This window comes from Streptomyces sp. NPDC043996 (assembly GCF_056435225.1).
This window is the reverse complement of sequence record NZ_JBWKEY010000022.1, coordinates 57,401-115,071: the sequence shown is the minus strand read 5'-3', so window position 1 is coordinate 115,071 and position 57,671 is coordinate 57,401. Positions and strand designations below refer to the sequence as shown.

The following is a 57,671-nucleotide window of genomic DNA, read 5'->3' as shown; positions in this document are numbered from 1 at the left end:
CGCGGAGCGCACCCTGCTGCCGGTTGCGGTCGCCGCGCACAAGCCGCGGGGCCTGTCGTTCGCGGAGGCGGCCGTGCTTCCGGTGGCCGCGGCGACCGCCTACGACGGGATCCGCCAACTGGCCCTGCCCGCCGGGGCCACGCTCCTGGTCACGGGCGCCGGCGGCGGCGTGGGCGGCTTCGCGGCCCGCCTCGCCGCGCACGAGGGGCTGCGCGTCATCGGCGCGGCGAGCGCGGGCAAGAAGGAGTACGTGGAGTCGCTCGGCGCGACCCATGTGGCATCAGGACCCGATCTGGCCGACCGGGTGCGGGCGGTGGCCCCGGACGGCGTCGACGCGGTCTTCGACCTGGTCGGCGGCGATCCGCTGCGGGACGTCGCCACCCTCGTCGAGGACCGCGCGCGTCTGGTCACGGCGGGCGGCAAGCAGATCGTGGCGGAGCTGGGCGGCTCGCCCGTGGTCCGCGCCCGTACGGCGGAGGTCCTGGTCGAGGTGGGCCGCCTCGCGGCGGCCGGGGTGCTGCGGCCGCACCTCACGGCGACGTACCCGCTGGAGCGCGCGGGCGAGGCCCTGCGCTCCGTCGAGAGCGGCCACGCGCGCGGCAAGGTCGTCATCGAGGTCGCCGCGTGACAGGGCCCGGGGCGGGCACGGTCGGCGCCGACGAGGCGATACGCGGCACGGGGGCGGGCCCGCTCGGCGCGGACGCCCCGCACCTCCTAGACGCCCCGCACCTCCAGGACGCCCCGCACCTCCAGGACAACCCGCACCTCCAGGACAACCCGCGCCTCCAAGGCGCCGCGCACCCCCTGGACACCGCACACCCCTCGGACACCGCCCACCCCTTGGACAACCCGGGCTTCGCCTCCCTCACCGGTCCGCACGCGCGGTTCGCGGAGCGCCGGGGGCGCGTCGTGCGCTATCCCGCCGACGTCTCGCCGTGGCTCGGGCTTCCGCCGGAGCCCACGGCCGCGGACTGGGCGGACCTCGTCGCGCTCGTAGACACGGACGGCGAGATCGCGCTGCCCGCGCTCACGGCGCCCGTGCCCGACAACTGGGAGACGACCTACGACGGCCGGGGCGTGCAACTCGTCGACGACGGGCTCGCGGCCGCCCCCGACGCGCGGGCGGTGCGGCTCGGCCCCGACGACGTACCCGAGATGCTGGCCCTGGTCGAGCGCACCCGCCCCGGCCCCTTCCTGGCCCGTACCGTCGAGCTCGGCACGTATCTCGGCATCCGGCACGACGGCGCCCTCGTGGCGATGGCCGGGGAGCGGCTGCACCCGCCGGGCTTCAGGGAGGTCAGCGCGGTCTGCACCGACCCCGCGTTCCGCGGCCGCGGCCTCGCGACCCGGCTCGTGCGCGCGGTGGCGTACGGCATCAAGGAGCGCGGCGAGACGCCCTTCCTGCACACCGCGGCGGGCAACACCGGTGCCATCCGGCTCTATGAGTCGCTCGGGTTCCGGGTGCGCCGCACGGTCCGCTTCCGCTTCGTGCGGGCACCGCGGCACGGGGAAAACGGGAGGACGGCGCTCCGGGGCCGTTGATACGTTCGCCCCATGAACCCCCTGCTCGAAAAAGACATCCGTGCCGCCTTTGTGAACTGCACGAAGGGCGAGGCCCGTCGGCTCGCGCTGCCCGCGGGGTTCCCCGAGACGCCCTGGCCGGACCTGGACTTCCTGGGCTGGCGGGACCCGAAGGCGCCCGAGCGCGGCTATGTCGTCGTGGAGCGGCAGGGCGGGCTCGTCGGCATCGCGCTGCGCGCCTCGTCCGGCATGAAGCGCAGCGCGATGAAGTCGAGCATCTGCACGGTGTGCGTGACGCCGCAGGCGGGCAGCGGGATCACCCTGCTGGTCGCGCCGCGCGCGGGCGAGGCGGGCCGGCAGGGCAACTCCGTGGGGCTCTACGTCTGCGCGGACCTGGCGTGTTCGCTGTATGTGCGCGGCAAGAAGAAGTCCGCCCTGGCCCGCCGCTTCGAGGAGAGCCTGACGTTGGAGGAGCAGCACGCGCGCACGGTGCGGAACGTCAACGGCTTCATCGACCAGGTCCTCGCCGCCTGAAGGTCCCCCTACAGCCGCCGCGGGTCCACCAGTTGCAGGGCCAGCGCGGCGGGCGGCGCGGCGATGCCGGGGCCGCCCGCGCGCGCCCAGGTGAGGATGTCGTCCAGGGATGCCTCGTCGAGCGCGAAGCCCACCCAGGCGGCCCGGCCCCCGTTCAGCCTCCCCTGCCGCGACGGCTGGACGACGATGACGTTGGCCTGGCCACAGGGGCCCAGGCAGTCGCTCGTACGCACCGCGAACCGTCCGCCCGAGCCGTCGGCGGCGGCCCGCAGCCGTGCCAACTGGCCCGCGTGGTCGGTGCCGGGGTGCTTGACCGGGTCGCCGCAGCAGCAGCCCCGGCACACCACCAGCGTGCACGGGCGGCCCGTGCCGGGGGCGGCCGGGGCCGCGGGGGCTATCGCGGAAGGCGCGGCGGGCGCCGGGGGCGTCGGTGAGGTCACTCCGTGATCATGTCAGGTAGCCGAGTCCGGGGTGCTCGCGGCGGTAGCCGTCGAGGAGCCTGCGGGCCACCGTCACGGAGTCCACGAGCGGATGCAGCGCGAACGCCTTGACGGCGGTGGCCCGTGAGCCGCTGTCCGCCGCCGCGAGGACCTCCCGCTCGACCGCCTTGACCGCGCACACCAGGCCGGTGGCGTGCCCGGGCAGCGGGGCCACGGACACCGGGTGCGCGCCGTTGGCGTCGACCAGGCACGGCACCTCGATGACGGCGTCCGCGTCCAGGACCGGGAGCGTCGTGCGGTTGCGGACGTTGAGGATCAGCGTGGTCCGCTCGTCGTGGGAGATGGCGCGCATCAGGGCGAGCGCCACCCGCTCGTAGCCGCCGGACTCCATGTCCTCGGGGGCGCGTTCCCCGGCGTTCGCCGCGTCCCGGTTGGCGGCCATGTACGTCGCCTCGCGCTCGGCGCGGGTGGCGTCCCACGTCGTCAGGGCGGGGGCGCCCGGGCCCCGCATCGTCTCGTAGAACCGGGCCTGCTGGTCGCGCAGGAAGGCGCCGCGCGTGCGCTCCGCCCGCTGGTAGGCGCTGACCGAGTCGCGGTTGAAGTAGTAGTAGTGCAGGTACTCGTTGGGGATGGCGCCGAGCGACTGGAGCCAGTCGGCGCCGAAGAGCTTGCCCTCCTCGAAGGAGCCCAGCAGATCGCGGTCGGCGAGCAGCCTCGGCAGTTCGTCCCGGCCGTCCACCCTCAGGCCCCGCAGCCAGCCCAGGTGGTTGAGGCCCACGTAGTCGAGCCAGGCCCGGCCAGGCTCCACGCCGAGCAGTCCCGCGACGCGGCGGCCGAGGCCCACCGGCGAGTCGCAGATGCCGATGACGCGGTCCCCCAGGTGCCGGGACATGGCCTCGGCCACCAGGCCCGCCGGATTGGTGAAGTTGATCACCCAGGCGTCGGGGGCGAGCCGCGCGACGCGGCGGGCGATGTCGACGGCGACGGGCACGGTCCGCAGCCCGTACGCGATGCCGCCCGCGCCGACCGTCTCCTGCCCGAGGACGCCCTCGGCCAGTGCCACGCGCTCGTCGGCGGCGCGCCCCTCGAGGCCGCCCACGCGGATCGCGGAGAACACGAAGTCGGCGCCGCGCAGCGCGTCGTCGAGGTCGGTGGTGACGCGCACGGCCGGGGCGTCCGGCACCCCGGTGGCCTGTTCGGCGAGCACGCGGGCGATCGCGTCGAGCCGCCCGGCGTCGATGTCGTGCAGGACGACGTCGGTGACGCGGCCCTCCTCGTGGTCGCCGAGCAGCGCCCGGTACACGAGCGGTACGCGGAATCCGCCTCCGCCGAGAATCGTCAGCCTCACGTCTGCACCACCTTGCCTGGCACTTGCCTCACGTCTGCCTCACCCGCCCCACGCAAGGGACCGTACCTCGTGCACACCCGCCACCTCGCCGGGGTCGCGCGCCGGGCGCGGGTCCGGGGCCGTACCGGGCGCACCGGCGAGCGCGGTCCGCGCGGGCGTTCGAGAAACCTCGCGGAATCGGTTCGCCGTATCACGCGATGGTGTGACCGTAGGCCGAGTACGGCATCGGTGCGCCGTTGGGGGGTAGTGCCTGGCTGCCCGTACGCCCCCTGCGCGAGGAGACCTCCGCATGCCCCAGCCGACACGCCCCTTCGAACTGCCCGACTTCTACATGGTGCATCCCGCGCGTCTGAACCCCCATGTGGAAGAGGCACGTTCGCACGCGCGGCAGTGGGCACGCGGCCTCGGCATGCTGGAGGGCTCCGGGGTGTGGGAGCAGGCCGACCTGGACGCGCACGACTACGCCCTGCTGTGCGCGTACACCCACCCGGACTGCGACGGCGCCGCCCTGTCCCTGGTCACCGACTGGTACGTGTGGGTGTTCTTCTTCGACGACCACTTCCTGGAGCTGTTCAAGCGCACCCAGGACCGCGAGGGCGGCAAGGCCTATCTGGACCGGCTTCCCGCCTTCATGCCGATGGACCTCTCCGCGCCCATGCCGGAGCCGACGAACCCGGTGGAGGCGGGCCTCGCCGACCTGTGGACGCGCACGGTGCCCCAGATGTCCCTGGACTGGCGGCGGCGCTTCGCACAGAGCACCCGCAATCTCCTCAACGAGTCGATGTGGGAGCTGTCCAACATCAACGCCCACCGCGTGGCGAACCCCGTGGAGTACATCGAGATGCGCCGCAAGGTGGGCGGCGCGCCCTGGTCGGCGGGCCTGATCGAGTACGCGACCGGGGCCGAGGTCCCGGCCAGCGTCGCCGGCAGCCGTCCGCTGCGCGTCCTCAGGGACACCTTCGCCGACGCCGTGCACCTGCGCAACGACCTGTTCTCCTACCAGCGGGAGGTCGAGGACGAGGGCGAGCTGAGCAACGGCGTGCTGGTCCTCGAGACGTTCCTCGGCTGCTCCACTCAGGAGGCCGCCGACTCCGTGAACGACCTGCTGACCGCGCGGATGCAGCAGTTCGAGGACACGTTCTTCACCGAGCTCGCGCCGCTCTTCGCCGAGAAGGGGCTGCCGCCCAACCGCTGCGCCGACGTCCTCGCGTACGCCAAGGGCCTGCAGGACTGGCAGTCCGGCGGCCACGAGTGGCACCTGCGCTCCAGCCGCTACATGAACGAGGGCGCCCTCGCCAAGGTGTCGCCGCTCGCGGGCCCCACCGGCGTCGGCACCGCCGCCACCGGGGTGAAGGCGCTGCTGTCCGCGACGGGCGCGGGGCGCGTGCGGCGCTTCACCCACGTGCCGTTCCAGCGCGTGGGCCCCTCCCGCATTCCGGACTTCGACATGCCGTTCACGACGACGCACTCCCCGCACCTGGAGGGCTCGCGGCGCGAAGTCCTCGACTGGGCGGCCCGCATGGGCATGCTCCAGCCACAGCCGGGCGTCCCGGCCTCGCACATCTGGGACGCGCGCAAGCTCGCCGGATACGACCTGGCGCTGTGCGCGGCGGGCCTGCACCCCGACGCGACACCCGCGCAGCTCGACCTCGACGCGTGCTGGCTGACCTGGGGCACCTACGGCGACGACTACTACCCGGTGGTGTTCGGCAGAACACGCGACCTGCTGGGCGCACGGGTGTGCACGGACCGGCTCACGCTGTTCATGCCGCTCGACGGCGCGCCGCCCCCGCCCCTCAACGCCCTGGAGCGCGGGCTCGGCGACCTGTGGGCCCGCACCACCGCCCCCATGGACCCCGGGGCGCGGGCCACGCTGCGCCGCACCCTCGTCGACATGCTGGAGGCCTGGCTGTGGGAGCTCGCCAACCAGGCGCAGCACCGCGTCCCCGAGCCCGTCGACTACATCGAGACGCGCCGCCTCACCTTCGGCTCCGACTTCACCATGAGCCTGTGCCGCCTCAGCCACGACAGATCGATCCCGCGGGAGATCTACGAGAGCGGCCCGATGCGCAGCCTGGAGAACGCCGCCGCCGACTACGCGTGCCTGATGAACGACGTCTACTCGTACCAGAAGGAGATCGAGTACGAGGGCGAGGTGCACAACGCGGTCCTCGTCGTGCAGAACTTCTTCGACTGCGACTACCCGACGGCGCTGGCCATCGTGGACGATCTGATGCGCTCCCGCATGAGCCAGTTCCAGCACGTCATCGCGCATGAACTGCCCGTTCTGTACGACGATTTCGACCTGGGGCAGCGAGAGCGGGACGTCCTGGACGGGTATGTGCGGGAGCTGTGCAACTGGCTGGCCGGGATTCACATCTGGCACCGGGACTGCCGCCGCTACCGCGAGGAGGACCTCTCCCACGGCCCGCTGCCCGTGCCCGCCGGGCTCGGCATGGAGGTCGTGCGGCCCGCCTGGCTGCGGGAGTTCTCCTCGCCGGGCGGGGCCGTCCCGGCCTGATCCGGGGCGGGCGCCCTTTCCGTCCGCATGTCCGTCCGCGTTTCAGCCCGCTTTTCCGTCCGCTGTTCCGTCCGCTGTTCCGTCCGCGCACGTGGCGTCGGCCACGGCGAGGTGGAAGGGGCACTCGGTGCTGCGCGGCGGTGACGCCTCGCGCAGCACCTCGGCGAGGCGGGCGCGCGGCGGTGACGCCTCGCCGCGCGGCGCCCCCGCGTCGGCGGCCGCGGCGGGCGGCAGTCCGGCCAGGCCCCGCAGCGCCAGGAGCTGGGCGTGCGGGCGCCCGGAGACGCGCGCCGCGTTCAGCGCCCGCTCCCAGCGGATGCGGGCGAGCACCAGGTCGTCCCGGGCGGCGGCGATCCGGCCGAGCATCGCCACGTCGTGGGCGACGCACTCGGGGCGATGGCCCTCCTGGTAGCGGGACACGGCGGCCAGGTGCAGCCGCTCCGCCTCGTCGAGGTCGTCGCGCGCGGCCGCGACGAGGGCCCGCAGCGTCGCCGACTTCGCCCACAGATAGGTGTCGTCGGTCTCGGTGGCGTAGCTCTCCAGGGCGTCGGCGAAGGCCTCGGCGGCGGCGGTGTCGCCGTCGCCCACGGCCAGGTAGCCGAGCACCCCCGCCAGCCACGCCGCCTCGTGCTCCGAGCCGATCAGGAGCAGCTCCTGGCGGGCCGCGCGCCAGGACCGCAGCGCCGCCGCGCGATCGCCGAGCCGCTCGTGGGCCATGCCGGTCATGGTCAGGGCGGTGGCGGCGGAGTTGGGGTCGATGTCGGTGAGGAGCTCGCGGGCGGTGACGGCGGCGGTCAGGGCGGTGCGCGCGTCGTCCTCGGCGACGAGCAGCTCGCTGTGGAAGAGGTGCCAGACGCCGGTCTCCCAGCCGTGCCGGTAGGCGTCGAGCGCGGCCTCGGTGCGGCGGGCGACGGCCCGGGCCTCGACGAGCCGCTCCTGGCGCACGTGCACGGTCAGGGCGAGCGCGCCCACGAACGTCACGACCGCCGGGTCACCGGCGTCCTCGGCGGCGGGCACGGCCCTGCGCAGCAGCTCCTCGTCGCCCCGCTCCTGCCTGATGTTCACGCCGAGCCAGCCGCACCAGGCGAGCGCCTCCGCGTACCACGGGGAGCGGGGCGTGGTGACGGCGAGCGCCCGCACCAGGCGCTCGCGGCCTTCGGCCTGGCGCCCGGCGGCGGTCCAGTACAGGGCGAGGCGGGTGGCGACGCGGGAGGCCAGGAGGGGGTCGGGGGCGCAGCCGTCGGCGGGGCCGGGGGGCGGGCCCACGGGCGGCTCCGCGGCGTCGGGACCCGCGGGCGCGTCCCCGGTGGCGAGGCCCGCGGGCGCGTCGCCCTGGAGCCAGTCCAGGCAGGCCGTGATCTCCGGCTGGGCCGCGGTCAGTTCGGTGTAGGCCTCGCGGAAGCCGCCGGTGCGCATGGCGCGGGCGGCGCGCTCGGCGAGGTCGGCCACCCAGGTCGCGTGCCGGTGCAGGGTGCGGGGCTCCTCGCCCGCGTCCGCGAGGGCCGCGCGCGCGTACTGCCGTACGGGCACGAGCATGCGGTAGGCGGGGCGGTCGGCGGAGGGCAGGAACACCAGCAGGGACTTGGCGGCGAGCCGGGACAGGGCGGCGGGGGCGCCGGGGCCCGCCACGGCGCGGGCCGCTTCGGGGGTGAAGTCGGCCGTGAACACCGACACCGCCCGCAGCGCGGCCTGTTCGTCGGGGGTCAGGAGGCGGTAGCTCCAGTCGACGGCGGCGCGCAGGGTGCCGTGGCGGGCGTCGGCGGACCACAGGCGGGTGTCCAGGGTGCCGCGGCGGGCGCGCAGGCCGGTGAGGATGCCGCTGAGCGGGGCGGTCGCGGCCTTCGCCGCGAGCAGTTCGATGCCCAGCGGCATGCGGTCGACGGCCTCGCAGATGCCGGTGACCTCGTGGTCGACGGCGGCGTCCGCGGCGTCCGGCGACAGGCGGTGCAGGCGGGTGCGGAACAGGCGCGCGGCGTCCGGCGCGCTCATCGGCCGCAGCGCGTAGGGCAACTCGCCCGCGACGCCCAGGCGTTCCCTGCTGGTGGCGAGGACGCGCAGGCGCGGGCAGCCGGCGAGGAGGTCGGCGACGACCTCGCCCGCGTCGGCGAGGAGGTGCTCGCAGTTGTCGAGCAGCAGCAGCGGCCGCACCGCCCGCTCGGCCAGGGCGCGCATCCGCGTCCGGGTGGCGCGCGGGCCGAGTCCCGCGGCCGTGACGCCGAGGGCGAGGGCCACGGCGGCCGTGACCCCGCCGGGCGCGTGCGGCACCAGGTCGACGCGCCACACCTGGGCGCCCGACCGCTCCTCGTGGGCGGCCGCGGCGAGGGCGAGCCGGGTCTTGCCGAGCCCGGCCGCCCCGACCACCGTGATCAAGCCGGGCCCCTTCAACTGGGCGGCGAGCTCCTGGAGTTCTTCCTCACGGCCGATGAAGAGGGCGTCCGCCGACGCGGGCGTGCGCGGAGCGGTGCGCACGGGCGGCGCCTCTGCGGGGGACGGCACGCGCACCGGCCCCACGGGTGCGGCGGCGAGCACCGCGCCCTGGGCGGCGCGCAGTTCGGGGCCCGGTTCGATGCCCAGGCGCTCGCGGAGGTCGGCGCGGGCGGCGCGGTAGGCGTCAAGCGCCTCGGCGGTCCTGCCGCAGGCGTGCAGGGCCCGGATGAGCAGGGCCCACAGGCGCTCCCGGTCGGGTTCGTCGTGGACGGCGGTCCGCAGCTCCTCGACGAGCGCGGAGGGGTCGACGTCGGCCTCGGCCGTGGCCGCGCTGTGGGCGACGACGTCGAGCTCGGCCTCGGCGCGGCGCTCCAGGGCGGTCAGGCGCAGCGCCGTGAGCCGGGCCCGCTCCTGCTGGACGAAGGGCAGCGCGGGCAGTCCCGCGAGCGGCGGTCCCGGGTACTTGCGCAGGACGGCCCGCAGTTCCTCGGCGCGGGCGCGGGGGTCGCTGCTGGTGCGCGCCGCCGCCAGGCCGCTCTCGAAGTCCCGTACGTCGAAGGCGTGTCCGGAGAGTTCCAGGCGGTAGCCCGCGGGGCCGGTGCGGATCAGGCCGGGCGCGCAGGGGTGCAGGGCGCGGCGGAGCTTGGCGACGGCCGTGTGCAGGGCCGCCACCGGGTCCTGGGCGCGCGTCCCGGTCCACAGCTCGCTCAGGAGGCGGCCGCGGCTGACCGTCGCGGGCGCGTGCAGCAGCAACAGGGCGAGCAGGGCCCGCTGCAGCGCGCCGGGAATCGGAACCAGACGCCCCGTTTCATCCCGCACCGCGAGCTCTCCGAGTAACGCGAACTCCATGTCAGCCATCGGACCACGGGGTGCGTTCCGTCGCCACCGGTTCTTTGGACGGGCTGAACCGGGCGGGGACATGCGGCGGACAGGTTTCGGACAGGGCCGGGGCCGATCCTTGGTGCGAAAGGAGGCCTTCGTGCTGAGGCTCGCACTGCAAACCCTGCGTACCAGGCGTGCGCTCTTCGCCGGTTCGCTGGCCGCGGTCACCCTCGCTCTCGTCCTGCTCACAGCGTCCGGTGTGCTGTTGCAGTCCGCGCTGCGCGGGGAGGGCGAGGCCAATCGCTTCGACGCGGCGTCGCTGGTCGTCACCGGCAACGCCGACGCCGGGCTCGACGGGCGCGTCCACGAGCCGGGCTTCGGTGATGTCGAGGCGCCGCTGGTGCGGCGCCCGCAGGTACCGGCCACGCTGGCGGAACGCGTCGAAAAGGTCGAGGGAGTCCGGGCCGTGGTGCCCGATCTCGCCTTCTCCGCCCAGGTGACGGGCGCCGACGGGCGGCCCGTGCCGCCGGAGCTCGGCGAGCGTTCGCTGGGCCATGCCTGGGACAGCGCGCGCGTGACGCCGCTGCGGCTGCGCGAGGGGCGGGCGCCGCGCGGCGAGCGGGACGTCGTCGTCGACGCCGCGAGTGCCGAGCGGGGCGGGCTCCGCGTCGGCGACCGGGTCCGGGTGTTCACGGTCGAGGAGGGGCGGGGCGCCTACCGCGTCAGCGGGATCGCGGCGGCGCCCCGGGCCGAGCTGATCAAGGATCAGGTGGCCCTGTTCTTCGCCGGGTCGACCGCCGCGCGGCTCGCGGGCGGCGCGGACCGCCTGCACGCCCTTGCCGTGTTCGCCGACGACGGCGCCGACGTGGGGGCGCTCGCCTCGCGCGTACGGGCCGCGGTGGGCGACAAGCCCGAGGTGGAGGTCCTGCGCAACACCGCGGACGCCGAAGTGTCCGTCAGCGACACCCTGTTCATCGACACCCTGGTCTTCGTGGTCAGCATGGGCTCGCTGGCCGTGTTCGTCGCCCTGTTCGTCACGGCGAGCGGGTTCGCCTTCGCCGTGCTCCAGCGGCACCGCGAGATCGCGCTGCTGCGGGTGATCGGCGCGACGCCCCGGCAGGTCAAGCGGATGCTCGGCTGGGAGACCCTGCTGATCGCCCTGCTTGGCGCGGCGGCGGGGGTGCCCGTGGGGGCCGCGCTCGCGCAGCCGCTGGCGCGGGGACTGGTCTCGCTGGACATCGCGCCGGAGGAACTGGTCGTCGAGGTGGACTGGCTGCCGCTCGCCGGGGCCGCCCTCACCGGGGTCGTGCTCACGCGCCTCGCGGTCGCCGCGGCGGCCCGGCGCGCGGCCCGGGTGCGGCCCGAGGAGGCGCTGCGCGAGGCCGCGCTCGCCGATGGGCGGCTACCGCGGTCGCGGGTGCTCATGGGGCTGACCCTCATCGTCCTGACGGTTCTCTTCATCGTGTTCGGGATCTCGACGGGTGGCGTCCAGGGGGCCGGGCTCGCCTTCGGCGGGATCCTGACGCTGCTGCCCGCCGTCGCGGTGCTCGGGCCCGCGCTCGTGCGGCCCCTGGTGCCGCTCGCGGGCGCGCTGCTGCGGCCGCTGTGCCCGCGCACCGGCGGGCTCGCGCTCGCCAACAGCGCGACGGGGCCGCGCCGGGTGGCCGCCGCGGCGGTGCCGCTCGTCCTCCTGATCGGCTTTCCGCTGGCGACGCTCTACATGCAGACCTCGCAGACCGCGGCCGCCCACGACTGGGCGCGCGAACGCCTGGTCGCGGACTCCGTCCTGGCGCCCGATGACGCCGCGGGCCTGCCGCCGCGGCTCGCGGACGAGGTGGCGCGGGTGCCGGGCGTGGAGTCGGTGTCGGCCACGTCCAGCGCCTGGGTGCGGATCTCGGTGCGGACCGACGAGGCGGAGAGCGTCAACTCCCGCGCGCTTGCGGCCGACACGGCGTTCCCGCGCGCGCTGGCCCCGCATGTGCGCGAGGGCTCGCTGCGACAGGTGACGGCGGGCAAGGACGTCGCCGTCAGCCAGGAGCATGCCCAGGAGTACGGCTGGAAGGTCGGCGACCGCGTACGCCTCCGGCTGCCCGACGGCACCCGCACCGAGTTGACCATCGGCGCCCGCTACGACCGGTCCATGGGCTTCGCCGACCTGATCCTGCCGGAGCGGGTGCTGCGGGCGCACACGCCCGATCCGCTGCTCGACGCGGTGTACGTGACCCGGGCGCCGGGGGCGGACCGGGCCGCGTACGACGCGGGCCTCGCGCGGATCACCCGCGCCTGGCCGATGGCCGAGGCGGCCGAGCGCGACGCGCTGCTCGCGGCGGGCTCGGCGGACGGGGCCTCGCAGACGTGGCCCGCGTACGTCTTCAGCGCGCTGATCGCGGTGTTCACCGCCCTTGCCCTCGCCAACACGCTGGTGATGGCGACGCTGGTGCGCTCCGGCGAGTTCGCGGTGCTCCGGCTCGCGGGCGCCACGCGCAGGGACGTGCTCGCCCTGGTCGCCGGGGAGAGCACGGTGGTGGCCGTCTGCGGCCTCGTGCTCGGCGGCACCGTGGCCTCGGTCGTGCTGATGGCGACCAGCGCGGCGTTCAGCGGCGAGGTGTACGTCAGCGGCCCGCCCGGCTTCCTGGCCGGGGCGGTCGGCGGGGCGCTCGCGCTGACCCTGGGCGCCGCGCTGGTCCCGGCGGCCCGGGTGCTGCGGACCTGGCAGGGGACGAAGGGGGCGGCCGCCCCATGACAGGACAGCGGGACGGGGCGGCCGCCTCATGACCGCACGACATGCGAAAGGCAAGCTCATGACTCTGCCCGACCAGCAGACGACACGGACCGCGCCGGACACCCGGTCGGCACTGCGCCTCGACAAGGTGACCCGGACCTACGGCCGCGGCACCTCCGCCGTGCACGCGTTGCGCGCGGTGTCCCTCGCGCTGCCGCCGGGTTCGTTCACCTCGGTGATGGGCCCCTCCGGGTCCGGCAAGAGCACCCTGCTGCGCTGCGCGGCCGGGCTCGACCAGCCCACGTCCGGCGAGGTGTACCTCGGGGACACCGGCATCAGCGGGATGAAGGAGCGCAAGCTGACCATCCTGCGCCGGGAGCGGATCGGGTTCGTGTTCCAGGCGTTCAACCTGGTGCCGTCGCTGACCGCGCGGGAGAACATCCTGCTGCCCTTCCGGCTCGCCGGGCGCCGCCCCGACAAGGCGTGGATGAGCGACGTGATCGCCCGCACCGGCCTCACCGACCGCGTCGGGCACCGCCCGGCCGAGCTCTCCGGCGGCCAGCAGCAGCGCGTGGCCGTGGCCCGCGCGCTGGTCACCCGGCCCGAGGTGATCTTCGCGGACGAGCCGACCGGCGCGCTCGACCTGGCCTCGGGCCAGGAGGTCCTCCGGCTCCTGCGCGAGGTCGTGGACACCACGGGGCAGACGCTGGTGATGGTCACGCACGACCCGCAGGCCGCCGCGTACGCCGACCAGGTCCTGTTCCTCGCCGACGGCATCGTCGTCGACGCGATGCGGCACCCGGACGCCGCGCGGATCTCGGACCGCATGGCCCGGCTGGGGGGTTGAGGTGCTGCGCCTCGCCGTCTCCGGCATCAGGGAGCACCGGCACGGGTTCCTCGGCGCGCTGTGCGCGGCGGCCATGGCGGCCATGCTCATCGCCGCGTGCGGGATGCTCATGGAGTCGGGCCTTCGCGCCGTGCCCGACAAGGACCGGTTCGGCGCCACGTCGGCGCTCGTGCGGATGGACCCCGACATCTCGATTCGCACCGGCTCCGGGCAGAACGTCGACCACGAGAGCTATCCGCTGGACCAGCCGCCGCGCCTGTCGCAGGGCGCGGTGGAGCGGCTGCGGGACGTGCCCGGGGTGCGGCGCGTGGTCACGGACACGCCCTTCTACGCGCAGGCCGTCGGGCGCGGAGGCGGCCCCGCGGCCGGACCCGACGACGGCCTCACCCAGGGGCACTCCTGGGCCGCGGCCGCGCTCACTCCGTTCACGCTGAGCTCCGGGCGGGCGCCGCGGGCGGACGACGACGTGGTCCTCGACGCGGGCACGGCGGCCCGCGCGGGCCTGAAGACCGGTGACTCCGTGCGCGTGGTCACCGCCGATGGCCCCGCCCCGTACCGCGTGTCCGGTATCGCGCGCCCCGGCTCGCTGAGCGAACTGCCTGACCAGTCCTCGCTGTTCTTCACCTCCGCGACGGCCAAGCGGCTGTCCGGGGTGGACGGCGGCGCCGCGTACGCGGGGGTGTTCGCGGGCGGCGGCACGGACGCCAAGGCCGTGGCGCAGCGGGTGCGCGAGGCCCTGGACCTGCCCCGGCTTGAGGTCCTGACCGGCGACGAGCGCGCGAAGGCGGGCGCGCCGGGGGTCACCGAGCAGGTCGCGTCGACGACGCAGCTGTTCGGTCCGCTGGCGGGCATCGGCGGCTTCCTCGCGGTGTTCGTGCTCGGCGGCACCATCGCGCTGAGCGTGCTCCAGCGCACCCGGGAGATCGCGCTCCTCCGGGCGGTCGGGGCGACGTCGTGGCAGGTGCGGCGCACCGTCGCCACCGAGACGCTGCTCGCCGCGGTGGCCGGTCTGCTGCCGGGCTTCCTGCTCGCGGTGCCACTGGCCGCGGTGATCGTCGACCGGCTGCACGCCCGGGGCACGGCCCCAGAGGCGTACGAACTCGTCGTGGGTCCGGTGCCGTTCCTCGCCTCGGCGGCGGGGACGCTGCTCCTCGCGGTGGTGGCGGCGCTCGCCGCCGCCCGCCGCGTGTCGCGGATCAGGCCCGCCGACGCCCTCCAGGAGGCGGCGGCGCCGCGGCGTCCGGTCACCGTGACGCGGGTCCTGATCGCGCTGGTCCCCCTCGGCGGCGGCATCGCGCTGTTCTTCGCCACGCAGGCCATCGGCGGCGAGGTCGGCGTGGCCTTCCAGTATCTGATCGTGATGCTCCTGATGGGCGCGGCGGTGCTGCTCGGGCCGCTGCTCGCGCGGCTGCTGGAACCGCTGCTCGGCGCGGCGGTGGCGGCCGTCGGCGGCGTGACGGGGTGGCTGGCGCACGCCAACTCCCGCTTCTCCGTGCGCCGGGTGGCCTCGATGGCCTCGGCCCTGATGCTGACGGTGGCGATGGCGTGCACGGTGCTCCTGGTGACCGGCTCGCTCAACCGCGTCACCGCCGAGCAGACCGACCGGCGCACCCAGGCCGACGTGGTGCTGCTGCCGCGGGACGCCCCGGGCCTGCCCAGCGGGGTGCTGGCCGCCGCCCGGGACCTGAAGGGGGCCGGTGCCGTCGCGGCGACCCGGTCGACGACCGTGATCGCGGACGTGCTCGGCACCCCGGACGTGCTCGGCGCGCAGGCCCTGGACCCGGCGGCCGCCGGGCGGGTGCTCGATCTCGGGCTGCGTGAGGGCTCGTTGAAGAGCCTGGACAAGGGCGGCACCGCGGCGGTCAGCCGCACCTACGCCCGGCAGCGCGGCTTCGACGTCGGGGACACCTTCCGCGCCTGGCTGGGGGACGGCACGCCCGTGCGGCTCACCGTGGGCGCCGTCTTCGACCGGCCGCTCGGGCTCGGTGACGTCCTGCTGTCCGAGCGCTATCTCGCGTCCCATCTGCACGAGGACCTCGACGACTCGGTCCTGGTACGGGCGGCGCCGGGGCAGGGGGACGAGCTGCGCGCGGCCGCGGCGGCGCTCGCACAGCGGCAGCCCACGGTGAAGGTGACCGACGTCGACAGCTACGCGGGCGAGCTGCGCACCGCGCTCGCCCAGAACACCGCGGGCACCTATCTCGTGCTCTCGGTGCTCGTGCTGTTCACCGCCGTGTCGATGATCAACGGCCTCCTCATGGGGACGGCCGAGCGGTCGCGGGAGGTCTCGCTGCTCAGGCTGCTCGGGGCGAGCGCGCGCCACATCACCTCGATGCTGTATCTGGAGACGCTCATCGCGGTGCTGATCGGCGCGGCCACGGGAACCGCCATCGCGTTCACTGGCCTTGCCGGAGCGAATGGCGCCCTGACCGGGTCGACCGATTTCAGCGTGCCTCCGCTCGGCTATGCCCTGGTCCTGGCGGGGGTCACCGCGCTCGCGCTGATTTCCACGGCATTGCCAGCGGCACTCGCGCTCAGGAACCGGCCGGAGAACGCGCTTCCCGGCCCCTGAGCGACGCCTTTGGGGTCCGCCGCGCAAACGGTAGAACCAGTTCGCAACCGATCCCAAAGGCGAACGTAAGTACGACAGTCCATGCTGGACGCACGAGATGGACGAAGGACAAGGCGACGGGGGTATTCCAGTGCACCTCATGGAGATCTTGCGCTATCGCCCGGTACCGGCGGCGGCCGTCTTCTTCGGGCTCACCCGCAGGTGCCCCCTGCACTGCAAGCACTGCTCCACGAGTTCGATGATGGACAGCGAGGAATACCCCGAGCAATTATTCCGGGGATTCGCGGAGACCTTCACCGCGGACAACCGCCCCGAATTCGTCCTGATGTCCGGCGGCGAGGCGCTGCTGCGGCCGCGCCTCGTCCGGGACATCGCCGAACTCACCCGGGCGGCGGGCGGCAGGTCGTACGTACTGTCCGGCCTTTTCTTCGCCCAGCGCGGGCAGCGCATTCCGCGGGCGGTCCGGCAGGCCATCGACGCGGTGGACCACTTCTCCGCGAGCCTGGACGTCTACCACGAGGAGGAGGTGCCGCGGGCGGCCGTCTTCCGCGTCCTCAGAGAGCTCCTCGACGACGGCAAGCACGTCAGCCTCCAGCTGACAGGGACGGGTCCGGGCGATCCGTACCTCGCGGGCCTGACGGCGGACGTGCGCAGGGAGTTCGACGACCGCGTGCCCATGCTGGTGGTGCCGGTGAGCCCGATCGGGCGCGCCGAGACCTGGCTCAAGCACGCGCCGTTCGCGCCGTCCGACGGCACGGCCGAGCCGTGCGCCGTCGCCGCCTGGCCGGTGATCGGCTTCAACGGCCAGGTGACGGCGTGCGGGAACCAGGACGTGATGGACGGCAACGTGCCCCTGCCCGCGCACCTCTACCTCGGTCACATCGCCCGCGACGACTGGGCGACGATCAGAGCGCGCGCGGTCGACAACCCGATGGTCCGGGCGATCCGGGCGACGGGACCCGAGTACATGATGGAGCGGCACGGCTCACCGGGCGGGGGCTGCGGCACGGCCGGGTACTGCCAGACCTGCTGGGTCCTGTCGAAGGACCGTGAGGTGCCCAAGGCCGTGCGGCGCCTTTCGGCCCTGCCCGCCACCCGCCTGGTCGAGGACCGCACCACGGACCTCCTGTTCGAGGCCGGGCCCGTCACCTTCGCCAGGAACTACGGCATCTCCGAGTACGCCGAGCTGATCACCCTCGGCCTGGACGCGCCGCCCGGCCCGCGCGGCCCCGGGGGCCGCGATGACCGCGTCCCCGTGGACGGCCTGGTCGGCCCGGACCCCGCCGGGAGCACGCGATGAGCGCGCCCGAGCCGGGGACCGCCCCGGCGCCCGCAGCGCACGACACAGCGCCCGCGCCCCTCACGCACCAGGACGTCCTCGCGATCCGGCGCACCCGTGGCGCCTCGGTGCTGTTCTTCCTCACCGACCGCTGTCCGGTGGGCTGCGCCCACTGCTCCGTCGACTCCCGCCCCGACAGCCCCCGCATCACCGACTTCGGCCTGCTCACGGCCATCGTCGAGCGGCTCGCCGCGCTGCCGCGCACCTCGCTGGTGGGCATCTCCGGCGGGGAGCCCTTCGTCGAACGGCGCGGACTGACCCTGGCGGTGCGGCACCTGGCCGACGCGGGCAAGCGGGTGGTGATCTACACCAGCGGCTTCTGGGCGAGGTCCGCGCGGGCGCCGCGCTGGATCGACGAGGTCCTGCGGCGCACCAGCGCCGTCTACCTCAGCACCGACGCCCACCACGTCGACAGCCAGGGGCCCGAGCGGTTCGTGAACGCGGCCCGCGTGATCGCCGGGCACGGCCGCCCCCTCGTCGTCCAGTGCGTCGACGAGGGCGACGCCCTCGCCGACACCCGGGCCTCCCTCGTCCGCGCCCTCGGCCCGGGCTGGCACCACCACGCCGAACTGGTCCCCACCCAGGGCCTGCCGCACGGCAGGGGCGCGGCGCACTACGCGTGGAAGGACCGCACGGCGGGCCGGGACTTCGGCCGCTGCGACGTGGTGGACGCGGCCGTCGTCCGCTACGACGGCCGGGTCACGGCCTGCTGCAACGAATCCGTGATCATGGGAGCCGGTCCCCCGGCCCTGCGCCGCGACGCCGCCGACGGCCCTCAGGTGGCCGCCGCCGTCCGGGAGTTCCACGACGACGCCTTCTTCGCCGCCCTGGGCTCCGTCGGCCCCGGGGTGCTGACCGGACTGCCGCAGTACCGCGACCTCGCCGACCGCGAGTTCCACTCCATCTGCGGGCTGTGCTGGACGATGACCAAGCGCCGCGCGGCGGCCCGGGGGCGGGACGAGGCACTGCTGTCCGCCCTGGCCGGCCTCGCCCCCTGAACCCTTCGTCGCCAGGCCCCGGTCGCCGGCCACGACGCCCGTCGCCCAGGTGTCCGGCGCACCGCGAGACCAACAGGAGACAAACCCATGACCCGGCACAGCCGTGTGCTCCTCTCGAAGATCGGGCTCCTCCTTCCCCGGCTCGTCGCCACCTCGAAGGACCTGTGGAACTCCCCCCGCCTGCCCGAGATCTATCCCGAATACCTCTGCATGCTGCACACCGCCATCCGGTCCACCGTGCCGCTGATGGAATGCGCGCTGCAGGAGGCCCGTGACCGCGCCGAGGACGATCCGGTCGCCGAGCACCTCGTCGGCTATCTGACCCGGCACATCCGCGAGGAACAGGGCCACGACGAATGGCTCAGACAGGATCTGGAGGCCCTCGGGCACGACCCGCGGGAGCCGCTGCGGCGCCTTCCTGACGCGTCCGTGGCCAATTTGGTGGGCGCCCAGTACTACTGGATCCGCCATTACCACCCGGCCTGTCTGCTCGGCCACATCGCGGTGCTCGAAGGCAATCCGCCCGCGCGGGAGCTGACCGCGGAACTCATGCGCCGCACCGGATTCCCGCGCACGGCGTTTCGCACTCTGGAACGCCACGCCGCGCTCGACGTACGGCACCGCGCCGAACTCCTGCGCACCCTCGACCAGCTGCCCCTGACCCGCGATCTGGCCACGGCCATCGGTCTGAGCGCGCTGCACTCCGTGGACGCCGCCGACACGGCGCTGCGCGCGGTGCTCGCCTCCCGGCCGGCCCCGGCCCTCGCGGCCACCTGAACGCGAGTGGCGCCGCGCCGTCCGCCCGACGGACGCACGGGCCACCCGCACGCACAGCCCGACCGAAACCAACCCAGCCCAACCCACCAAGGAGAAACGCCATGTCGTTCGACGCTCTCAAGGAACTCACGGCCGCCGGCCATGACTTCAAGGGTGCCAACCCGCAGCAGCTCGCGGCGATCGCCGAACTGAGCGAGGAAGAGGTCAGCCTCCTCAACTCCATCAGGTCCCGCCTCCACGCGGCCGATGACGTCGTCGCGCACAGCACCAGCCCGCTCGGTGGCGGCGTCGTCTGGTAGGACGCGGAGCCACGGCGGACAACTCACCGCTCCAAGGGCCCAGGCGAACCACCGCCTGGGCCCTGCGGCACGTGACCACGACAGCCCGAAGAGTCCATGACATTCACGGGGAGGGAGTCCAGGGTGATGCAGTTCAGCGTGCTAGGTCCGCTCACCGCGGAGACGGAGACGGAGGCCGTCGCGCTGGGACCGTTCAAACAGCAAGTCCTGCTGGCCGTTCTGTTGTGCAGTCCGGACACGGTGGTCCCCGTCGACCGCCTGGTCGACGCGCTGTGGAGCGGGGCCCCGCCGCGCAGCGCGGGCAAGAACCTCCAGGTGTACGTCCACCATCTGCGGCGCGCGCTCGCGCGCGGCCACACCGAGGCCGACGCCCTGGTGCGGCACCAGCGGCCGGGATACCGGCTCGCGGTCGACCCGCTGGCCATCGACATGGTCCGCTTCGAACAGGGCGTCGACCTCGCCCGGCGGGCCGCCGCCGACGGCGACCCGGCCCGGGTCGACCGGCTCGTGCGCGACGCCATGGCCCTGTGGCGCGACCGCCCGTTCGTCGGCCTCGAAGGCGTCCCGCCGCTCGACACGGAGGCCGCCCGCCTGGAGGAGCGGCGCCTGACGGGCCTGGAGGTGTGGTTCACCGCGCGCCTCCAGCTCGGCCTGCACCACGAGGTCCTCGACGAGGTGGAGCCGCTGATCGCCGCGCACCCCTTCCGCGAACAGCTGCGCGCGCAGCACATGCGGGCGCTGTGCGGGGTGGGGCGGCAGAACGACGCCCTGATCGCGTACGACGAGACGCGGCGCCTGTTCTCCCTGGAGCTCGGCCTGGAACCGGGCGCCGTGCTGCGGCAGTTGCAGCGGGAGATCCTGGCGGGCGACCACACGCCGCCCGCCGCCGCGCCGCTCGCTCCCCCGGCCGCCGCCCGGGAGAGCGGCCCCGTCCGCGGCGGTGTGCAACTGCCGCCCGGTCTGCCGGACTTCACCGGGCGCGCGGCGGAACTGGGCCGGCTGCTCCCGGACGTGGCCGCGCACGACGGGGAGCGGGCCCGGCAGTGGCGGCTCACCGTGGTCACCGGGCCGCCCTGCGTCGGCAAGTCCTCGCTCGCCGTGGCCGCCGGGCACGCGGCCGCCGACGCGTATCCGGGCGGCCTGTTCCACGTCGACCTCCGTGACGTCTCGGGCCGCCCCAAGTCACCGACGGCGGCCCTGACCGAGCTCCTGCGCGAGCTCGGCGACCCGACGCTGGCGCTGCCGAGCGACCCACAAGCCCTGCTGCACAGCTACCGCGCCCGGATGCCCGCCGGTGCGCCGTCCCTGCTGCTGCTCGACAACGCGGTCAACGAGGCCCAGGTGCGCCCGCTCCTGCCGAACTCGCCGCTGGCCACCACCGTCGTCACCAGCTGCTCCCGGCTCGCGGGGCTCGACGGCTCCGAAGCGCTCGAACTGCGGCCGCTTGACGAGGGCGCGTCGCTCGACCTGCTGCGGCGCATCTGCGGCCCGGAGTGCCTGGACGCCGAGCCGCAGAGCGCGCTGCGCCTGGTGCGGCTGTGCCGGGGGCTGCCGCTCGCGCTGCGGATCGCGGGCGCCAGGCTCGCGCTCGGCCGCGCCTGCCGGCTCGCCAAGATCGTCGACCGGCTCGAGTCGGGCGGCGCCCTCGACTGGTTCACGGTCGGCGACATCGATCTGCGCCAGCGCCTCGGGCGCGGCTTCGACCCGCTCACCGACACCGACTGGGCACAGCTGCGGCTCCTGGACCGCGAGGGCGACTTCACCTTCATGGACGCCTGGCACCGGCTCGGCGGTGACCCGGTGGACACCGACCGGGCGCTGGCCCGGCTGTGGGAGGCGCACGCGCTGACCTGTGCGCGGGAGCCGGGCCCCGACGGCACGTCGCTGTTCCGGTTCACCGCGTTCGTACGGGAGCTCGCGCGCGAGCGTCCGGCCCTCGGGGCGCAGCCGTGCGCCGCGGCGGGCGCCCTGCGCGGCGCGGGCCCGGGGGGAATCCCGGGGCTGCCCGCGCTCTGGGGCCTGCCCGGCCTCGCGGAGCTCGTCGGACTCTCGGACGCGGACGGCACCCGGGACCTCTCGGACGGACCCGGCCTCGTCTACCTCGTCGACGCAGACCGCCGCGACCGCGCGCGTTCAGTCGCGCGTCCGCAAGAGGTCCGCTAGACCGCCCACGACCCGCCGGGCCGCTCCCCGGCGGTCGCCGTCCAGGCCCTCGATCTCGCGGGCGAGCGCGCGCACGGCGTCGCCCGCCGCCGTCTCCGGGGGCCCGGCGGACAGCCGGGCGAGGCGGTCGCGCTGGACGAGTTCCAGGGCCACGGAGGCCTGCCCGGCGAAGAGCGCGAGCAGCTCCATCGCGGGCAGCGGCGCCCGGGTCTCGGTGTTGCGGTCGAGCACTTCGAGGACCCCGAGGGGCTCCTCCCCCGCGAGCAGCGGCGCCGCCATCAGGGCCCGGGGCACATAGGCGGTCGACTCGGCGACGTCGCGCGCGAAGTGGCCGTTGGTGTCGACGTCGTGCACCTCGACGGGCTGGCGCGCCTGCAGCACCCAGCCCGCGATGCCCCGCTCGGCGGGGAAGGAGGTGCCGACGAGGCTCTCCTCGCCCTGGCCCGACACCGCCTCGAAGACGAGCTCGCCGCTGTCCTGGTCGAGCAGGGCGATGGAGCTCGCCTGGGCGTCGAAGATGGCGCGCGCGGTGTGGACGACGGACAGCAGCAGCCTGCGGTGCCGTTCCTCGGCACCCGCGCCGAGGCCGGCCCCGCCGAGCCCTCCCCCGCCAGCTCCACCAGCCCCGCCGGAGCCTCCCCCGCCGTCATCCCCCGCGGCGCGGCCCGTCCCGTTCGCGGTCATCTCCCAGCTCCCCTCTCCTGGCTCCGCACGTTCGCCGAAGCGAGAAACAGCGCCTGCTTGACCTGGAACGCCGTCATGTCGCGGTGCTTGCCGACGATCCGGGCGCACAGGCCCGCCACGTGCGGGGTGGCGAAGCTGTTTCCCGTGACGCGGCGGGTGCCGCCGCCCGGAAAGGCGACGGGCACCCGGACGCCGCGCGCGAAGAACTCCACGGGCGGGCGCGGGTTGTACAGGAGCAGGCCCGGGTCGTCCTCGTCGTGGCTGCCCACCGAGATCACGGACGCGAAGCGCCACGGGAAGCTCTCCACGGGCAGGTTGTGGGCCGACGCCACCAGGAGCGTACGGCCGAAGTACGCCTGGTCGGCGAGTTCGTGGAGGACCGGCGCGAACGCCCGGCGCGTCGTGGACAGGCTCATGTTGATCACGTCGTAGCCCCGTGCGACCGCCCAGCGCACGCCCTCCACCAAGGCGTCGCCCGTGCCGTGCAGGCCCGCGGTGAGCACTTGGACGCTGTCCACCTCGCACCCCGGGGCCAGGCCGCGGATGATGGAGGCGCAGGCCGTGCCGTGCCCGGTCTCGTCGCCGCCCGCGACCCGCACGACCTCCCAGCGCGCCGCCGCATCCCGGCCGTCCGCGCCGCCCGCCGCGCCGTCTCCCGCGCCGACCGCCGGGCCGCCGCTCCCGGTCTCCCGGACGACGTACGAGGCCCCGACCGGGCCGACGAGCGGGTGCTGGGTGTCGACGCCGGTGTCGATCACGCACACCCGGGCGCCCTTGCCGCTGCCGCCGCCCCACGCCCACGCGGCGCCGTCGCCGCCCGCTCCCGCGAACGGCGTACGGACCTCGATGGCGTCCCGGTCGCGGCCCAGCAGATGCCAGGTGAGCCCGGCGGCGGGGCTCACCGGGGCCCCTCGCGCAGGGCGCGCGCCCAGCCGACGCCCACCAGGTGGCCCTTCGCGGCGAAGTGCTCCCGGGCCGCGTCGGCGGCGCGGGCCGCGTCCTCGGGGCGGCCGAGCGCCCACGCGGCGTGGGCGCCGTCGAGGTGGGCCCCGGCGCGGCACACCGGCGAGTCCGTCCGTTCCGCCGCCGCGAGGGCGGTGGCCAGGTGCAGGCCGGCCGCGGCCGCGTCGCCGTCGGCGGCGGACAGGCGCGCCAGCATGCCGTACACCTCGCAGGCGGCGGCGGGCATGGTGGCGACGCCGTCGCGCAGCAGTTCGTCGAGCAGGGGGCGCACGGTGGCGGCCGGGGCGCCGCGGGTGAGCAGGACCCGGGCCAGGTCACGCACCGCGGTGGCGCGCAGCTGGCGGTCGCCGAGGCGCTCAAGGCCTTCGCCGGACTCGCGCAGGCACCGCTCGGCGGCGTCCCAGTCCCCGGCGAGCTGTTCCACGGCCGCCATGAAGAGCCGCACGGCGGGCACGCCGAAGAGGTGGCCGAGGTCGGTGAGCGTGTCCAGGGCGTCCGCGAGCAGGGCCCTCGCGGCGTCGGACTCGCCGCGCATGGCGAGGAGGACGGCCAGCGGGCAGCCGACGGTCGCCCGGCCCACGAGGCGTCCCGCGAGGTGGTCCCCGGACAGGTCGCGGCAGCGGCGCACGGCGGACTCCACCGGCTCGGGACCGAGCCACAGCGACACCGCGAGCGCGCCGAGGATTCCGGCCCGCTCCAGTTCGGCCCCGGCCCGCACGGACGCGTCCAGGGCCCGCTCCAGGTGCCCGGCCGCCTCCTCGTGGCGGCTGCGGCTCTGCGCCTCCTGCCCCATGGCGAGGTGGGCGCGGGCGAGCCCGAGGACGTCGTCGGCGGCCGTGAACACGGGCAGCGCGGCCCGCGCGGCCTCAAGGAGCGCCGCGAACCCGCCGCTCTCCGGGTCGAGGTAGCCGAGCTGGAGCCGGACGCGGGCCGCGATCCGCGCGTCCCCGGCGCGCCCGGCCGCCCCGGCGAGCTCCTCCAACTCGGCCACCGGGTCGGTGACTTCCCCGGCGGCGATCCTGGCCTCGACCAGCGCGGCCCGCAGAGCGAGCCCGGCGCCGCCGCACTGCGGGCCGGGGTCGTCGCCCGGCCTGGATCCGTCACCCGGACCGGATCCGTCACCCGGACCGGATCCGTCACCCGGACCGGATCCGTCACCCGGACCGGATCCGTCACCCGGACCGGGCCCGTCACCCGGACCGGATCCGTCGCCCGCGCCCCGGCGCGGCTCGGTGAGGGCCAGCGCCCTGCGCAGCAGCCCCACCGCCCAGGACACGTCGCCCTGCGCCAGGGCGGCCGTGCCCGCGCGGCCCAGGTGCCGGGCGGCGCGGGCCGCCGTGCGGGACACCTCCGGCTCGGTGGGGTCGAGTTCGGCGCGCAGGTGCGCGGCCTTCTCCAGGTGGGTGCCGATCGTGTGGTGGTCGCCGGGCGCGCGCCGCTCGGCGTGCGCGGCGAAGCGTTCGTGGCGGCGGGCCCGTAGCAGCTTGGACATGCCGCTGTAGACCTCGTCGCGGATGAGCTGGCTGACGTGCCGCCAGCGGGGCTCGCCCGCGGGTCCCGGCTCGGCGGCCTCGAGGAGCCTTCTGCGCACCAGGCCGCGGACGACGCGCGCGGCCGGGGCGGGGGCGGGGGCCCCGGCACCGGCACCGGCACCGGCATGGGCATCAGACTCGGGCTCGGGCTCAGGCTCGGTGAGGGCCCCGAGGTCCCGCTCGGCGAAGTCGGCGCCGATCACCGCCGCGCACTCCAGGACCATCCGCTCGTCGGCGCCGAGCCGGTCGAGGCGGGCGGCCACGATCGCGCGGACCGTCAGCGGGACGTCGCGCGGGTCCGCGCCCTCGCCGACCATCTCCATGAGCTGTTCCAGGAAGAGCGGGTTGCCCTCGGCCCTGCGGACCACCTCGTCCATGGCGCCGTCCGCCGGGGCCGCGAGCGCCGGAGCCGACGGCGCCAGGTGCGCCTCCACGTCGGCGGCCGAGGCGCGGCCGCTGAGCCGGGCCAGGAGCTCCCGGCAGTCGTCGGGCGCGAGCGGCGGCAGCGCGAGCGCCGTCGCGTTCAGCTTGCCGCTGCCCCAGTGGCCGTGCTCCTCCAGGAGTTCGGGGCGGGCCAGGCACAGCACGAGCACGGCGGCGCCCTGCACCCAGTCGGCGAGGTGGTCGAGGGCGCCCAGGAGGTCCGCGTGCGCCCACTGCACGTCGTCGACGATCACGACCAGCGGGGCCGCGCGGCCCAGTTCGGTGGCGAGGCGCTGGAGCGCCAGGCACGTCTCCTCGAAGGAGGTCCCGGTCCAGCCCGAACGGGCGAGCCGGGCCAGGGCGGTGGCCGTCACCTCGTCCGACCCGGAGGTGCCGAGCAGCGCGGTGAGCCAGTCCTTCGGCTCCGGTCCCGCGAGCTTGGCCAGCATCTCCGCGAGCGGCGCCAGCGAGCCCGTACTGCCGTACGGCGGGCACGCGGCCCACGCGACGCGCGCCCCGGCGGCGGTGGCCTCGGCGGCGAAGGCGCGGGCCAGTCTGCTCTTGCCCACGCCCGGGTCGCCGTACAGCGTCACCAGGTGGCAGGCGCGGTCGCGGCGCACGCGGGTGAACACCAGGTCGAGCTGGGCGAGTTCGTCCTCGCGGTCGACGAGGGCGACGCCGGGGCGCTCGGGCGCCCCGCGCGCCGCGCCGGTCACCGCGCGCAGCCGCCAGGCGGGGACGGGCCGCCGCTTGCCCTTCACGGTCAGCGGGGCCACGGGCTCGGTGTCGGCCGCGGCCGCGATCAGCCGGTGCGTGTCGGCGCCGACGAGGATCTGCCCGGTGGGCGCGTGCTGTTCGAGGCGGGCGGCGACGTTGACGACCTCCCCGGAGACGAGGGCGTGCCCGGCGTCCGGGGCGCCGGAGGTGACCACCTCACCGGTGTGGACGCCGACGCGCACGTCGATGCGGGCGCCGTCGCCGATGCCCGCGGCGCCCTCGTTGAACTCCTCGACGGCGGCGAGGATGTCGAGCGCGGCCCGCGCGGCCCGCAGCGCGTCGTCCTCGCGGACCACCGGAATGCCGAACACGGCCATCACCGCGTCGCCGATGTACTTCTCCACGGTGCCGCCGTGCCGCTCCAGGCAGTCCCGGAGCAGCGCGAAGTAGCGCAGCAGCACGCCGCGCAGCGCCTCGGCGTCCATCCGCTCGCTGAGCGCGGTGGAACCGACCATGTCGCAGAAGACGATGGTGACGGTCCTGCGGCTCTGAGCGGCCCCGTCGTCGGGCCCCATGCACACCACCTTCCGGACGGGCCCGGTCGCCGCCGGGGCGCGCGACACGAGCCGGACACGCGCGTCAGAACAGGACGCCGCCGATGATCGGTTCCGAGCTGTGCGCCTCCACGTCGGGCGCCTGCTCCTGGATCCGGGCCTGCACGTCGATCAGCGTGTCCACCTCCTCGGCGCTCAGCCCCGCGAGCGCGCGGCGCTGCTCCGGCGGGACCTCGTCGACCGGGAACCCCGCTCCGCGCAGGATCTCCAGGTTCTTCCCGTGGTACGTCGCGTCGTGCGCGCCGTCTCGCGTCGTGTCGTCGCCCGGCACCGTGGCGCTCCCTCCTGGTCCCTTTGGGTCGCTCACCATGCGGCCCTCGGCGGGCCGCCTTCCGTAGATCCACACCACCACGCCCACCACGCACAGCACGGCCCCGGCGGCGCGGAAGACGAAGCCGACGCTGAACCAGCTCGCGAGCGCGGCACCCAGGGGCGGCGCCGCCAGCTGCAGCAGCACCGGGAAGGCGTTCGCGGTCGACGTCACGCGGCCGATGAGTTCCTGGGGCGTCTCGCGGTGCAGTACGTACGGGAAGACCACCATGATCCCGGCGGCGGCGAAGCCGATGACGAAGGCGACCGCCATCCACAGCGGCCCGAGTCCGCGCGCGCCGAGCGCGAGCCCGGCCCCCATGCCGCCGACGCAGGCCCCGACGGTGATCTGGGCCGCGCCGAGCAGCACGAACGGCCGTGTCCGCGCGCCCCATTGACTGATCGCGAGCGTGCCGAGCACGGCGCCGAGCCCGACGGCCGCCACCACGTACCCCAGCCCGCGCTCGTCCAGGCCGAGTTCGCGCATCGCGAGCGGGGAGAGCGTGTCGAAGGCGAGGACGAGGAACAGCGTCGCGGCCATGCTGCCGATCACGGCGACCAGGGCGGAGGAGCGCGCGATGAACGCGACGCCCTCCGCGGTCTCCGACCACAGCCGCCCGCGGCGGGAGCGGGGCGACCCAGCGGCGCGCTCCCCCGCCTCCGGGTCGCCCCGCCCGTCCGCGCTCCCGTCCGCCCACTCGTCCGCCGCGCGCTTCGGCAGCCGTACCGCGGCCAGGAGCAGCGCGGACACCACGAACGTGGCCGCGTCCACGACGAACGCGGCCCGCACCCCCCACAGGGCGACGATCAGACCGCTCAGGGCGGGCCCCGCCACCTTCGCCGCCTGGTTGGCGAAGACGGTGAGGGACATCGCCGACAGCATGTCGCGCTCGGGCACCACGGACCGCAGCGTGCTCTGGTAGACCGGGTTGAACAGCGCCCCGAACGCCACCTTGAGCAGCACCAGGACGAGCAGCACCGGCAGTGACGGCGCGACGAGGAAGCCGAGCACGAGCGCGGCGCGCGCCACGTCGCAGCCGATGAGGACGGCCTTGCGGTCCACGCTGCGGTCGGCGAGGGCGCCCGCGAGCGGCGCGAGCAGCACCAGCGGCACGGCGGTGGCCACGCTGACGGCGGCGAGGGCGCCCGCGCCCTGGTCCCAGACGTAGGTGACGAGGACGACGAGCGCGAGGTAGTCGAGCCAGTCGCCGACGCAGGAGACCACTTGGCCCGCGAAGAGCAGCCTGAAGCGCGGGTGCCGCAGGGCCGCGGCCATCGCCGGTGCCGCCATCAGATCCCCCTCCCCCGGGCGGGCGCGCCGTGGGCGGCGGCGAGGCCGCCGAAGACCCGCAGTACGGACCGCGTGGTGCCCAGCGCGCACCGTGCGACGGCCGCCGTCTGCCGCTCGCTCAGGGGCAGTACGTCAAGGAGCGCGCGCACCTCGCGGCCGTGGCCGACGTCGGCGGCCGCGTGCCCGCTCAACGTCCGGAAGGCGGCGCGCGGATATCCGGTGCGGGCGCCGAGCAGTTCGGCGACGTCCGGGTGCGGCGGGCTGCCTTCGAGGACGGCGAGATATCCGAGCAGGCAGACGGGGTGAACGTGCCGGATCCAGTAGTACGGGGCTCCGCACAGGGCGGCGACGTCCGGGGACGGCGGCCGCCGCCACACCTCGTCCGCGTCGTGGCCGAGCGCGGCGAGGTCCTCGCACACCCACTGGTCGTGCCCGGTCTCCTCCTCGATGTGCCGCTCCCAGTACGGCAGCAGGCGCGCGGCGACCGGGTCACCGCCGTCCCGCGCGAGCTCGGCGCAGCGGTCGCGGGCGTCGGTGAGGAGCGGCACGGAGGCCCGGACGATCTGGTGGGTCAGACGGAGGAACTCCGGGTAGGCCAGGGCGGGTTCGGGCCCGTCCCAGACGCGCTGGAGCACCCGGCGCAGGCCGGGCCGGAGCAGCGCGAGGGCGGCGTCGATCCGCGCGCCGGGCGCGGGCGCCGATGAGGCGGGCGCGGTGGGATGCGGCGTCATGCGGTGGGCCCGCCGAGGTGGGCGAGGTGGCGGTAGGCCGCGAGGGTGTGCCGGTCCAGGAAGCCGTCGGCTCCGCGCCGCTGGACGAGGTCCCCGATCCGCTCGGCCATGACCCGGGTGCCGGGCCGCGCCATGAGGGCGTCCACGCGGGCGGCGGCGGACGGCTCCCCGAGGGCCGACACGCAGGTGGCGCAGTAGCCGTCGCAGGCGCCGCCGGGCGGGCGCGCCGCGATCGCCTCGGCGACGTAGCGGGGCCCGAAGGCCCGGACCGCGCGCAGCGTGGCGCGCTCACGGGTCCGGCGGCGCACGGTCTCCCAGTCGTCGTGGGCGATGTGCCCGAGCCGCAGATGGGCGGGCGGGCCGCCGCCCCCGGCGCGCCCGCCGCCTCCATCGACGACGTCCTGGTTGCAGCAGGCGACCACCGTGCCGTCGAAGGCGACGACCGGCCACGCCGCCATGGCGCAGGGGTCGGCGGCGGCCCCGGGTCCACGCACGGGCGTGGACCCGGGGGTCGCCCCGGTCCGGGTCCGGGGCAGCCACGCGGCGGCCCGTCCCGCCGGGCGCAGCGACGTCACCAGGACGGGCACGCGGTCGTCGAAGGCGCGGCGGACCGCGTCGGTGGCCTCCGCGAGATACGGGTCGTCGGCGCCCGCCCCGGTGACCTGGACGCTGACGTCCCGCCCGGCGTCGACGAGGGGCCGCAGGGCGGCGAGGACCCGGGCGCGCGGCACCTGCGCCTCGTGGAAGGCGTCGATGCTGGCCGCCACGTGGTCGACGGCGGCCAGGGCCCGCGCGATCTCGGCGGGCACCCGGTCGTGTCGGGCGAAGAACATCCCCGTCTGGAGCTGGGTGCGGCAGCCCGTGGCGCGGGCGATGCGGGCAAGGCGCCGCACCAGGCGCGGCCTGAGCAGCGGCTCGCCCCCGGTCAGGAGCAGGTGGTCGGGCCGGTTGTCGGCCCGGAACGTGGCGACGAAGTCCACCAGCGGGCCCGCGTCGAGCTGTTCGGACACCGGCGTGGAGGCGGTGGAGCAGTGGGCGCACGCCAGCGGGCAGCGCCGGGTCAGGGTGAGCAGCAGCGCCGCGCCGGGCGTGGAGCGGGCCCCGAGCAGGTCGAGCAGGTGCATCGCGGGGCCTCCTCCCAGCACGGGGCCGGCACCGGACCCGGCCGGCGCGGGACGGCCGGCACCGGCGTCCTGCCGTGAGCTTGGCGCGGGCGGCTTGCGTCGCGGTATGAGCCTGGTTGTGTCCCGCTTCCGGGGCGCGGCCCGCCCTGCTCAGTGGTGCCCGTCGCCGCTCTGGATCTCGCGGTACTCCTCGGCCGTGGCCTTGGGCACCTGCGCGTGGGGGCCGTACATGGCGTGGGAGAGGCGGGCCCGCAGCCGCTCGGCGCGGGGCACCTTGCGGGCCACCCCGTTGGCGTCGACGCGCGGGCCGACCTCGTACGGCGTGGGCTGTTCGTGCGCGGTGAGGGTGTAGCGCTCGGCCTGGGTGAGCGGCGTGTGGACCTCCACGTACTCGCCGTGCGGGAGGCGTTTGATGGTGCCGCTCTCGCGGCCGTGCAGGACCTTCTCGCGGTCGCGCCGCTGCAGGCCCAGGCAGATCCGGTGGGTGACGAGGAAGGCGAGCGGCGGCGCGAGGAAGAAGGCGACCCGCACGAACCAGGTGATGGCGTTGATGGACAGGTGGAAGTGCGTGGCCCAGATGTCATTGCCGCCGCCGACCATGAGCACCGCGTACAGCGTCAGCCAGGCCACGCCGAAGGAGGTGCGCACGGGCGCGTTGCGCGGCCGGTCCGCGATGTGGTGCTCGCGCTTGTCCTTGGTGACCCACGCCTCGACGAACGGGTAGACGGCGATGGCCATCATGATGAGCGGGAACAGCGCGAAGGGGATGAAGACGCCGAGTTCAAGGGTGTGGCCCCAGGCGTTGATCTCCCAGCTGGGCATCACCCGGATCAGACCCTCGGAGAAGCCGAGGTACCAGTCGGGCTGGGCCCCGGTGCCGACCAGGTCGGGCCGGTAGGGGCCGAGCGCCCACACAGGGTTGATGGTGGCGACCGCCCCCATGAACGCGAGGACGCCGAAGACGAGGAAGAAGAAGCCGCCCGCCTTGGCGACGTAGATGGGGAAGAAGGGCGCCCCGACGACGTTCCGCTCGGTCCGCCCGGGACCGGCGAAATGGGTGTGTTTGTGATAGAAGACCAGGATCAGATGGGCCACTACCAGGCCCAGCATGATCCCGGGCAGCAGCAGGACGTGCGCGGCGAACAGCCTCGGGATGATGTCGTGGCCGGGGAACTCCCCGCCGAAGAGGAAGAACGAGATGTACGTCCCGACGATGGGGATCGACAGGATGGCGCCCTGGGCGAAGCGGACGCCGGTGCCGGAGAGCAGGTCGTCGGGGAGCGAGTAGCCGGTGAGGCCCGTGATCAGGCCGAGCATCAGCAGGGTCCAGCCGAACAGCCAGTTGACCTCGCGGGGCTTGCGGAAGGCGCCGGTGAAGAACACCCGCATCATGTGCACGAGCATCCCGGCGACGAACACCAGCGCCGCCCAGTGGTGGATCTGCCGGATGAGCAGCCCGCCGCGCACCTCCATGCTGATGTCGACGGTCGACTCGTACGCCCGCGTCACCAGGACGCCCTTCAGGGGCGCGTACGAGCCGTCGTACTCGACCTCCATGCCGCTCGGCTCGAAGAACAGGGTGAGCCAGACGCCGGTGAGGATCAGGATGAGGAAGCTGTAGAGGCAGATCTCGCCGAACATGAACGACCAGTGGTCGGGGAAGACCTTGCGCAGCTGTGTCCTGGCGACCGTACGGATGCCGAGGCGGCCGTCCGCCCAGTCGGCGACGCGCTCCCCCTTGCCGGGCGGGACGGGACGCGGGCCTGGTCCGTGGTCCTGGGTGCGTTCGCTCATGCGGCTCCCCCCTCGGGCGCCTCCCAGGGTAGGCGCGGCCCCCGCGCGGGCCAACAGGGCATGCCCGCCGGGGTTTTCAGGGGTCCCTCACCACTCCGCGAAGGAGCCGTCCGCCTGGCGCCACACCGGGTTGCGCCAGGTGTGCCCGCGCCGGTCGGCGGCCCGCACCGCCGCCTCGTCGACCTCGACGCCGAGGCCCGGCAGGCGGGTGCGGTGCGCGTGGCCATCGGCGAAGCGGAACGGCTCGGTGTCCACGACGTACGAGAGCAGGTCGGCGTGCTTGTTGTAGTGGATGCCCAGGCTCTGCTCCTGGATCAGGAAGTTCGGCGCGACCCAGGCGACTTGGAGGCTGGCGGCGAGCGCGATCGGGCCGAGCGGGCAGTGCGGGGCGAGCAGCGCCCCGTACGTCTCGGCGAGTGCCGCGATGCCCAGGACCTCGGTGATGCCGCCCGCGTGGGAGAGGTCGGGCTGGGCGACGGCGATCCCGGCGGTGAGCGCGGGCAGGAAGTCGGCGCGGCCGTAGAGGCGTTCGCCGGTGGCGATGGGCACCGGGCTGGCGGCGACGAGGCCGGGCAGCAGCGGGCCGTGCTCGGGCAGCAGCGGCTCCTCCACGAACAGGGGGTGCAGATCGCCGAGCGCGGCCAGGACGCGGCGGGCGCTCGGGGGCGTGAGGCGGCCGTGGAAGTCGACGGCGACGTCGCGGTGCGGGCCGAGCACGTCGCGGGCGACGGCGACGCGCTCGACGACGGCGGCCGTCTCCGCGGGCGTGGTGAGCGGCGACGTCACCCCGGACGCGTTCATCTTCACCGCCGTGAAGCCCGCGTCGACCTGCGCGGCGACCTGTTCGGCGAGCGCGCCCGGCTCGTCGCCGCCCACCCAGGCGTACACCCGCGCCCGGTCCCTGACCGGACCGCCGAGCAGCGCGTGCACGGGCGCGCCGTAGGACTTCCCCGTGATGTCCCACAGCGCCTGGTCGAGTCCGGCGACGGCGCTGGAGAGCACCGGGCCGCCGCGGTAGAAGCCGCCCTTGGAGAGCACCTGCCAGTGGTCCCGCACCCGCGTCGGGTCCTTGCCGACCAGATACTCGGCGAGGACGCCGACGGCCGCGCGGACCACCTCGGCCCGGCCCTCGACGACGGGTTCGCCCCAGCCGACGACGCCGTCGTCGGTCTCGACGCGGCAGAACAGCCAGCGCGGCGGGACGAGGAAGGTCTCCACCCGGGTGATCTTCACGGGGCGCTGCCGCCTTTCACGAGGGGGGTGCGAGGACTTTCACGAGGGGGGTGCGGGGACGGTGGGGGACGGCACGGGGGTCCGGGGCGCGCTCACGCCGACGCCTTCACCACGCTCCAGCCGCCGTCGACGACGAGGCTGGCTCCGGTGACGTACGACGCCTCGTCCGCGGCCAGGAAGGCGATGGCCGCGGCGACCTCCTCCGGGGTGCCGAAGCGGCGGGCCGCCGTGCCCGCGACGCTCGTGGCCCGGTCCTCCTCGGGCACCCGGTCCCAGGACGGCGTCAGGATCGGCCCCGGGAGCACGGCGTTGACCCGCACCTCGGGCCCGTATTCGACGGCGAGCTGGCCGCACAGGGACAGCAGCGCGCCCTTGCTCGCCGCGTACCCCGGGTGGCCGGGGATGCCGTGCCGGGCGTGCACGGACGAGGTGAGGACCACCGCGCCGCGCCGCGCCCGCAGATCGGGCAGGGCCGCCTTGACGCCCAGGAAGGCCCCGGTGACGTTCACGGCGAGCTGCCGCTCGAAGGAGTCCTGGGACATGGCGTGCGCGGGGGCGACCTCGGAGGCGTAGGCGTTGCTGACGAGGACGCCGACGGGGCCGAAGCCGTGGGCGGCGGCGAGGACGTGCTCCCAGTCGGCCGCCTCCGCGACGTCCGCGCGCACGGCCGCGGCACGGCCGCCCGCGGCGCGGATGTCCGCCGCGACGGCCTCACCGCGGGCGGCGGCCACATCGGCGACGACCACGGCCGCGCCCTCCGCGGCGAGCCGGGCGGCGGTGGCGGCGCCGATGCCGGACGCGGCACCGGTGACCACGGCGACCCGGTCGGTGAAGCGGGCGCTGGAACGCATGCGGCGACTCCCGTGGTGGTGGGGTTCCCTCCCCGGACAGCGGATCACGTCGCCCGCGCGCACGCCACCCCGCCCCCGGGCGCGGCCGGGCGTGCCGACATGTGGCGAAGGTGTGACATCGGGCGCGAAACGATCTGAACGAACCGCCCTATTCTGGAGAACTGTTCCGCGGCGCTGGGGACAGATCCCCGGGGCCCGGAACGGCCGAACGGTCCAAGCATCCGGGGGAATTGATGTCAGGCTTGGCACGGACCAGGGTCCTCCTGGTCGATTCGTATCCCATCTCCTTGACGGGGCTCCGCACCATCCTCGACGGCTGTCCCGACCTCGCCGTGGCCGGGGTCGCCGAGGACGCCACCGGCGCCGCCGCCCGCTTCCGCGAACTGCTTCCCGACGTCGTCGTGGTCCACTCCCACGCCGGCGCGGCCCAGGCGCTCGCCTGCGTCTGCGCCCTGTCACGGCCGGCCCCGCCGCGCCCGGCGAACATCCTGGTGCTGCTCGACAACGTGGACGCGGCGGCGGGGCAGGTGCTGCGCGTCGGGGCGCGCGGGCTGCTGTCCAGCGCGAGCGGCTCCGCCGAGTTGGCCGCGGCGGTGCGGGCCACGGCGGCCGGTCGCGGCGTCGCGCTGCCCGTGCGCCCGCCGGGCGGGACCGCCGCGCCGCTGCGGCGCCTCACCGACCGCGAGACGGAGGTGTTCCGGCTGCTCGCGCGCGGCTTCAGCAACGCGGAGATCTCCCGCGAACTGACCCTGAGCGAGAGCACCGTGAAGTTCCACATCCAGCGGATCATGGAGAAGCTGGGCCTGCGCAACCGCGTGCACGCGGTGATCTTCGCCTACGAGAAGGAGCTCATCCGCGTCGGCTCCTGACCGCGCGGCGGCGCCCGCACCGCGCTTCGGCTCCCGCAACGCGCTTCGGCTCCCGCGCCGCGCGCGGGCGACGCCGGGCCCGGGGCCGGGCCCACGGATCGGGCCCGGCTCCTCCCCCGGCGCTAGCGGGCGCCGCCGGGCGCCGGCAGGATCTGGCGCAGCTTCGGCGAGGGGTGCCGGTCGCGCTTCCACTCGCGCGGGTAGCCGACGGACACCTCCTCGTGCCGGATGCCGTCGTGCCAGGTGGTGCGCGGGATGTGCAGATGGCCGTAGACGACGGCCGCCGCGCGGTAGCGCACCGGCCAGTCGGCGGTGAGCTCGGTGCCGCACCACAGGGCGAACTCGGGGTAGCGCAGGACCCGGGTGGGCTCGCGCACGATCGGCCAGTGGTTGATGAGGACCGTCGGCAGGGCGGGGTCGACGGCGTCGAGCCGCTTCGCGGTGAGCGCGACCCGGGCCCGGCACCAGGCGTCACGGCTCTCATAGGGGTCCGGGTGCAGCAGCACCTCGTCGGTGCACACCACGCCCGTCTCGTACGCGACTTCCAACGCGTCGCGCTTGCCGTACGTCCCCGCGGGCCGGAACGTGTAGTCGTAGAGGAGGAACAGCGGCGCGAGCACCACCGGGCCGCCCTCGCCGTGCCAGACGGGGAAGGGGTCCTCCGGCGTGTGCACGCCCAGCTCGCGGCACAGCTCGACCAGGTGCTGGTAGCGGGCCTCGCCGCGCAGCTGGTTGGGGTCGTCGCGGGGCGTCCACAGCTCATGGTTGCCGGGCGACCAGATCACGGTGTGGAACCGCTCGGCGAGGGTGCGCAGCGACCACTCGATGTCGGCCATCGTCTCCGCGTTGTCGCCCGCGACGATGAGCCAGTCGCCCTCGTGCTCCGGCCAGAGCTCGTCGAGGAACTTCCTGTTCTCGGGGTACGCCACGTGCAGGTCGCTGATGGCGAACAGCCTCGGTGGCCTACCGGATGCAGCAGATGTCGTCACCACGTGAGGCTAACCGACGGGCGTGGATCTTCGTAGGCCTCTCCTGCCGCACCCCCGCACGCCCCGTACCCCCGTACTTCTTCAAGACCTCACCGCACAACGGCATGTTCGTGGACACGCCCGATCATTACCTGAAGAGGAACAAGCGCGAGAAAATGGGCTTCCTCGTCTTCGACGGCAGCCCCGACGACGTGTACTCCCGCAATCTCCACCGACTGTTGGAGAAACAGTTCCAGGCCGTGCGCGGGCCCCGTCGGCGGCCGGCCTCCGCCCTCGGCGCCACAAGGCCCGCCGCCGGTATCCCCCAGTGTTTCCCGTCCGCCGCGCAGAAGATCCGCGCCACACATTCCGACAGGGTGTTCTTCACGGGTCGCGATCAGGATCTTCCGGCTCCAAAGCAAACGTGAGCCCCCAGGGCCCCGAGCGCACACCGGCGCGGGGGAACACACCCGCCAAGGACGACGCGTACAACAACTCATCGACGCACGCGTCGTCGACACGCCCCGGTCCACCCCCCGTCCACCTGACGCCCCCTCACCAGCCGGTCTCCCACTGGCACATGACAGCAACAAGTGCTCAACACATTTGGCCGGAACCGACGGCGAGATAGATGTTTACTCAACTTTCGGGTTGTCTAGACCCATTGACACTGCAGGAAGCGCTCTCCTACCGTCACGAAGGTCGCTCGGACAACGCAATACGCAGCCCAAAAGCGCGTGGAGGGGTTCGTGAACAGCACTGAAGGTGCCCGCGATATTGGAATGGCCGCGCCGCGGAACCGCGAGGGTCTCCCCGACGTCAGTCTCGATCAAGCACACTCTCCCCAAAAGGTCCTGGCCCACGGTGATCTGCTACGGCGATTCATCGCCGACGAAGAGATCAAACCGGTGCACATGCGCATCGGCATCATGGGCGCCTGCAATATGCGTTGCAATTTCTGCAACTTCCACTCCCCGAACGAGGAGCAGTTCTACGACCTGTTCTCGTTCAAGGACTCCCTCACCACCGACAAGGCGATCACGCTGCTCAAGGAGTTCGCCGAGAACGACGGCCGCGCGGTGACCTTCTGCGGCAGCGGCGAGTGCACGATCCACCCGGGCTACGCGGACATCTGCCACGCCGGGCACGACGTCGGCCTGCGCATCGGCCTGATCACCAACGGCTCCCGGCTCGGCCGCCCGAAGGTCGCCGACTGCGTCTCGGCCACCCACACCTGGGTGCGGGTCGGCATGAACGCGGGCACGGAGGCGACGTTCAACGAGATCACCCGCGACCGCGAGCAGACGTTCTCCAAGTTCATCGCGACCATCGGCGCGCTGCGCGACAGGGCCGTCGCCCCCGACTTCCGCATCGGCTTCAACTACGTGATCACGATGCAGAACTACCGGGAGATCGTCGAGGCCGCCCGCATCGCCCACGAGTCCGGGGCGCACTACGTCCGCTTCGAGCCCGAGTTCTACAGCGCGATGGGGCACGAGACCATCGAGACCGTGATGGCGGAGATCTCCGCGTCCCTCGTCGAGGCCGCCGCGATGTCCACCGAGGCGTTCGAGGTGTCGGTGCCGAAGCTGGACCGCGGGCCGATGGACCAGGTGGAGGCCGTCGAGGGCGACTTCGAGCACTGCCACTACAGCCGCTTCGTGACCGCGGTCGGCGCCGACGGCCATCTCTACCCCTGCCCGCAGGTGCACCTCAACAGCCGCTACCGCATCGGCGACGTCGTCGACCTCGGCTATCCGCAGGTCCTCGAGGGCGGGCCGCGGGCCGCCTGGGAGGCGTCCAACCCGAGCCGGACCGATCTGTGCAAGTCCTGCTTCTACCGCCCGCAGAACGAGCTGCTCGAACTGCTCAAGCGGGGCCAGATCCAACTGGACGAGGCGCTGGACGCGTACGCGGTCGAGGTGCCCGAGACCCTCCACGCCGACTTCGTCTGACCCTCGCGGTGCGCCCCAGGCCCGCCCCTTCCCGCTCCGGGTGCGGCTGCCCCCGTTCCCCCGCTCACCGATATCGGCCTTCGGCCTCGTCCTCAAACGCCGGACGGGCTAAAACTGTCGCCAGCCAGGGCCGTGTGTATTCAGCCCGTCCGGCGTTTGAGGACGAGGCGCGAAGCGCCGATTCGCTTTGAGCGGGGGCCCGGGGGCGGCAGCCCCCGGATCGGGAAGGGGCGGGCCTGGGGCGCACCGCGAGGACGGGCACGCCACCACAGGAGCATCGAAACCCGCATGCAGACCACCCACCTGCGCCACCTGCTCACCACCGAGCCGGCCCTGCGCTTCACCCCGCCCCACACCCCCTGGTCCCAGTCCCTGCGCACCGTCGTCACCCGCCTGGCCCGAGTGGACCACGCACCCCTGACCACCACCCGGGCCACCCCGACCACCGCCCACGGCCTCCACCGCGAGCGCCTGACGTTCGACTCCCCGGTGCGCGGCACGTTCCACGGCACCCTCACCGCCCCGGCACACCCGACGGACCCCGCCCCCGCCGTACTCGTCCTCGGCGGCAAGAACGCCCGCATGGAACAGCTCACCGGCGAGGCGCCCCCGGACTTCCCCGACCGCAACGTCGGCGAGCACCTCGCCCGCGCCGGTTTCGTCACGCTGTCGTTCGAGCACGGCATCGGCGGCGGCCTCGACGAGGAGCGGCGCGCCGGACGCGACGAGGGCACGCTCCTGGCGCACGCGTTCGCGCTCACGGGCCGCTCGCTGCTCGGCGCGCTCGTCGGCGACACCCTGGGCGCGCTCGACGTCCTCACCGGGCACCCCCTGGTCGACCCCGACCGCGTCGGCCTGTTCGGGCACAGCCTGGGCGCGGCGGTCGCCCTGCACACCGCGCTGCTCGCGCCGCGCCCGCTGCCGGTGTGCGCGGCCAGCCACCTCGGCAGCTACCCGGCCCTGTTCGCCCGCCTCCTCACGGGCCACGAGGGGGCGGTGCTCCCGGGCATCCTGGAGTACGCCGACCTGCCCGACCTGTACGGCGCGCTCGCCCCGGCCCCGCTCCAGCTCCAGTACGGCACCGCCGACTCCTTCCTCGAACCGGCCGACGCCCGCGCCGCCGCCGCGGCGGTCGGCCGGGCCTACCACGCGGCCGGGGGCGACCTGGAGGTCCACGAGCTGGAGATGGGCCACGGCACCCACGTCGGCCACGCCGCCGCCTTCTTCACGCGGACCCTGTCCAGGCCCGTGGCGGAGCCCGCCGCCGTACCGGCGCAGCGCATCCACTTCGACGTCGCCGACCGGCGCGCGGTCCTGGACCGGGTGGACGCGGCCCTCGCCACCGGGCACCTCACCCAGGGCCCGGAGCTGGCCCGCTTCGAGGAGCTCTCGCGGACGTGGACGGGCGTGGACGGCGTGGCCGTGGCGTCGGGGGCCGCCGCCCTGGAGATCGCGCTGCGCGTGATCGGGGTCGCGGGCCGCACGGTCCTCGTCCCCGTCAACACGTTCTTCGCGACGGCGGCGGCCGCGGTGCGGGCGGGCGCGGCCGTGCGGTTCGTGGACATCGAGCTCGACGGGCTCGGCCTCGACCCGGACGCCCTGCGCGCCGCGCTCGACGGCCATCCGGACACGGCCGCGGTCCTGCCCGTGCACATCGGCGGCATCGTCTCGCCCGTCCTGGACGAGGTGCTCGCGCTGTGCGCGGCGCGCGGCGTGCCCGTCGTGGAGGACGCGGCGCACGCGCTCGGCGCCACCTGGAACGGCCGGTTCGCGGGCGCCTTCGGCCGGTTCGGGGCGTTCTCGTTCTTCCCCACGAAGGTCGCGGTGAGCGGCGAGGGCGGCCTGGTCACGTGCACGGGAGCCGCCGCGGGGGCCAACGCGGAGGCCACCGCTGCGGCCAACGCGGCGGCCAACGCGGCGGCCGACGCCGAGCAGGTGCGGCGCTGGCGCGACCACGGCAAGAGCGCCCAGGGCTCCACGCTGCACGACCGCCCCGGCGGCAACTGGCGCATGAGCGAACTGCACGCCGCCGTGGGCACGGTGGACCTGGAGCGCTTCGCGCGGACCCTGGCGGCCCGGCGCGACCTCGCCTACGCGTACGACGAGTTGCTGGCCGACGTGCCGGGCGTACGGGCCCACGCCGTGCCCTCGGACGTACGGAGCAACTACTACAAGTACCTGGCCTACCTGGACGCGCCCGTCGACCGCGCGGCGCTCAAGCGGCGGCTGCGCGAGCGGCACGGCGTGGCCCTCGCGGGCGAGGTGTACGACCATCTGCTGTGCGACCAGCCGTACTTCAGGGGCGGTCCCGAGGCGCCGGACACCGACGACGCGTACAAGCAGGCCCGTTGGTTCGCGCGCCACCACATCGCCCTGCCGCTGTATCCCACGCTCACGGAAGGCGAGCAGGTCCGGGTGGTCGCGGCCCTGCGCGACGAGCTGTCGTGAGCGGCTCCCGGGGCCCCGCGCCCGTCGTCCACGCGCCCGTCGTCCACGCGTTCCGCAAGGGCGCGTGGCACGACTCCCTGGACGTGGCCGCGCTGCCGGGCACGCCGGAGCGGCGGCTCGCGCTCGTCCCGGAGATCGTGGCGCACGCCGACCGCCGCTGGTGGGAGTACGCGCGCGCCGAGCCGGCCCCGTTCGGAGACCGGCGGGCGCGCGTCCGCGCCGCCCTGGAGCTGTTCGCGCGCGGCACGGTGACCGTGGGCGGGCTCGGCCCGCAGAGCGCGGGCGCGTTCCGCGCGGCGCTGTGGGAGAGCGCCGGGCTGCCGAGGCCGCTGGTCGACCGGTGGTGCGCGCTGCTTCGCGACGGCGCCGCGCGCCGCCCCCGCCCGGCACCGGACGAGGCGATCGCCCTGGTCGCGCTGCCCGGCAACACCTTCACCTGCCTGGACGCGGTGCTCGAACAGGCCGAGCGCTCGGCGGCGGTGTGGGTGCGGCCGAGCCGCCGTGAACCGCTGTCCGCGGCCCGCCTCGTCGCCGCGCTGCTCGCGGTGGACTGGCCCCCGGAGCGCATCGGCCTGTACCCGACGGAGCAGCGCGCCCTGCACGGCCTGATGAAGCTCACCGACCGGCACGTGGTGTACGGCGGCGCGGGGCTCGCCGCGTCCATGCGGGGCGCGCCCTCGCTGACCCTGCACGGCCCCGGGCGCGGCTGCGCCCTGGTGCCGCCGGGGCTCGCGGTGGACGACGCGGTGGCGTGGCTGCTGCCGCTCGTGGCCGCCGACTCGGGCCGGTTCTGCAGCAACGTCCGCACGGTGGTCTGTGTGGACGCCGACCCCGAGCCGGTGGCGAAGGCCCTGGCCACGGCGCTCGACGCGCTGCACCCAGGCCCTGCCCCCGACCCCGCGTCGCGCGACTGGCCCCTGACCGCCTTCCGGGTCCCCGGCGAGGCCGAGCGCGCCGCCGCCTCCGTCCACGCCCGCCTGCGCCCCGGGGACCGGCTGCTGACCCGGGAGCCCGCGGTGGTCCGGAGCGCGGACGGCGCGCTGTGCGTCCGGCCTCAACTGGCGCTTCTGGGGGGCGGATCAACCGTGTCCGGTGCGTCTGGGGCGTCTGGCGCATCCGGTGCGTCCGGCGTGTCTGGTGCGTCCGGCGTGTCTGGTGCGTCCGGCGCATCCGGCGCCGGACATCCACTCGTCGGGCATCCGCTCGTCGGTCATCCACTCGTCGGGCACGAGGTGCCCTTCCCCTTCGCCGCCGTCGTCGGCGCCCCGGCCGACACCGCCCGCGCGCTCGCGGGCGACTCCCTCTTCGTCCACCGGCCACCGGGCGCCTGATCCGCCCCGCGCCCGCCCGCACTCCCAGGAGGAGGCCCATGACGACCACGGCCCGCGACCGGCACGCCCCGCAGGTCACCTTCGCCACCTTGCACGACACGTTGCGCGGCCGCGTGCCCGAGCTCGCCGTGGACCTCGACGCGTGGACGCGGCGCATGATGCGCTGGCACTTCTCGCCCGAGACGGGCTCGCCGTTCTGGGTCGGGCGGCTGCCCCGGCTCGGCTTCGACCCGATCGCCGACGTCGACTGCTTCGCCGCGCTCGACGCCTTCGGCCTCTTCGACAAGGCCGAACTGCGCGCCGCCAGCGCCCTTGACCTGCGCCCGCGCGGCTACCGCGACCGCCCCTTCCGCGTCTTCGAGACCGGCGGCACCACCGGCGCGCCCTGCCGGATCGTGAACGTCACGCGCCTCGCCTACGACGTGGAGGTCTACCGCACGGTCCTTGAGGCGCGCGGCGTCGCGGGCGGGGACGTGCTCGCCATGACACCGAGCGGCCCGCACGCGTACGGGCACTTCGTGGAAGGGCTCGCGGACAGCTGGCGCGGCGCGGTGTTCGCCATCGACTTCGACCCGCGCTGGGTGAAGGCGTCGCTGCGCGCGGGCGGCGAGGCCGACGCCTACACCTCGCACCTCGTGGAGCAGACCCTGACGCTGCTCACCGCCGAGCGGCCCGCACTCCTCTTCACCACCTCGCGGCTGCTCCTGGAGCTCGCCATGCGGCTGCCGCGCCCGCTGCACTCGTACGGCATCCGCGCGGTGTGCACCGGCGGCACCACGTGCAGCGCCGCCGAGGCCGCGTTCCTGCGCCAGGAGCACCTTGAGGGCGTGCAGTGGATCGACACGTACGGCAACACGCTGGCGGGCCACGCCCTGCAGGCCGACGCGGTGCCGGGCGCGCCCGCGCTGCCCGAGGGCACCGGACACTCCTACCACCTGCCGCCGCCCTTCGCGGCCCTGACCGTGGTGGACCCGGCCGACCCCTGGCGCGAGGTCGCCGAGGGCGAGCGCGGCCGGGTACGCGTCACCACCCTGCTCGAAGACCTCTTCCTGCCCAACCTCCTCGAACGGGACAGCGCGATCCGGACCGGGCCCCACCCGTGGTTCCCCTGGGACGGCGTGGCGGCCGTCCGGCCCTTCCACGACGGCACCGGCACCGAAGGGGAGGCCGTCGAAGGCGTCTACTGACCCCCGCGCACCGCCATGGGGCCCCTTGCCCGCCCCCTTCCCCCTTCTCCCCTTATTCCGGCGCTGGTTGACGGCCCCTCACGCACCGCCGCCGACGAACCCCGCGCGTACGGGAGCGGGCCGGGCCCCGCGCGTACCGAGACGGAAGGACTCTCCGTGAAGCTCTCGTCGAACGGCATCCCCATACCCTTCTCAGCGGAGCTCTTCGGTCCGCTGCGGGCCACCGGCACCTCGGCGCTGCCGGGCCCGGCCGCGCTGCGGGAGCGGCTGCGCGCGGACGGCTATCTGTATCTGCCCGGGTTCCTCGACCGCGAGGAGGTGCTGCGGCTGCGGACCGCGTACTTCTCGCGGCTGCCGCCCGGCTACCTCGCGCCGGGCACAGGACCGCGCGAGGGCGTGTACTCCGGCCGGGTGCCGCCCGGGCTGCCCGAGCACGGCGTCGCCGGGCACCCCGCGCACGCGTTCGTGCGCTCACGGACCTTCGACCGCTTCCTCGACAACCCCCAGCTGGCCAAGCTCGCCGCGGACCTGCTCGACGGGGACGCGCGGCTGCTGCCGCGCCGCATCCTGCGCCACTTCCACCGCGGCACCCGCCGCGCCTCCCGGGCCCATGTCGACCTCGACTACATGGACCAGGGCTCGCCCCGGGTGGTGACGCTTTGGATCCCGGTCGGCGACTGCCCGCCCGAGTCGGGCGCGCTTGTGTACCTGGAGGGCTCGCACACGCTGTCCCCGCACGCGTACGAGCCGCTGCGCGACACCACGGACCGCCCCGACGACCGGCGGCAGATCTGCCACGACCTGGAGTTCACCGCGCGCGGCCTGGGCCGCCGCTGGCTGTGGGCCGACTTCGCGGCGGGCGATGTGATGGCGCACGTACCGACCGTCATCCACGCGTCCCTCGACACGACGACCGACGCGATGCGCCTCTCCATCGACGCGCGCTTCATCCGTCAGGGCGACGCCCCCGATCCGCGCTGGCTGCGCCCTTGGTCGGCGGACGACGGCGCCTGAGCAGCGCCGCAGCCGCCGCCGTGGCCGCCGCTGCGGCCGCCGCTGTGGCCTCCGCTGTGGCCTCCGCTGTGGCTTCGCACCGCGGCGATGACCTCGTCGACGAGGCGCGCCTCCGCCACCGGACACACCGGCGGCCTGCCCGTCGCGACGGCCTCGACGAAGTCGGCGACGAGCGGCTGGTGCGGATTGGCCGCCGGGGGCAGGACTGTCTCGCGCGTGCCGTACGGGCCGCTGATCCGCAGGCGGCCGCTGTCGAGGGGGTCGAGGGTCACCGTCCGCCCGGCACCGGTGAGTTCGATGCGGTCCACGGGCGGCTCGTCGCTCCACTCCGCGACCAGGCGCGCCCGGGCGCCGGACGCCCACCGCAGCTCCACCTCCGCCCGCCGCTCGGCCCCAAGCGCGAACCGGTCGCCGAGCCGCCCGCGGACGTCGACCGGCGGGCCGAACAGGGCGAGGAGCAGGTCGAGGCGGTGGCTCCCGGCGTCCGCGAGCACCCCGCCGCCCGCCACCGCCGGGTCGGTGCGCCAGCGCATCGGATGCCCGGGACCCGGCGCGAAGGCGCACCGGAACCGCACCTCCACGCCGCTGGGCGTCCACCCGTCGAGCTCCGCGCGCAGTCGGCGCACGGCAGGCGCGAGCCTGCGGTAGTAGGCCACGCCCGCGCGGGGCGCCCCGGCGGCGGTCAGCGCCGCGCCCGGGTGCAGTCCGGCGGACAGCGGCTTCTCGATGAGCACGGGAAGACCGGCGGCCACCACCCGCTCGGCGAGCGGCACATGGCGTACGACGGGAGTGGCCACGTACACCGCGTCGACACCCCGCACCAGCGCGTCCTCGTCGCTGGTGGCGGACGGGACGCCGAGCCGGGCGGCGGCGCGCGCGGCGCGGCCCGGGTCGCGGCCCCACAGGAGCACCGGCTCCTCGCCGAGGGCCCGCAGCGCGGGCAGGACGCGGCGCTCCACGACGTCGCCGTGTCCGGCGACCGCCCACTTCACCGGTCGGCCGCCGTCACGGGACGATGACGACCTTCAGCGTCTCGGGCGGCGGCCCGTCGTACGGAGCTCGTCCGGCGTCGGGGTGTTCGCTGTACAGCGCGCGGCTCGCGGACAGCTGCTCCATGGCCTTGGGGAGTTCGTCGAGGGGGTACGTGTGGGTGTGCAGGTCGGGCAGGAGCAGGTCGGCGGCGCGGCGGTGGACGACGCGTTCGGCGATCGCGAGCGCCTCGGCGCGGGCGGTGTCCACGGGCTCGGCGGAGCTGTGCACGCGCAGCCCCTTGCGCTCCCAGGTGACGAGGTCGACGGTGACGTGCGTGTCCACGTGGTGGGTGCCGAGCAGGACGACGAGGCCGTTCTGGCGGACGAGGCCCACGCAGGCGTTGAGGGTGGTGGGCGTCCCGACGGCGTCGATCGCGACGTCGTACTCCTCGCCCTCGGCGGCGAACTCGTCCTTGAGCGCGGCCAGTTGCTCCCCACCTCCGTCGACGCGGCGCACGGTGTCGGCGCCCGCGCGGGTGGAGCGGGCGAGGCGCCAGTCATCGAGGTCGACGGCGGTGACGTGCGCGGCCCCACGCTGCCGGGCCATCCGCAGCGCCATCTGGCCGACCGGCCCCTGCCCGACGATGACGACGCGGTCGCCGAGGCCGACGCCGCGCGTGGCGTGCACGGCCAGCGGCAGCAGTTGCAGCATCGACCCCTGCTCGAAGGGCACGTCGTCGGGCAGCGCGCCGACGGCTATCTCCCGCGCCAGCGCGAACTCGGCGTATCCGGACGTCAGCGGGGTGCGTACGAAGACGCGCTGTCCGGGTGCGACGCGGGTGACACCGGGGCCGACGGCCTCGACGACTCCGGCGATCTCGTGGCCGTAGCAGCCGGTCGCGCAGTGCTCGCGCAGCCCGTAGTAGTGGTAGTACGCCAGATCGCTGCGGTTGCAGACGCTGCACGCCCGCACCCGGACGAGGACCTGCCCCGCGCCGGGCTCCGGCACGGGCGCGTCGGTGACCAGTTGGATGTCACGCCGCCCGACAAGTTCGTACCGCCGCAAGGTGCCCCTCCTCAGCTCGGCCCGCCGGGTCCGGTCCGTATGTGCCCCCGGTTCCACTCAGGGAATTGCACCGCGCGAACGCGCGTCCGACAAGGTGGCCTCCGGGGCGGTGTGCGGCGGCGCTCTCCAGGGCCGCGCACGGCGGCGCCCGAAGCCCTCGACCGGGAACCCACCGAGGTCACGCGGCCTCTCCCAGGTGCCGGGCATGTGCTGGTTCACCCTCCGTTTCCGGCGCGTTCGCACGCCTTGACAGTCCCAAATGGTCTAAGCCAACATCCGATTGGCCTGTACCAATTCGCGGGGCACGCTCGACCACGCGCCACCCCACCCCCACCCGGAGGTCCGGCATGGTTTCGCGCAGTCACCGTCAACTGGAGCGGCTCGCCAACTCCGTGCTGCAGCCCGGCTTCGTGGGCACGACCGAGGTGCCGGACTGGCTGCGCCGCAGGATCGCCGACGGGCTCACCTCCGTGGTCCTGTTCGGCCGCAACATCGTCTCGCCGGAGCAGGTCACGGCCCTGACCGGGGCGCTGCGCGCCGAGAACCCCGACCTGATCGTCGCCATCGACGAGGAGGCGGGCGACGTGACCCGCATGGAGGCGTGGACGGGCGCCTCCCGCCCGGGCAACCTCGCCCTGGGCGCCGTCGACGACATCGACCTCACCGAGAGCGTCGCCCACGACATCGGCCGCGAACTCCACGCGGCGGGCGTCTCCCTGAACTACGCGCCGAGCGCCGACGTGAACTCCAACCCGCTCAACCCGGTCATCGGGGTGCGCTCCTTCGGCGCCCGCACCGACGTCGTCTCGCGGCACACCGCCGCCTGGATCCGGGGCCTGCAGTCCGCCGGGGTCGCCGCCTGCGCCAAGCACTTCCCCGGTCACGGCGACACCGTCGTCGACCCCCACTTCGGCCTGCCGCAGGTCACCGGCGGCGCCGAGGAGATCGCCCGCACCGCCCTGCCGCCGTTCATCGCGGCGATGGAGTCGGGCGTACGGGCCATCATGACCGCCCACCTGCTCGTCCCCGCCTATGACACCGCCCTGCCCGCCACCCTCAGCCCCCGCGTCCTGAACGACCTGCTGCGCGGCGAGCTCGGCTTCGAGGGCATGGTCGTCACCGACGGCATCGAGATGGGCGCGGTCACCGACCGGTACGGCATCGACGGCGCCACCGTCCGCGCCGTCGCGGGCGGCGTGGACGCGGTGTGCGTGGGCGGCGACAACGCCGAGCGCGCCACCGTGGAACTGCTCGCGGGCGCCCTCGTACGGGCCGTGCTCGACGGCACCCTGTCCGAGGACCGCCTCACCGAAGCGAGCGCGCGCGTACGCCGGTTCGCGACCTGGTCTGCCGACCGCGCCCGCGCCGTGACGCGCGCGGGCGCCACCTCCGACATCGGCCTGATCGCGGCGCGGCGCGCGGTACGGGTCCGACGGCGCACGGCGGTGCCCGCCGGTGCGGGGGCTTCGGCGGGACCAGCCGTGCCGGCGGGCCTGGCCCGGGAGGTGGCGGAGGCGGCGTTTCCACTCCCCATCGGCGCGGCCCCACACGTGGTGGAGCTCTCGCCGGTGATGAACCCCGCTGTCGACGGCGGCACGCCCTGGGGCGTCGCCGACCCGCTGCGCGCGCTGCGGCCGGACACCACGTCGGTGCGCCTGACCGAGCGGGAGCTCGACGGCTCCGACGACGTCCTGGACCGCACGGCCCTGACCCCGGCGACCGGCCGCGCGCTCGTGGTCGTCGTCCGTGACGCCGCCCGCCACCGCTGGATCTCCGACACCCTGGCCCGTCTGCTGCGCCTGCGCCCCGACGCCCTGGTCGTGGAGATGGGCGTCCCCGCGGGCGCCGCGCTCGGCGCCGTCCACGTGATCACCCACGGCGCGACCCGCGTCTCTGGCATCGCGGTCGCGGAGGTACTGGCGGGCAGCGCCCTGACCTGACCAGGATCTCCCCGTGCCGTTGGGCACGCGGCCGGTCACGCGGTTGGTCACGAGGTTGGTCACGCAGACCCTCAAAAACGAAGAAAGCCCCTCGAGAGGGGCTGTTCTTGCTGGTCCTGCTGTTCTTACTGGTTTCTTACTGGTGTCCGAGGGGGGACTTGAACCCCCACGCCCGATAAAGGGCACTAGCACCTCAAGCTAGCGCGTCTGCCATTCCGCCACCCGGACTAGGTGTCTGCCTCCTCGGGGTGTTCCCCGCGGCGACGAAGACAACAATACCAAGGTTTCGGAGTGCCTTTCACCTGCATAACCGCTGGCCGGGCCGGTGCGCCGCGCGCCGCCTCCCCGCGCGGGCCGCCGCGCCTAGAGTTTCACCATGAGTGACGGTTTGCTTACGGGTGCGCTGAGTGACGTGCGGGTCCGGCGGCCCCGGGTGCTGTCCCCGCTGCGTGAGCACCTGAGGGACACGATGTGGTTCGCGCCGACGGCGGGACTCCTGGGGTCCTTGTTGCTGTGGTGGATCGCCGCCGAGGTGGACGCGGAGTGGGTGCGGTTCCTCCAGGAGCACGAGGAGTACGACGCGATCAAGGAGCTGCACCAGCTCGCCGAGGACACCAAGGTGGTGATCAGCACCATCGGCTCGGCGATGATGACCTTCATCGGTGTGGTCTTCAGCATCTCGCTGGTGGCCGTGCAGATGGCGAGCGGCCAGTTCAGCCCGCGCGTGGTGCGTCTGTACGTCCGCTCCCGGGTCACCAAGGCCACGCTCACGGTCTTCCTCGCCACGTTCCTGTTCTCGCTGATGACGCTGACGTCGTTCGACAGCGAGCGGGACCCGCGGCAGGTGACGAGCGTGCCGCTGGTCGAGGGGCTGCTCGCGATGGTCATGGTGCTGCTCAGCCTGCTGCTCTTCGTGGCCTATGTGAACGGCACCCTGCGGATGATGCGGATCGGCTTCGTCATCGACCGGATCGCGCGGGAGGCGTTCCGCGTCGCCGTGAAGCACCCGACCGAGCCGCTGGTCGACGACGATCGGCTCGGCCCGGAGACCGCGCGCATCCTGCACGAGGGTCCGGCCGGTGTGCTGCGGGACGTGCACATCGCGCGGGTGGTACGGGCCGCGCGGCGCCAGGGCGTCGTGCTGCGCCTCGTACCGCGCACCGGGGACTTCGTGGTGCCGGGCACGCCGGTGTTCACCGTCCACGGCGGGCCGCCGCCGGGGCGCCGGGCGCTGCGGTACACCGTGTACGTCGGAGTGGAGCGAACGTTCCACCAGGACCTGGGCTTCGGCCTGCGGCAGCTGTCCGACATCGCGCTGCGCGCCCTGTCCCCGGCCGTGAACGACCCCACGACCGCCGTGCAGGCCCTCGACCGCATCGTGCAGTTCCTCGCGTCGGTCGCCCCCTACCCACTGGGCGCGCTGCGCCACCGCGACCGGCGCGGGGAGCTGCGTCTGGTGCAGCCCGTGCCCGGCTGGTCGGACCTGGTGGACCTCGGCCTGACCGAGATCCGTGGCTGCGCGCCAGGCAACCCCCAGGTGACCCGCCGGCTCCTGGCCGGGATCGACGACCTGCTCCTCCTCACCCCCGCGGAGCGCCGCACTCCGCTGCTGCGGCACCGGGCGCTCCTTGAGCAGGCGGTGGAGCGACTGGTGCCGGAGGCGGCGGACCGGGAGTTCTCACTGCTGCCGGATCGACAGGGCATCGGCTGAGGGCGCTGAGGCCAGGTCCCAGGACCTCAGGCCATGAGCCGGTAGCCCGGGAAGTTCCCCGGCGGCCGCTCCCGCTCCGGGCCCCGGGTGACGGCCCGCACCAGGAGTTCCCCGCCGACGAAGGCACCGCGCCAGGACGCGCCGAACCCTCCGAACAGCTCGTCGCGGTCCCCGCGCGACCGGGGTGTGCCGTGCCCGGTCTTGAAGGCGCGGATCTGCGGCGCGAGGCGTTCGTACGTCGCCGGGTCGTCGGTCGACAGGGTGGCGACCAACGCGCCGTTCGAGGCGTTCATGGCGGCGAGCAACTCGGCCTCGGTGTCGACCAGGACGATGGTGTCGACCGGGCCGAACGGCTCCGCGTGGTGCAGCGGCGAGGACGGCGGCGGACCGAGGAGCGTGACCGGGTGGACGTACGCGGAGGTGTCCTGACCGGGCAGGAACCGGCCGCTGTCGGGGACGCCTCGGTACAGCGGTATGGCGCCGCGGTCGATGGCCACCGCGACCTGGTCGGTGAGTTCCTTGGCCTTGGCGGCGCTGATCAGCGGCCCGAAGTCCAGTGCGGGGAAGGGGGCTTCGGGACGCGCGACGGCGAGCGGGTGCCCCACGCGCACCGTGCGCACGGCGGGCAGGTACGCCGTGAGGAACGCGTCGAACAGCTCGCGCTGGACGACGAAGCGCGGGTAGGCGGTGCAGCGCTGCTTGCCGTAGTCGAAGAGCCGGGGGACGAGCGCGCCGAAGGTGTCCCAGTCGCTGTAGTTCCAGATGCCCCAGGTGTTGAGTCCTTCCTGTTCGAGGATGTGTCGCTTGCCGAGGTCGGCGACAGCCGTGGCGATGGCCGCTCCCGTGTCCCGGCCGCCGACGAAGGAGACGCAGCCGATCTCCGGGGCGCGCACGAGCGCTTCGGACAGCTCGCCGCCGCTGCCGCTGACGAGGGTGACGGGGAGCCCTTCACGCGCGGCCAGTGCCGTGGCCAGTGTGAGGCAGGTGACGCCGCCGTCGGTCGGGGTCTTGGCGATGACCGCGTTTCCTGCCAGTGACTGAGCCAGCATGGTGTGAACGAGCACGCTCATCGGATAGTTCCAACTCGCGATGTTCGAGACGGGTCCGTCCAGCGGCGCCCTGCCGACGAGCATGGGCTCGATGCCGTCGACGTACCAGCGCACTCCGTCGATGGCCCGGTCCACGTCGGCGAGGGCGAGCCGCCAGGGCTTGCCGATCTCCAAGATGAGCAGCAGGGCGAGCAGTTCACGGTGCGCGGCGAGGGCGTCGAGCGCGGCGGCGACGCGGGCGCGGCGTTCGGGCAGCGGGACGTGGCGCCAGGCGCGGTGCTGGTCGAGTGCCGCCCGCACGGCGCGGCGCGCGGCGGCGGCGTCGAGCCGGGGCGGGCCCACGATCGGGCTCGCGTCGACGGGGCTGGCGGCGGGCAGGGCTCGGCCGTCGGGCCGCCAGGTTCCGCCCCACAGGTTCAGCACGCGGTCGTCCCGGACGGCCTCGGGCGCGGCGGCCAGGCACCGCCGCCAGGCTTCGGGCCAGGCCGTACCCGCTTTGAGGACGGCGGGGATGCCGGGAGTGGTGGGTGCGCCGATGGTGGTGGGTGCGCCGGTGGTGGTGGGGCTGGTGGGAGTGGTGGGGCTTGCGGGGTGGGCCGTCATGACGCGGTCCCCCCGCCTCGCGTGCCGATCCGGTCAAGGACCAGGCGCGCGGTCGCGCTCGGGGTGCCCCCCACCCGTACGCCGACGGCTTCCAGGGCCGCCTTCTTGGCGCGCGCGGTGCCGGAGGAGCCGGAGACGATGGCACCGGCGTGCCCCATGGTCCTGCCCTCGGGGGCGGTGAACCCGGCCACATAGGCGACGACGGGCTTGGTCACGTGCTCGGCGATGTAGGCCGCGGCACGCTCCTCCGCGTCGCCGCCGATCTCCCCGATGAGCACGATCAGTTCAGTGTCGGGGTCGGCTTCGAAGGCGGCCAGGCAGTCGATGTGGGCGGTGCCGACGACCGGGTCTCCGCCGATGCCGACGCAGGTGGAGAAGCCGACGTCGCGCAGCTCGTACATGAGTTGGTAGGTGAGCGTGCCGGACTTGGAGACCAGGCCGATGGGTCCGGCCTTGGTGATGTCGGTGGGAATGATGCCCGCGGTGGCCTGTCCGGGGGTGATGAGGCCCGGGCAGTTGGGGCCGATCACGCGGGTGCCGCGCCGCCGGGCATGTGCCTGGAAGGCGACGGTGTCGTGCACGGGAACGCCTTCGGTGATGACGACGGCGAGCGGTATGCCCGCGTCGGCCGCCTCGATGACGGCGGACTTGGTGGATGCGGGCGGCACGAACAGGACGCTGACGTCCGCGCCGGTCGCCTCCCGCGCGGCGCGCACGGTGCCGAAGACGGGGACGGCGCGGTCGTCGAAGTCGACGCCGCGGCCCGCCTTGCGCGGGTTGACGCCGCCGACGACGTCGGTGCCCGCGGCGAGCATGCGGTGGGTGTGCTTCATGCCCTCGGCGCCGGTCATGCCCTGGACGAGGACCTTGCTGTCCTTGGTCAGGTGAATCGCCATGTCCGGCTCCTCAGGCGGTGGTCGCGGGGGCGAGTGCGGCGGCACGGCGCGCACGCCGTCCATGGTCGTGGCCTGCTCGACGAACGGATGGGCGCGCGCGTCGAGCAGGGCGCGTCCGCGTGCGGCGTTGTTGCCGTCGAGTCGCACGACGAGCGGTTTGGTCAGGCGTACGGTCTCCAGGGCCCGCACGATGCCGTCGGCGACGGCGTCGCACGCGGTGATGCCGCCGAAGACGTTCACCAAGACGCAGGTGACGGCCGGGTCGGCGAGGACGACGGTCAGGCCGTCGGCCATGACCTGGGCCGAGGCGCCGCCTCCGATGTCGAGGAAGTTGGCGGGGCGCGCGCCGCGGCCCGCTACGGCGTCGAGGGTCGCCATGACGAGTCCGGCCCCGTTGCCGATGACGCCGACCTCGCCGTCGAGCTTCACGTACGTGAGTCCTTGGGCCGCGGCAGCCGCCTCGCGCGCGTCGTCGTGCTCCGATCCCCGTTGCCTCCAACGCCGCTGCCGGTAGCGCGCGTTGTCATCAAGGGTCACTTTCGCGTCAAGTGCGATCAGTGGTCCCTCTGGTGTACGGACGAGGGGGTTCACCTCGACGAGCAGCGCGTCCTCACGGATCAGGACGTCCCACAGGGCGACCAGGACGTCGGCCGCGGCTCCGGGGAGGCCCGCGCGGGTCGTGGCCTCGACGGCCCTGGTCCGCGTCATGCCTTCGGCCGGGTCGACGGGCACGCGCACCACCGCGTCGGGGCGGTTCGCCGCGACCTGTTCGATGTCCATGCCGCCCTGGGCCGACGCGATCAGGGCGAACCTGCCCTCCGCGCGGCCCAGGACGTACGAAACATAGAACTCGCTCTCCATGTCGATGGGTTCTACGGGTTCGGCCACCATCACGGAGCGCACGGTGTGGCCTTTGATGTCCATGCCGAGGATCTGCCGTGCCGTCAACTCGGCCGCGGCCGGGTCAGCGGCGAGCCTCACACCCCCCGCTTTGCCGCGCCCTCCGGCCTTCACCTGCGCCTTCACGACGACTCGGCCGCCCAGCCGCTCGGCACACGCGCGTGCCTCCTTGGCCGTCGTGGCCACCTCGGCCCGCGGCACCAAGATGCCGTATTCCTCGAAGAGTTCCCTTGCCTGGTGCTCGTACAGGTCCATGTCCGGCTCCTGTCTGAAAGTGCCGCACGCCCCCTGGACACCACTCACCGGATGCGGGATAACAAGCTTCATACAGTATTCGTCGACTGTATGCAATGTACGGTGGAGGGCGCCCCACAGCGCATGCGAGAGCGCTCCAACTCCCCTACGAAGGGACAGGACTTCGCCATGCCCGACGAAAGCAACAACGACAGCAACAACGACGGCACCGACCCGAACGACACCCTGATCTCCGGCGGGCATCTGGTCGCCAAGGCACTCAAGGCGGAGGGTGTCGAGGTCATCTACACCCTGTGCGGCGGCCACATCATCGACATCTACGACGGCTGCGTGGACGAGGGCATCGAGGTCGTCGACGTACGGCACGAGCAGGTCGCCGCCCATGCCGCCGACGGCTACGCGCGCGTCACCGGCAAGCCCGGCTGCGCCGTGGTGACCGCCGGTCCTGGCACCACCGACGCCGTCACGGGCGTCGCCAACGCCTTCCGCGCGGAGTCTCCGATGCTGCTGATCGGTGGCCAAGGCGCCCACACCCAGCACAAGATGGGCTCCCTGCAGGACCTGCCGCACGTCGACATGATGACGCCCATCACCAAGTTCGCGGCGACCGTGCCGGACACCGCGCGCGCCGCCGACATGGTGTCCATGGCCTTCCGCGAGTGCTACCACGGCGCCCCGGGGCCGTCCTTCCTGGAGATACCGCGCGACGTCCTCGACGCCAAGGTGCCGCTGACGTCGGCACGCGTCCCACGCGCGGGGCACTACCGCGCCTCCACCCGGTCGGCGGGCGACCCCGAGGCCGTCGAGCGGCTCGCCGACCTCCTGGTGCACGCGGAGAAGCCCGCGATCCTCCTCGGCAGCCAGGTGTGGACCACCCGCGGCACCGCGGCCGCCATCGAGCTCGTCCGCGCCCTGAACGTGCCCGCGTACATGAACGGCGCCGGGCGCGGCACCCTCCCTCCCGGAGACCCCCACCACTTCCAGCTGTCACGCCGCTACGCCTTCGCCAACGCCGATCTGATCGTGATCGTCGGCACCCCCTTCGACTTCCGCATGGGCTACGGCAAACGCCTCTCCCCCGACGCGACGGTCGTCCAGATCGACCTCGACTACCGCACGGTCGGCAAGAACCGCGACGTCGACCTCGGCATCGTGGGCGACGCGGGCCTCGTCCTGAAGTCCGTCACCGAAGCCGCCACCGGACGCCTCAACGGCGGCGCGGCCCGCCGCAAGGAGTGGCTCGACGAGCTGCGGGCCGCCGAGCAGACAGCCGTGGAGAAGCGGCTGCCTCAACTGCGGTCCGACGCCACGCCCATCCACCCCTACCGCCTCGTCAGCGAGATCAACGAATTCCTCACCGAGGACTCGCTCTACATCGGCGACGGCGGCGACATCGTCACCTTCTCCGGCCAGGTCGTCCAGCCCAAGGCCCCCGGCCACTGGATGGACCCGGGACCGCTCGGCACCCTCGGCGTCGGCGTCCCCTTCGTGCTCGCCGCCAAGCAGGCGCGGCCCGACAAGGAGGTGGTGGCCCTCTTCGGGGACGGCGCCTTCAGCCTCACCGGCTGGGACTTCGAGACGCTTGTGCGCTACGACCTGCCCTTCGTCGGCATCATCGGCAACAACTCCTCCATGAACCAGATCCGTTACGGCCAGCGGGCCAAGTACGGCGCCGCGCGCGAGCGGGTCGGCAACACCCTCGGCGACGTCCACTACGACCAGTTCGCGCGGATGCTCGGCGGCTACGGCGAAGAGGTCCGCGACCCCGCCGACATCGCCCCCGCGCTGCGCCGCGCCCGGGAGTCCGGCAAACCGTCCCTGATCAACGTGTGGGTCGATCCGGACGCCTACGCCCCCGGAACCATGAACCAGACCATGTACAAGTGAGGTGAACCGGACGTGACCAAGGCCCTCGAAGGAATCCGCGTCCTCGACATGACGCACGTCCAGTCCGGCCCCTCCGCCACCCAGCTGCTCGCCTGGCTCGGCGCGGACGTGGTGAAGCTGGAGGCGCCCACCGGGGACATCACGCGGAAGCAGCTGCGCGACCTCCCGGACGTGGACTCGCTGTACTTCACGATGCTCAACTGCAACAAGCGGAGCATCACCCTGAACACCAAGACCGAGCGCGGCAAGGAACTCCTCACGGAGCTGATCCGCCGCTCGGACGTGCTGGTCGAGAACTTCGGTCCGGGCGCGGTCGACCGCATGGGCTTCACCTGGGACCGCATCCAGGAGATCAATCCGCGTATCGTCTATGCCTCCATCAAGGGGTTCGGTGACGGCCCGTACACCGCTTTCAAGGCGTACGAGGTCGTGGCTCAGGCCATGGGCGGCTCGATGGCCACCACGGGCTTCGAGGACGGGCCGCCGCTGGCCACGGGTGCGCAGATCGGCGATTCGGGCACGGGTGTCCACGCCGTGGCGGGGATCCTCGCGGCGCTGTTCCAGCGCGAGAACACCGGGCGCGGTCAGCGGGTCAATGTGGCCATGCAGCACGCCGTGCTCAACCTCTGCCGGGTGAAGTTGCGCGATCAGCAGCGCCTGGCCCATGGCCCGCTCACTGAATATCCCAACGACGACTTCGGCGACGAAGTTCCCCGCTCGGGAAACGCGTCCGGCGGGGGTCAGCCCGGCTGGGCCGTCAGGTGCGCGCCCGGCGGCCCCAACGACTACGTGTACGTCATCGTGCAGCCCGTCGGCTGGAAGCCCCTGACCGAGCTCATCGGCCGGCCGGAGCTCGCCGACGACCCCGAGTGGGCGACGCCTGAGGCCCGCCTTCCGCAGCTCACCAAGATGTTCCAGCTGATCGAGGAGTGGTCCGCCGCGCTGCCCAAGTGGGAGGTCCTGGAGCGGCTGAACGCCCACAACATCCCCTGCGGGCCGATCCTGTCCACCAAGGAGATCATCGAGGACGCTTCCCTGGCCGCCAACGACATGATCGTCGACGTCGCCCACCCGGAGCGGGGCACGTTCAAGACCGTCGGCTCGCCCCTGAAGCTCTCCGACTCCCCCGTCGACGTCACCGCATCGCCGCTGCTCGGCGAGCACAACGAAGAGGTGTTCATCGGCGAACTCGGCCTCGGCGACGAGGAACTGCGCCTGCTCAAGTCGAACGGGGTGGTCTGATTGCCTGCCGACGAACGCGCCGAACCTGGGGGTGGGCGGCGGAACCGTGCCGAGCGGGTGCGCGCCCTGCTCGACTCTGTGCGCGCCGACGGGCGCACCTCCCTGACGGCCCCCGAGGGCAAGCTCCTCGCGGACGCCTACGGCATCGCTGTGCCCCGGGAGGAACTCGCGCGGGACGTCGACGAGGCGGTGGCGCACGCCGCGCGCTTCGACGGACCCGTCGTCATGAAGATCGTCTCTCCGGACATCCTCCACAAGACCGACGCGGGCGGCGTGGTCGTCGGGGTGGAGGGCGCCAAGGACGTCCGCGCGGCGTTCCGCCGGATCGTCGACAACGCGCGCGCGTACGCGCCGACCGCGCGCGTCGACGGAGTACAGGTACAGGAGTTGCTGCCGACAGGGCCCGACGCACAGGAGGTGATCGTCGGGGCGGTCACCGACCCGACGTTCGGCAAGGTCGTCGCCTTCGGGCTCGGTGGTGTGCTCGTGGAGGTCCTCAAGGACATCACGTTCCGGCTGGCGCCCGTCGACGCCGACGAGGCCGCCTCGATGCTCGACTCGATCGGCGCGGCCGAGGTCCTGCGCGGTGTGCGCGGCGCCGAGCCCGTGGCGCGCGGGACCCTGGCGGAACAGATCCGCCGCGTCTCCGACCTCGTCTCGGACTTCCCCGAGATCGCGGAGGTCGACCTCAACCCGGTGATCGCCACGCCCCGGGGTGCGCTCGCCGCGGACATCCGCGTGATCCTCTCCGATGAGGCCCCCAAGGAGCGGCACACGTACACGCGCGCGGAGATGCTCGCCTCCATGCGCCGCCTCATGCAGCCCCGCTCCGTCGCCGTCATCGGCGCCTCCAACGAGCCGGGGAAGATCGGCAACTCGGTGATGCGCAATCTCATCGACGGCGGGTTCCCGGGCGAGATCCACCCGGTGAACCCCAAGGCCGATGACATCTTGGGCCGCAAGGCGTACAAGAGTGTCACGGACGTTCCCGGTGAGGTGGATGTGGCGGTCTTCGCGATCCCCGCCAAGCTCGTCGCGAGGGCACTGGAGGACGTCGGCCGCAAGGGCGTCCCGAACGCGGTCCTCATCCCGTCCGGGTTCGCCGAGACCGGCGAACAGGAACTCCAGGACGAGATCGTGGCGATCGGCAGACGGCACGGCGTGCGGCTGCTCGGCCCGAACATCTACGGCTACTACTCGACGTGGCAGGACCTGTGCGCCACCTTCTGCACGCCGTACGACGTGAAGGGCGGTGTCGCGCTCACCAGCCAGTCCGGCGGCATCGGCATGGCGATCCTCGGCTTCGCGCGGACCACGAAGACGGGCGTCTCAGCGATCGTGGGGCTCGGCAACAAGTCGGACCTCGACGAGGACGACCTCCTGACGTGGTTCGGCGAGGACCCGCGCACCCAGTGCATCGCCATGCACCTGGAGGACCTCAAGGACGGCCGGGCCTTCGTGGAGGCCGCTCGCGCCACGGTGCCCAAGAAGCCCGTCGTGGTCCTCAAGGCGGGCCGCACGGCGGCCGGGGCCAGGGCGGCGGGCTCGCACACGGGGGCGCTGGCGGGCGACGACGCCGTCTACGACGACGTCCTCAGGCAGGCGGGCGTCATCCGGGCCCCGGGTCTGAACGAGATGCTGGAGTACGCGCGGGCGCTGCCGGTGCTGCCCACGCCGCGCGGCGACAACGTCGTCATCATCACCGGGGCAGGCGGTTCCGGTGTGCTGCTCTCCGATGCCGTGACGGACAACGGACTGCGGCTCATGGAGATCCCGCCCGACC

General features: G+C 74.1%; 41 protein-coding genes, 1 tRNA gene and 1 pseudogene (2 of these 43 running past the window's edge). 24 read left to right on the top strand and 19 right to left on the bottom strand.

All coding sequences use genetic code 11. The features are described 5' to 3' along the window. The 3 genes from AC07A4_RS39585 to AC07A4_RS39575 form a co-directional block, all read left to right on the top strand. Positions 1 to 628 carry the 3' portion of an NADP-dependent oxidoreductase gene (locus tag AC07A4_RS39585; protein WP_478608955.1) on the top strand. It extends 293 nt beyond the left edge of the window, so the window shows 628 of its 921 coding nt (coding positions 294–921); its start codon lies beyond the left edge, outside the window; its stop codon occupies positions 626 to 628. 176 nt (positions 629 to 804) lie between these two features. Beyond that, complete coding sequence (locus AC07A4_RS39580) at positions 805 to 1,542, top strand: GNAT family N-acetyltransferase (RefSeq protein ID WP_478608977.1); 738 nt, start codon at positions 805 to 807, stop codon at positions 1,540 to 1,542. A 12-nt stretch (positions 1,543 to 1,554) separates the two neighbouring features. Next, positions 1,555 to 2,055 carry an FBP domain-containing protein gene (locus AC07A4_RS39575; RefSeq protein ID WP_478608952.1) on the top strand — a complete coding sequence of 167 codons (501 nt, stop codon included), beginning with the start codon at positions 1,555 to 1,557 and terminating at the stop codon, positions 2,053 to 2,055. 8 nt (positions 2,056 to 2,063) lie between these two features. On the opposite strand, the gene AC07A4_RS39570 is transcribed toward AC07A4_RS39575, so the two are convergent. After that, on the bottom strand, positions 2,064 to 2,453 hold the full coding sequence (locus AC07A4_RS39570) for a (2Fe-2S) ferredoxin domain-containing protein (RefSeq protein WP_478608975.1): 390 nt from the start codon (positions 2,451 to 2,453) through the stop codon (positions 2,064 to 2,066). Positions 2,454 to 2,502: 49 nt separating this feature from the next. Then, positions 2,503 to 3,843 carry a 6-phospho-beta-glucosidase gene (locus AC07A4_RS39565; protein ID WP_478608950.1) on the bottom strand — a complete coding sequence of 447 codons (1,341 nt, stop codon included), beginning with the start codon at positions 3,841 to 3,843 and terminating at the stop codon, positions 2,503 to 2,505. A gap of 289 nt (positions 3,844 to 4,132) precedes the next feature. On the opposite strand from AC07A4_RS39565, the gene AC07A4_RS39560 reads away from it, so the two are divergent. Beyond that, entirely contained in the window at positions 4,133 to 6,364 is a 2,232-nt protein-coding gene (locus AC07A4_RS39560; protein ID WP_478608947.1) for a terpene synthase family protein, read from the top strand. Between the two features lie 42 nt (positions 6,365 to 6,406). Here AC07A4_RS39560 and AC07A4_RS39555 read toward each other — a convergent pair whose 3' ends face one another. Further along, positions 6,407 to 9,640: an AfsR/SARP family transcriptional regulator gene (locus AC07A4_RS39555; protein WP_478608944.1), complete on the bottom strand. Its 3,234-nt coding sequence runs from the start codon at positions 9,638 to 9,640 to the stop codon at positions 6,407 to 6,409. A gap of 130 nt (positions 9,641 to 9,770) precedes the next feature. Between AC07A4_RS39555 and AC07A4_RS39550 the strand changes: the two genes are divergently transcribed. The 8 genes from AC07A4_RS39550 (at position 9,771) to AC07A4_RS39515 (ending at position 21,330) form a co-directional block, all read left to right on the top strand. Further along, on the top strand, positions 9,771 to 12,356 hold the full coding sequence (locus AC07A4_RS39550) for an FtsX-like permease family protein (RefSeq protein WP_478608941.1): 2,586 nt from the start codon (positions 9,771 to 9,773) through the stop codon (positions 12,354 to 12,356). Positions 12,357 to 12,414: 58 nt separating this feature from the next. Next, on the top strand, positions 12,415 to 13,182 hold the full coding sequence (locus AC07A4_RS39545) for an ABC transporter ATP-binding protein (protein ID WP_478608938.1): 768 nt from the start codon (positions 12,415 to 12,417) through the stop codon (positions 13,180 to 13,182). A gap of 1 nt (position 13,183) precedes the next feature. Then, entirely contained in the window at positions 13,184 to 15,754 is a 2,571-nt protein-coding gene (locus tag AC07A4_RS39540; protein WP_478608935.1) for an FtsX-like permease family protein, read from the top strand. 139 nt (positions 15,755 to 15,893) lie between these two features. Then, the gene (locus AC07A4_RS39535) at positions 15,894 to 17,054 is read left to right on the top strand and encodes a radical SAM protein (protein WP_478608932.1); all 1,161 of its coding nucleotides are present in this window, start codon (positions 15,894 to 15,896) and stop codon (positions 17,052 to 17,054) included. Further along, positions 17,051 to 18,091 (top strand): radical SAM protein, encoded by a 1,041-nt coding sequence (locus tag AC07A4_RS39530; protein WP_478608929.1) that lies wholly within the window; start codon positions 17,051 to 17,053, stop codon positions 18,089 to 18,091. Before AC07A4_RS39535 ends, AC07A4_RS39530 begins: the two co-directional genes overlap by 4 nt. Positions 18,092 to 18,178: 87 nt before the next feature. After that, the gene (locus tag AC07A4_RS39525; protein WP_478608927.1) at positions 18,179 to 18,868 is read left to right on the top strand and encodes an iron-containing redox enzyme family protein; all 690 of its coding nucleotides are present in this window, start codon (positions 18,179 to 18,181) and stop codon (positions 18,866 to 18,868) included. 101 nt (positions 18,869 to 18,969) lie between these two features. After that, complete coding sequence (locus AC07A4_RS39520; protein WP_478608925.1) at positions 18,970 to 19,167, top strand: aroma-sacti cluster domain-containing protein; 198 nt, start codon at positions 18,970 to 18,972, stop codon at positions 19,165 to 19,167. 126 nt (positions 19,168 to 19,293) lie between these two features. Then, a complete protein-coding gene (locus tag AC07A4_RS39515) occupies positions 19,294 to 21,330 on the top strand; it encodes an AfsR/SARP family transcriptional regulator (RefSeq protein ID WP_478608923.1) in 2,037 nt (678 codons plus the stop codon). Here AC07A4_RS39515 and AC07A4_RS39510 read toward each other — a convergent pair. The 9 genes from AC07A4_RS39510 to AC07A4_RS39470 all read right to left on the bottom strand — a co-directional run bounded on the left by AC07A4_RS39510 (position 21,301) and on the right by AC07A4_RS39470 (position 33,596). Further along, a complete protein-coding gene (locus AC07A4_RS39510; RefSeq protein ID WP_478608920.1) occupies positions 21,301 to 22,014 on the bottom strand; it encodes a GAF domain-containing protein in 714 nt (237 codons plus the stop codon). The genes AC07A4_RS39515 and AC07A4_RS39510 overlap by 30 nt on opposite strands. Beyond that, complete coding sequence (locus AC07A4_RS39505) at positions 22,011 to 22,916, bottom strand: S8 family serine peptidase (RefSeq protein WP_478608918.1); 906 nt, start codon at positions 22,914 to 22,916, stop codon at positions 22,011 to 22,013. The genes AC07A4_RS39510 and AC07A4_RS39505 overlap by 4 nt, the downstream gene beginning before the upstream one ends. Continuing rightward, complete coding sequence (locus AC07A4_RS39500; protein ID WP_478608915.1) at positions 22,913 to 26,224, bottom strand: adenylate/guanylate cyclase domain-containing protein; 3,312 nt, start codon at positions 26,222 to 26,224, stop codon at positions 22,913 to 22,915. The genes AC07A4_RS39505 and AC07A4_RS39500 overlap by 4 nt, the downstream gene beginning before the upstream one ends. A 64-nt stretch (positions 26,225 to 26,288) precedes the next feature. Next, positions 26,289 to 27,863, bottom strand: coding sequence for an MFS transporter (locus tag AC07A4_RS39495; RefSeq protein ID WP_478608912.1), 1,575 nt, complete (start codon positions 27,861 to 27,863; stop codon positions 26,289 to 26,291). After that, a complete protein-coding gene (locus tag AC07A4_RS39490; protein WP_478608908.1) occupies positions 27,863 to 28,594 on the bottom strand; it encodes an iron-containing redox enzyme family protein in 732 nt (243 codons plus the stop codon). Before AC07A4_RS39490 ends, AC07A4_RS39495 begins: the two co-directional genes overlap by 1 nt. Continuing rightward, positions 28,591 to 29,718: a radical SAM protein gene (locus tag AC07A4_RS39485; protein WP_478608905.1), complete on the bottom strand. Its 1,128-nt coding sequence runs from the start codon at positions 29,716 to 29,718 to the stop codon at positions 28,591 to 28,593. Before AC07A4_RS39485 ends, AC07A4_RS39490 begins: the two co-directional genes overlap by 4 nt. A gap of 150 nt (positions 29,719 to 29,868) precedes the next feature. Further along, the gene (gene qcrB, locus AC07A4_RS39480) at positions 29,869 to 31,512 is read right to left on the bottom strand and encodes a cytochrome bc1 complex cytochrome b subunit (protein WP_478608902.1); all 1,644 of its coding nucleotides are present in this window, start codon (positions 31,510 to 31,512) and stop codon (positions 29,869 to 29,871) included. Positions 31,513 to 31,599: 87 nt separating this feature from the next. After that, on the bottom strand, positions 31,600 to 32,745 hold the full coding sequence (gene dgoD / locus AC07A4_RS39475; RefSeq protein WP_478608899.1) for a galactonate dehydratase: 1,146 nt from the start codon (positions 32,743 to 32,745) through the stop codon (positions 31,600 to 31,602). Between the two features lie 92 nt (positions 32,746 to 32,837). Beyond that, a complete protein-coding gene (locus AC07A4_RS39470; RefSeq protein ID WP_478608896.1) occupies positions 32,838 to 33,596 on the bottom strand; it encodes an SDR family NAD(P)-dependent oxidoreductase in 759 nt (252 codons plus the stop codon). Between the two features lie 287 nt (positions 33,597 to 33,883). Between AC07A4_RS39470 and AC07A4_RS39465 the strand changes: the two genes are divergently transcribed. Then, a complete protein-coding gene (locus AC07A4_RS39465; RefSeq protein WP_478608894.1) occupies positions 33,884 to 34,465 on the top strand; it encodes a response regulator transcription factor in 582 nt (193 codons plus the stop codon). A 122-nt stretch (positions 34,466 to 34,587) separates the two neighbouring features. On the opposite strand, the gene AC07A4_RS39460 is transcribed toward AC07A4_RS39465, so the two are convergent. Further along, the gene (locus AC07A4_RS39460; protein ID WP_478608892.1) at positions 34,588 to 35,454 is read right to left on the bottom strand and encodes a metallophosphoesterase family protein; all 867 of its coding nucleotides are present in this window, start codon (positions 35,452 to 35,454) and stop codon (positions 34,588 to 34,590) included. A 104-nt stretch (positions 35,455 to 35,558) separates the two neighbouring features. On the opposite strand from AC07A4_RS39460, the gene AC07A4_RS39455 reads away from it, so the two are divergent. From AC07A4_RS39455 to AC07A4_RS39430, 6 genes are all read left to right on the top strand, one after another. Continuing rightward, positions 35,559 to 35,861 carry a hypothetical protein gene (locus tag AC07A4_RS39455; RefSeq protein WP_478608890.1) on the top strand — a complete coding sequence of 101 codons (303 nt, stop codon included), beginning with the start codon at positions 35,559 to 35,561 and terminating at the stop codon, positions 35,859 to 35,861. A 486-nt stretch (positions 35,862 to 36,347) separates the two neighbouring features. Further along, positions 36,348 to 37,388, top strand: a complete 1,041-nt coding sequence (locus AC07A4_RS39450) for a radical SAM protein (protein ID WP_478608888.1) — start codon at positions 36,348 to 36,350, stop codon at positions 37,386 to 37,388. Between the two features lie 288 nt (positions 37,389 to 37,676). After that, positions 37,677 to 39,836, top strand: coding sequence for a DegT/DnrJ/EryC1/StrS family aminotransferase (locus AC07A4_RS39445; protein ID WP_478608886.1), 2,160 nt, complete (start codon positions 37,677 to 37,679; stop codon positions 39,834 to 39,836). Further along, positions 39,833 to 41,167: a hypothetical protein gene (locus tag AC07A4_RS39440; protein WP_478608884.1), complete on the top strand. Its 1,335-nt coding sequence runs from the start codon at positions 39,833 to 39,835 to the stop codon at positions 41,165 to 41,167. Before AC07A4_RS39445 ends, AC07A4_RS39440 begins: the two co-directional genes overlap by 4 nt. Positions 41,168 to 41,205: 38 nt before the next feature. Then, positions 41,206 to 42,354, top strand: coding sequence for an acyl-CoA synthetase family protein (locus AC07A4_RS39435; protein WP_478608881.1), 1,149 nt, complete (start codon positions 41,206 to 41,208; stop codon positions 42,352 to 42,354). 156 nt (positions 42,355 to 42,510) lie between these two features. After that, positions 42,511 to 43,368, top strand: a complete 858-nt coding sequence (locus AC07A4_RS39430) for a phytanoyl-CoA dioxygenase family protein (protein WP_478608878.1) — start codon at positions 42,511 to 42,513, stop codon at positions 43,366 to 43,368. Here the strand turns inward: AC07A4_RS39430 and AC07A4_RS39425 are convergent. Beyond that, on the bottom strand, positions 43,308 to 44,360 hold the full coding sequence (locus AC07A4_RS39425; protein WP_478608875.1) for a Gfo/Idh/MocA family protein: 1,053 nt from the start codon (positions 44,358 to 44,360) through the stop codon (positions 43,308 to 43,310). The genes AC07A4_RS39430 and AC07A4_RS39425 overlap by 61 nt on opposite strands. 13 nt (positions 44,361 to 44,373) lie before the next feature. Continuing rightward, positions 44,374 to 45,405 carry a zinc-dependent alcohol dehydrogenase gene (locus AC07A4_RS39420; RefSeq protein WP_478608873.1) on the bottom strand — a complete coding sequence of 344 codons (1,032 nt, stop codon included), beginning with the start codon at positions 45,403 to 45,405 and terminating at the stop codon, positions 44,374 to 44,376. Positions 45,406 to 45,752: 347 nt separating this feature from the next. On the opposite strand from AC07A4_RS39420, the gene AC07A4_RS39415 reads away from it, so the two are divergent. Beyond that, on the top strand, positions 45,753 to 47,345 hold the full coding sequence (locus tag AC07A4_RS39415; protein ID WP_478608872.1) for a glycoside hydrolase family 3 protein: 1,593 nt from the start codon (positions 45,753 to 45,755) through the stop codon (positions 47,343 to 47,345). A gap of 140 nt (positions 47,346 to 47,485) precedes the next feature. Here the strand turns inward: AC07A4_RS39415 and AC07A4_RS39410 are convergent. Beyond that, positions 47,486 to 47,573, bottom strand: a tRNA-Leu gene (locus AC07A4_RS39410). Positions 47,574 to 47,748: 175 nt separating this feature from the next. Here AC07A4_RS39410 and AC07A4_RS39405 point away from each other — a divergent pair. Further along, on the top strand, positions 47,749 to 49,056 hold the full coding sequence (locus AC07A4_RS39405) for a DUF2254 domain-containing protein (protein ID WP_478608973.1): 1,308 nt from the start codon (positions 47,749 to 47,751) through the stop codon (positions 49,054 to 49,056). Positions 49,057 to 49,082: 26 nt separating this feature from the next. Here AC07A4_RS39405 and AC07A4_RS39400 read toward each other — a convergent pair whose 3' ends face one another. The 3 genes and pseudogenes from AC07A4_RS39400 to sucC all read right to left on the bottom strand — a co-directional run bounded on the left by AC07A4_RS39400 (position 49,083) and on the right by sucC (position 52,759). Next, the gene (locus tag AC07A4_RS39400; RefSeq protein ID WP_478608870.1) at positions 49,083 to 50,708 is read right to left on the bottom strand and encodes an aldehyde dehydrogenase family protein; all 1,626 of its coding nucleotides are present in this window, start codon (positions 50,706 to 50,708) and stop codon (positions 49,083 to 49,085) included. Next, positions 50,705 to 51,604 carry a succinate--CoA ligase subunit alpha gene (sucD, locus tag AC07A4_RS39395; protein WP_478608868.1) on the bottom strand — a complete coding sequence of 300 codons (900 nt, stop codon included), beginning with the start codon at positions 51,602 to 51,604 and terminating at the stop codon, positions 50,705 to 50,707. Before sucD ends, AC07A4_RS39400 begins: the two co-directional genes overlap by 4 nt. 10 nt (positions 51,605 to 51,614) lie before the next feature. After that, positions 51,615 to 52,759 (bottom strand): annotated as a pseudogene (gene sucC, locus AC07A4_RS39390) (ADP-forming succinate--CoA ligase subunit beta). Between the two features lie 168 nt (positions 52,760 to 52,927). On the opposite strand from sucC, the gene AC07A4_RS39385 reads away from it, so the two are divergent. The 3 genes in view from AC07A4_RS39385 to AC07A4_RS39375 are tightly spaced (at most 12 nt apart) and all read left to right on the top strand, a layout consistent with a single transcriptional unit that may run on beyond the window. Then, on the top strand, positions 52,928 to 54,646 hold the full coding sequence (locus tag AC07A4_RS39385; RefSeq protein WP_478608866.1) for a thiamine pyrophosphate-binding protein: 1,719 nt from the start codon (positions 52,928 to 52,930) through the stop codon (positions 54,644 to 54,646). Positions 54,647 to 54,658: 12 nt separating this feature from the next. Beyond that, positions 54,659 to 55,888, top strand: a complete 1,230-nt coding sequence (gene frc, locus AC07A4_RS39380) for a formyl-CoA transferase (protein WP_478608865.1) — start codon at positions 54,659 to 54,661, stop codon at positions 55,886 to 55,888. Beyond that, on the top strand, positions 55,889 to 57,671 hold the 5' portion of the coding sequence (locus AC07A4_RS39375; RefSeq protein WP_478608863.1) for an acetate--CoA ligase family protein. It continues 404 nt past the right edge of the window; 1,783 of the gene's 2,187 nt are visible here — the first part of the coding sequence; it begins with the start codon at positions 55,889 to 55,891; the stop codon falls past the right edge of the window.

Coding starts and splice junctions, on each gene's coding strand:
- AC07A4_RS39575 (WP_478608952.1), top strand. CDS start 1,555: ATGAACCCCCTGCTCGAAAAAGACATCCGTGCCGCCTTTGTGAACTGC.
- AC07A4_RS39560 (WP_478608947.1), top strand. CDS start 4,133: ATGCCCCAGCCGACACGCCCCTTCGAACTGCCCGACTTCTACATGGTG.
- AC07A4_RS39555 (WP_478608944.1), bottom strand. CDS start 9,640: ATGGAGTTCGCGTTACTCGGAGAGCTCGCGGTGCGGGATGAAACGGGG.
- AC07A4_RS39545 (WP_478608938.1), top strand. CDS start 12,415: ATGACTCTGCCCGACCAGCAGACGACACGGACCGCGCCGGACACCCGG.
- AC07A4_RS39535 (WP_478608932.1), top strand. CDS start 15,894: ATGGAGATCTTGCGCTATCGCCCGGTACCGGCGGCGGCCGTCTTCTTC.
- AC07A4_RS39530 (WP_478608929.1), top strand. CDS start 17,051: ATGAGCGCGCCCGAGCCGGGGACCGCCCCGGCGCCCGCAGCGCACGAC.
- AC07A4_RS39525 (WP_478608927.1), top strand. CDS start 18,179: ATGACCCGGCACAGCCGTGTGCTCCTCTCGAAGATCGGGCTCCTCCTT.
- AC07A4_RS39520 (WP_478608925.1), top strand. CDS start 18,970: ATGTCGTTCGACGCTCTCAAGGAACTCACGGCCGCCGGCCATGACTTC.
- AC07A4_RS39515 (WP_478608923.1), top strand. CDS start 19,294: ATGCAGTTCAGCGTGCTAGGTCCGCTCACCGCGGAGACGGAGACGGAG.
- AC07A4_RS39510 (WP_478608920.1), bottom strand. CDS start 22,014: ATGACCGCGAACGGGACGGGCCGCGCCGCGGGGGATGACGGCGGGGGA.
- AC07A4_RS39500 (WP_478608915.1), bottom strand. CDS start 26,224: ATGGGGCCCGACGACGGGGCCGCTCAGAGCCGCAGGACCGTCACCATC.
- AC07A4_RS39495 (WP_478608912.1), bottom strand. CDS start 27,863: ATGGCGGCACCGGCGATGGCCGCGGCCCTGCGGCACCCGCGCTTCAGG.
- AC07A4_RS39490 (WP_478608908.1), bottom strand. CDS start 28,594: ATGACGCCGCATCCCACCGCGCCCGCCTCATCGGCGCCCGCGCCCGGC.
- AC07A4_RS39485 (WP_478608905.1), bottom strand. CDS start 29,718: ATGCACCTGCTCGACCTGCTCGGGGCCCGCTCCACGCCCGGCGCGGCG.
- qcrB (WP_478608902.1), bottom strand. CDS start 31,512: ATGAGCGAACGCACCCAGGACCACGGACCAGGCCCGCGTCCCGTCCCG.
- AC07A4_RS39470 (WP_478608896.1), bottom strand. CDS start 33,596: ATGCGTTCCAGCGCCCGCTTCACCGACCGGGTCGCCGTGGTCACCGGT.
- AC07A4_RS39455 (WP_478608890.1), top strand. CDS start 35,559: ATGTTCGTGGACACGCCCGATCATTACCTGAAGAGGAACAAGCGCGAG.
- AC07A4_RS39450 (WP_478608888.1), top strand. CDS start 36,348: ATGCGCATCGGCATCATGGGCGCCTGCAATATGCGTTGCAATTTCTGC.
- AC07A4_RS39445 (WP_478608886.1), top strand. CDS start 37,677: ATGCAGACCACCCACCTGCGCCACCTGCTCACCACCGAGCCGGCCCTG.
- AC07A4_RS39435 (WP_478608881.1), top strand. CDS start 41,206: ATGACGACCACGGCCCGCGACCGGCACGCCCCGCAGGTCACCTTCGCC.
- AC07A4_RS39415 (WP_478608872.1), top strand. CDS start 45,753: ATGGTTTCGCGCAGTCACCGTCAACTGGAGCGGCTCGCCAACTCCGTG.
- AC07A4_RS39400 (WP_478608870.1), bottom strand. CDS start 50,708: ATGACGGCCCACCCCGCAAGCCCCACCACTCCCACCAGCCCCACCACC.
- sucD (WP_478608868.1), bottom strand. CDS start 51,604: ATGGCGATTCACCTGACCAAGGACAGCAAGGTCCTCGTCCAGGGCATG.
- AC07A4_RS39385 (WP_478608866.1), top strand. CDS start 52,928: ATGCCCGACGAAAGCAACAACGACAGCAACAACGACGGCACCGACCCG.